Genomic DNA, 57,671 nt, shown 5'->3' on the forward strand with positions numbered 1-57,671 from the left:
GTTGATTTTTGGCACGCTGTTGAGTTCTCAAGGAACGGTCGCTTCCTTTGTACTCACCCTCTCGGGCTTTCCTCCGGGCTTCCCTTCGGTGTTTCAAACTCTATCAGGGTTTTTCCGTCTCCCTGACCACTTCCCTGCAGACATGCAGAAGTGATCCCGAGATAGGATCTGACGAGTTTGAGTGCTGCCGAGCGGAGACGCTTTCGCGTCGCTCCGCCCCAAGCAGGAGTACGACTGTACACGCGGCCTCCGAGCCCGTGCAAATCCACAGGGTTGGTGGTCTAGACCACTTGCTGGTAGGTTCCATACGGAACCGCCGCTTCCTTTGACATACCCTGCTGCTCAGTGTGCCGTCAGGGACAGGCAGTGACGGCCCTACCTGCAGCTCCACTCCTGGGAGGCTTCCCATGACCACCGTGACGTCCCCGCTCGCCGGACGGGCCATCGGACTGGCCGCAGTGCCGGATCCGGTCTTCTCCGGGGCCATGGTCGGCCCGGGTACCGCGATCGACCCCGTGCGTGAGGCCTCCGAGGCGGTGTCGCCCGTGGACGGCGTCATCGTCTCCCTTCACCCGCACGCGTTCGTCGTGGTCGACGAGAGCGGGCACGGGGTGCTCACCCATCTCGGCATCGACACCGTGCAGCTCAACGGCGAGGGCTTCGAGCTGCTCGTCAACAAGGGGGACACCGTGACCCGCGGCCAGGCCATCGTGCGCTGGAACCCCGTGGCCGTCGAGGCCGCCGGCAAGTCCCCGGTATGCCCGATCGTCGCGCTCGAAGCCACCGCGGAGGCCCTCTCCGACCTCTGTGACAGCGGTGACGTGAAGACCGGCGACAGCCTCTTCTTCTGGAACTAGGCGACAGCGTCTTCTTCTGGAACCAAGGGCACTGCCGTCGTAGGACGGCGAACAGGACAACCATCGCGGCGGCGGGACCCGCCGCACTATCGGAGACGGGTGAGATGGAGACAACGCTGCGAGGCGTCGGCGTGAGCCATGGCGTGGCGATCGGCGAGGTTCGGCACATGGGTACGGCGGTGCTGGAGCCGCCGGCCAAGCAGATCCCCACCGAGGACGCCGAGCGTGAGCAGGGGCGCGCCCGCCAGGCCGTGGACGCTGTGGCCGCCGACCTGATGGCGCGCGGCAATCTGGCCGGGGGCGAGGCCCAGGCCGTGCTGGAAGCGCAGGCCATGATGGCCCAGGATCCCGAGCTGATGGCCGACGTGGACCGGCGGATCGCCGTCGGCAGCACCGCCGAGCGCGCCGTGTACGACGCCTTCGCCGCGTACCGGGAGCTGCTCGCCGGTGCCGGGGAGTACCTCGCGGGGCGCGTGGCCGACCTCGATGACGTGCGGAATCGTATTGTCGCCCGGCTGCTGGGCGTTCCGATGCCGGGTGTCCCGGACAGTGACCAGCCCTACGTGCTCGTGGCCCGGGATCTGGCTCCGGCCGACACGGCGCTGCTCGACCCGTCGCTGGTCCTCGGTTTCGTCACCGAGGAGGGTGGTCCGACCAGCCACAGTGCCATCCTGGCGCGGGCGCTCGGTGTGCCGGCCGTCGTGGCGCTGCCGGGCGCCGGTGAGCTGGCCGAGGGCACGCTGATCGCCGTGGACGGCAGCACGGGCGACATCTTCGTGAATCCGAGCGAGGAGAAGAAGGCGCAGCTGGAGGCCGCGGCTGCCCAGCGCAAGGCCGCGCTGGCCGCTGCGACGGGGCCCGGTGTGACGGCGGACGGGCACAAGATGCCGCTGCTGGCCAACGTGGGCGGTCCGGCGGACGTACCGGCGGCGGTCGAGGCGGGTGCCGAGGGCGTCGGGCTGTTCCGGACGGAGTTCCTGTTCCTGGACGACAGCAAGAACGCTCCTTCCGAGGAGAAGCAGGTGGGGGCCTACCGGCAGGTGCTGGAGGCGTTCCCCGAGGGTCGTGTGGTCGTGCGGGTGCTGGACGCCGGCGCGGACAAGCCGCTGGACTTCCTGACACCGGCGGACGAGCCGAACCCTGCTCTGGGGGTGCGCGGGCTGCGGACGCTGCTCGACCACCCGGAGGTGCTGCGCACCCAGCTGACGGCGCTGGCGAAGGCCGCCGAGGGTCTGCCCGTCTACCTCGAGGTGATGGCTCCCATGGTGGCGGACCGCAGGGACGCGAAGGCGTTCGCGGACGCCTGCCGCGAGGCGGGGCTCGAGGCGAAGTTCGGCGCGATGGTCGAGATCCCGTCGGCAGCGCTGCGGGCGCGTTCGATCTTGCAGGAGGTCGAGTTCCTGTCGCTGGGGACCAACGACCTCGCGCAGTACACGTTCGCCGCGGACCGGCAGGTGGGTGCGGTGTCGCGGTTGCAGGACCCGTGGCAGCCCGCGCTGCTCGACCTGGTCGCGCTGTCCGCCGAGGCGGCCAAGGCCGAGGGCAAGAGCTGCGGGGTGTGCGGTGAGGCCGCGTCCGATCCGCTGCTGGCGTGTGTGCTGACCGGTCTGGGTGTCACCTCCCTGTCCATGGGTTCGGCGTCGATTCCGTACGTCCGCGCCACGTTGGCGAAGTACACGCTGGCGCAGTGCGAGCGGGCGGCTGCGGCGGCGCGTGCGGCGGACAGCGCCGAGGAGGCGCGCGGCGCGGCTCAGGCGGTGCTGTCGGGCGAGTAGCCGTACCGGCACCTTCGGTGTGTCGGTTCAGGGGCGTCCCGCCTTTCGGCGGGGCGCCCCTGGTGTGTTTCGGGGCGTGTGGGGGCGTCAGTGTCGGTGGTCCGGTGCCCTCCCCGCCTCCGGGAGGTCGGGCGGCTCGCCGTAGTCGACGCCGGGTTCGGGCGAGATGAGGTCCCCGGATTCGGCGTCGGTGCAGTAGGCGTCGAAGACCTCGGCCGCTGTCAGTGGTTCGAGGGCGCCGCCGCGCAGTCGCCAGCCGTAGACCCGGTCGACCGCGCCGGCGGCGCTGGTGCGCATGACGAGTCCGCCGGGGCTGCGGGTGGCGAGGCCGAGGGCGAGCACGCTGGTGAACTCGAGGGCTTCGGCCTCGTCCAGGCGCGTGGCGCCGTGGGGCTCCTGGTCGCCGTGCAGAACGGAGATGAGGGTGTCCGGTGGTCCGGAGACGGTGCACACGAGGTGCCGGTCGCCGGGTGGTGCGGTGTCGAGGATGCCTGCCAGGAGGCTGGAGGCTCGGGTGAAGGCTGCCTTGCCGATGTCCTCGCCGCAGGTCGGGCAGGGGCCCAGGCGGGTCAGGAGGGTGGTGGCGTACTCCCAGGTGGCCTGGCGCAGGGCTTCGTCGACGAGGGCGGGCAGGAGGGCGGCGAGCGGGCGGCCGTCGTAGGGAATGGTGGGGCCGGTGGCCGCGAGTTCGGCGGTGAACCGGCTCCGGCTGGCCGGGGCTTCCGGGTCGACGCCGGTGTGCGCGCAGTACGCGGCGTAGTCCTCGGGGTCGAACAGGGCGAGTGTGGTGTGGGTGCCCTGTGCGGCGCGGGCCCGGAGAACCGTCTCCAGTTGCTGGAGGTACGTCTCGTGGTCGTCGAAGGTGAAGCTGCGGTAGCGCCGCATGGTGCGGAAGTCGTGGTCGTCGGTGAGCACGCCGATGGTGCCGGCGATTTCGCGGCGCAGGACGCGTCGCATGGTCTGGTGGTCGGTGTGCGCCATGTTTCCCCCAATGCGCAGTCGATCAATTCTCACTCACCGTAACCGGCGCCACTGACAACGGCCGTCCGCAGATGGTCGTGGATCGAGCATGAGTGCTTGTCTGCGCAGGTCAGATCCTTGCGGAGTGACCTGTCGGGGGCGGTCCCGGACGCCGTTGCCGCGCGGCGTGGGCCCGGGACCGTGTGCGGAGGGTGACCTTCCGGTGGTTTCAGGCGCGCTTGCGGGCCAGTTCCTCGTAGAAGCCGAGCAGGGCGAGGTTGTCGATGGAGCCGGGGTTGACCGCGTTCTCCAGGGGCGTGCCCTGCAGGAGCCGTTTGACCGGGACTTCGATGCGCTTGCCGGTGAGGGTGTGCGGGATCCCGGGCACTTCGATGATCTCGTCGGGGACGTGGCGTGGAGAGAGCTGTGCGCGGATGGCCTGCTTCACGCGGTCCAGGAGCTTGTCGTCCAGGACGGCTCCCGGTGCGAGGTGCACGAACAGAGGCATCCAGTAGCCGCCGTCGGGCTGTTCGATGCCGAGGACAAGGGATTCCTTGATCTCGGGCAGGCGCTCCACGACCTCGTAGATGTCGGCCGAGCCCATGCGTACACCCTGCCGGTTGAGGGTGGAGTCGGAGCGGCCGTGGATGATCACGGTCCCGCGTGAGGTGAGGGTGATCCAGTCGCCGTGGCGCCAGACGCCGGGGTAGGTGTCGAAGTAGCTGGCGTGGTAGCGGCTGCCGTCAGGGTCGTTCCAGAAGTGGATCGGCATGGACGGCATGGGGTTGACGACGACCAGTTCGCCGACCTCGTCGATGAGGGGCTTGCCGCTGGGGTCCCAGGACCGCAGGTCGGTGCCGAGGCCGGGTGCCTGGAGTTCGCCGGTGTACACCGGCAGCGTCGGTACGCCGCCGGCGAAGCAGGAGCAGACGTCGGTGCCGCCGCTGACGGAGGCGATCCACAGGTCGTCGCGGACCTCGTCGTGCAGCCAGCGGAAGCCGTCGGGCGGCAGCGGGGAGCCGGTTGTGGCGACGCACTTCACGGCGGTCAGGTCGTATGCGCGGGCGGGGTGGACGCCGGCCTTGCGGCAGGCCATGACGTAGGCGGCCGAGGTGCCGTAGAGGGTGGCTCCGGTGCGCTCGGCGATGCGCCACTGGGCGCCCGTGTCCGGGTAGCCGGGGCTGCCGTCGTAGAGGACGATCGTGGTGCCCGTGAGCAGGCCGGAGACGAGGAAGTTCCACATCATCCAGCCGGTCGAGGTGTACCAGAAGAAGCGGTCCTCGGGCCCGAGGTCGCAGTGCAGGCCGAGCTGCTTGAGGTGTTCGACCAGGATGCCGCCCTGCGACTGGACGATGGCCTTGGGCAGGCCGGTCGTGCCGGAGGAGTACAGGACCCACAGCGGGTGGTCGAAGGGGACCTGTTCGTAGACCGGCTCGGCGTCCCCGGCCGTCAGTGCCGACCATTCCAGGGCGCCTTCGGGGGCCTCGCTGCCCAGCAGCGGGATGTGGACGACGGCGCGCAGGGTGGGCAGCTCGCGGCGCAGCTCGGCGACGGTCTCGCGGCGGTCGTGTTCCTTGCCGCCGTAGCGGTAGCCGTCGACGGTGAACAGGACGACGGGTTCGACCTGCTGGAAGCGGTCGAGGACGCTGCGGGCGCCGAAGTCGGGGGCGCAGGAGGTCCAGACGGCGCCGACGGCGGCCGCGGCGAGGAGGGCGACGACGGCCTGCGGGATGTTGGGGAGGTAGCCGCTGACGCGGTCGCCGGGGCGTACGCCGAGTGCGCGGAGCTCGGCGGCGAGGGAGCCGACCTGGCGGCGCAGCTCGGACCAGGTCACCGGGCGCGGGTCGTGGGACTCGTCCACGTACAGGAGGGCGGGCTGGTCGGCGCGGTCGGTCGCGGCGCGCAGGGCGTGCTCGGCGTAGTTGAGGGTGGCGCCGGGGAACCACTGGGCGCCGGGCATGGCACGGTCGCCGAGCACGCGCGTGCAAGGCGTCGAGAACCGTACGTCGAACCACTCGGTGAGGGCTCTCCAGAAGGTGTCCAGCTGGTCGACGGACCACCGGTGCAGGGCCGGGTAGCCGCCCTCGGCCGGCGCGCCGTGGTGTGCGGCGGCCCACGCCTGGAACTGGGTGATGCGGGCCTGGGCGACCTGTTCGGGATCGGGCTGCCAGAGCGGCTGGGGGTTCGCGGTCGACATGGGAGGCTCCCGGGCTGTGCGCGTCGTGGGCGTCGGTCCGCGCACGGGCTGGGGTGTGCGCGTGACGCGGCTGACAGGGACGATGCCATGTGATCGACTTCCGCACCAGGGTGCGCCCCACACAGTCCACGTCATGAAGATGTGGTCGCGGCACGGATGAACGGCAGTTGAACGACACGCGCGCGTAGGGCGCTCGGTGGCAGGGTGAGCAGCATGGACGGTCGTGACCTGGTGCGTTCGGTGAGTGTGGTCGGTTCGGGAAGGGCGGCTCTGGGGTTGCGTACCGTACGGGCGGCGTGGCGCAGCAGGCGTATCGACGCGGCGGGGTTGCCGCGCCGGGGGCCCGAGCGGGCCCGGGTGCCGGGGCAGGTGCAGGGCGTGGAGCCGGGTCCGGGCGGCGGTCTGATCCGCTTCGACCGCTCCGAGCTGCGCATCGTCGTGGCGGTGAACGGAGCGGTCTTCTGGGGGTGGGACGGGGCGGGTGCGCGGCCGTCGTACGCACTCGCGGGGAGCGGTCCCGAGCCCGATCCGCGGGCGGTGCTGGAGCCGGACAAGGACGGCGGCTGGCGGGTGGTGGCCGAGCGGGTCACGGTCGTCGTGTCGCGGCACGGCGCCGTTGAGGTGCGCACGCCGGGCGGGGTGATGCTTCGGCGGGATCTGCCGCCGCGCTGGTGGGAGCCGGTGGGTGGGGGTGCGCCGCGGTGGATGCAGCGGTCGGAGGTGGCGGCGGACGCACGGTTCTTCGGCCTGGGCGGGCGCGCGTGCGGTCCCCGGCTGCGGGACGGCGGGTACCGGCTGTGGAACACCGACCCCGGCCGTGCGTTCGGGCCTGGTCAGGATCCGCTGTACCTGACGATGCCGGTGCAGCTGGTGGTGGCGGACGCGGGCACGCATCTGGTGTTCCACGACACCACGTGGGACGGCACGGTGGTCCTGCGGGAGGGTGAGGAGGGTGCCGGGTCCGGGCACGACCGGGCGGGGCGCTGTGAGACGCGCATGGACGGCGGTCCGCTGCGCTGCTGGGTGATGGTGGGGACGCCCGCGCGCGTGCTGCACACGTGGGCCTCACTGACCGGGGCGCCGGCGCTGCCACCCGCGTGGGCGCTGGGGCACCATCACGCGCGGTGGGGCTTCGGCAGCGAGCAGGAGGTGCGCCGGATCGTCGCGGGCTACCAGGAGCGCGGCCTGCCGCTGGATGCCGTGCACCTCGACATCGACCACTACGACGACCACCAGGTGTTCACCGTCGGCCAGGAGCGTTTCCCCAAGCTGCCGGTGCTGGCGGAGGAACTGCGCCAGGACGGGATCCGGCTGGTGTCGATCGTCGGTCCGGCGGTGCGGGCGGCACCGGGCAACACGGTGTTCGAGAGCGGTTCGGCCGTGGACGCGTTCGTGCGGGACGCGTGGGGCCGTACGGTGCGGGGTGTCGGGTGGGCCGGGGAGTCGGTCTTCCCGGACTTCACGGACGCGCGCGTGCGCGCGTGGTGGGGCGGGCTCTACGAGGAGCGGCTGGGGCAGGGTTTCGCGGGGTTCTGGCACGACATGAACGAGCCGACGTCGTTCAGCGCCTTCGGTGAGCCGACGCTGCCGCGCTCGGCCCGGCACGCCCTCGAGGGGCGCGGCGGCGACCACCGGGAGGCGCACAACGTGTATGCGCTGTGCATGGCTCAGGCGGCCTGCGAGGGTCTGCGCGAACTGGCGCCCCGGGAGCGGCCCTTCGTGTTCTCCCGCTCGGGCTGGGCCGGGATGCAGCGCTACGGGGGTACCTGGTCGGGCGACGTGGCGACGGGATGGCCGGGGCTGCGGGCGTCGCTGTCGCTGGTGCTGGGGCTCGGCCTGTGCGGGGTGCCGTACTCGGGTCCGGACGTGGGCGGTTTCGACGGCAGTCCGTCACCGGAACTGTATCTGCGGTGGTTGCAGCTGGGCGCCTATCTGCCGCTGTTCCGCACGCACGCGGGTCTGCGAGCGGGGCGCAGGGAGCCCTGGGAGTTCGGTGCCGAGGTGCTGGAGCACGCGCGCGTGGTGCTGCTCGAACGCCGGCGGCTCTTGCCGTACTTCGTGACGCTGTCACATCTGGCCCGGCGGACCGGCGCGCCCTATGTGCGGCCGCTGTGGTGGGGGGCGTCGGAGGACCGGGCCCTGCGCGACTGCGAGGACACGTTCTTGCTGGGCGACAGCCTGCTGGTGGCTCCGGTCCTGGACCCCGGTGCCGGCCGGCGGGCGGTGCAGATGCCGCGGGGCCACTGGTACGACACGGTGACGGAGGAGGTCTACGAGGGGCCGGCGCGGGTTCTCGTCGACGCGCCGCTGTCGCGGATACCGGTGTTCGCGCGCGCGGGAGCGGTGCTGCCCGTGCGGGGCGACGACGGCGGGCTGGAGCTGGAGGTGTGGGCGCCCGCGCGCGGACGGACCGGGGGCGGCCTGGTCGTGCCGGACGCGGGCGACGGGTGGGACGAACCGGAGATCGAACGCTACGTGGCCCGTCGGCAGGGCGGCCGGGTGGTGGTCACCCGGGATCGGGAGGGCGGCGTGACGGAGCCGCCCTACCCGGTGCGTGTGCGGGGGCTCGACTGAGCCGTCCGGCTCACACGTAGCGGCCCTCGAACCATGCCTTGGCGGCCAGCGTGTGCAGCGGGAAGGCGAGTTCCTCGGGCCTGCGCAGCAGGTGCCGGCCCTCCGTCTCGTCCGTGGGACCGGAGGGCGGCAGTCCGTCGGCCGGACGTTCGGGCAGCAGTCCGAACAGCAGCAGGTGCCCGTCGGGTGAGCTCATGGCGTCCACGAGCCGCACGTCGCGGGCGGCTGCGTCGATACCGGTCTCTTCCCTGAGTTCGCGTACGACGGCCTGTTTCCAGTCCTCGCGGTCGTCGATGTAGCCACCGGGCAGGGCCATGCCTCCGCGCGCGGGGGCGATGGTCCGGGTGATGACGACCAGGGCCGTGCCCTTGGTGTCGTACACGGGCTGGAGCGCGACCGCGACGGGCAGCGGGTTGCGGTAGGCGACGGTCCCGCAGGAGGGGCAGGTGCGCGGCCAGCCGGAAATGCCCTCTCCATAGGGCGCTCCGCAGCTCGAACAGTATGAGTTCGGCGTGGAGTTGACAGTTGGGTGCTGAGTTTCGGACACGCGCGGACTGTATCCGATCAGGGGAGGGGCGTGTTCCGGCCGTGACACGCCAGGAACGGGCGAAGGGGGGCCGTGACACGCCAGGAACGGGCGAAAGGGGAAAAGGGAAGGGGTGGCCGGAATCACCCCCGTCGGTCCCGGCCACCCCTCGTGTACCACGACGCCGCCCGGGGCCGTTCGGTTCACAGAATCCGCCTGCCCCTTCACGGTTGCCCGTGGCACACTTCTGACGCATCGTCAGATCACCTTATGGGGAGGGCCCTTGCCGCACACACGCAAGCCCGCGGTCACCGACTGGTTCACCGGTGAGGGTGACGGCTTCCGCCTCCTGGGCACCCGCTGCACGGCCTGTGCCTCGGTCTTCTTCCCGCGCGAGGACGTCCACTGCCGCAACCCGCACTGCGCGGGCGGCTCCCTGGAGGAGGTCCGGCTGTCACAAAGGGGGCGTATATGGTCGTACACCGACAGCCGTTACCGCCCGCCGTCACCCTATGTGAGCGATCCGGAACTTCCGTGGGTGCCGTACACGTTGATCGCGGTGGAGCTGGAGGCCGAACGGATCGTGGTGCTGGGTCAGGCGGCTCCCGGGATCACCGTCGCCGATCTGACGGTGGGCATGGAGGTGGAGGTCGTCCCCGGTGTGCTCCACGAGGACACGGAGACGACCTGGACCATCTGGCACTGGCAGCCGACGGGGGTGGCGGCATGACGGTTGACGTGGCGGTGCTCGGTGCGGGCATGCATCCATGGGGCAAGTGGGGCCGCAGCTTCGTGGAGTACGGGACGGCGGCGGCCCGCGCGGCTCTCGCGGACGCGGGCCTCCAGTGGCGGGACATCGGCTCCGTCGTGGGCGCCGACACGGTGCGCGGCGGATATCCCGGGTACGTCGCGGGAGCGACCTTCGCCAAGGCCCTGGGCTGGCAGGGAGCGAGCGTGACCAGTGTGTACGCGGCGTGCGCGTCGGGGGCCCAGGCCATCTCCGCGGCGCGGGCGCAGATTCTCGCCGGCCTCGCGGACGTCGTCCTGGTGGTGGGCGCGGACGCCGCCCCCAAGGGGTTCTTCCGGCCCGCGGGCGGAGAGCGTCCCGACGATCCGGACCGGCTGCGCTTCCGCCTGCTCGGCGCGACGAATCCGGCGTACTTCGGGCTGTACGCGCGGCGGCGGATGGCGGTGCACGGGGACACACCGGAGGACTTCGCGCTGGTCAAGGTGAAGAACGCGGCCCTCGGGGCGCTTAATCCGCACGCCCGCTACCGCAAACGGGTCACCGCCGAGGAGGTGGCCGCCTCCGCGGTGGTCGCCGACCCCCTGCGGCTGCTGGACATCTGCGCCACCTCCGACGGCGGGGCCGCCCTGGTGCTGTCCAGCCTGGACTTCGCGCACCGGCACGGTGTCGCCCGGCCGGTGCGGATCAGGGCGGTGTCGACGGTGACCCCCCGCTTCCCGAACACGGTGCTGGACCTGCCGGACATCGCCACGGACTGTGCGGCCTCGGTGTCGCCCCCGGCTGAGACCTTCCGGTCGTCCATCGCCCGGGCCGCCTACGAAGAGGCGGGCGTCGGCCCCGGGGACCTGTCCCTGGCCGAGGTGTACGACCTGTCCACGGCACTGGAGTTGCAGTGGTACGAGGACCTCGGACTGTGCGGCGAGGGCGAGGCCGTGAAGCTGCTCCGGGAGGGCGCGACCGCCATGGGCGGCCGGACACCCGTGAACACCAGCGGTGGACTCGCCTCCTTCGGGGAGGCCGTGCCGGCCCAGGCCATCGCCCAGGTCTGCGAGCTGACCTGGCAGCTGAGAGGTGCGGCGGGCGACCGCCAGGTGGCCGGGGCACGGGTGGGCATCACCGCCAACCAGGGGCTGTTCGGGCACGGGTCCTCGGTGGTCGCCGTACGGTGAGCGAAGCCGGACGGGAGCCGTGCGGGGAAGCGGAAGCTGTGCGGGGGAAGCGGAAGCCGTGCAGGGGAAGCGGGAGCCGTGGAGTCGTCCACGCTGTGTGACCACCCCGGAATCCTGCGTGAACGTCTTATGAACTGGGCCTGGGCGTGGACGGGCAGCGCCATCATGCTCCCGTGCACTCCTGGACGGATACTCTCCGCTTCGCCTTCCAGCCGGTGGTCAACCTGAGGACGGGCGCGGTCGCCGCACTGGAGACACTCGCCCGCCCGGAAACCGGCGACGTCCTGGCCGAGGCCCGCCGGGATCCGGAGCTCGACGGCACGCTGACCGTGTTGGCCCTGCGTGCGGCGGCACGCAAGGAGACGCTGCTGCCGCTCCATCTGAACGTGTTCGCGGCCACCCTCGCCGACCTCGGCGGCCTCACACCGCTGCACGACGCCGTCCGCGCGGCCGGGCGCCTGCCCTGGGAGGTGACCCTCGACATCGTCCCGCCCTACACGCACGTGCCGCAGCGGGCCCTGCTGGAGGCGGTGGCCGTGCTGCGCGAGCAGGGCTTCCGGATCAGCGCGGACGGCATCGGGGACGGTGACGTACCGCTCAGGCTGCTCACCGACCTCTCCCCCGACCTGGTCAAGCTCGACGCCTCGCTGCTGGCGCGGCCGGCCGCCGTGCGGGCCATGCGGACGTTGTGCGAGGAACTGGGCGCTCTGGTCGCGGTGGAGGGCGTGGAGACCGAGCTCCAGTGCGCGGCGGCCCTGGCGGCCGGTGCGCAGCTGGCCCAGGGCGAGCTGTTCGCGCCGCCGGCCCGGATTCCCGCGGCGGACGTATACGTTCCGTCCCTCGCTCCCGCTGCCGTGACCGTGTCCCGCTCCGGACCGTCGGTGCGGGAGTTCGTGCGGCCCGCGGCCGTCCTGCCGCTGACCGCTTCCGCCGGGCAGGTGCGGGCCCTGCTGACCGGTTCTCCGGAGGTCTCCGGGGTGTTGCTGGTGGATCCGGCCGGCCGGCCCGTCCGGTCGGTGCACCGTTCGCGCTTCCTGCTGTCGATGTCCGGCCGCTACGGGCACGCCCTGTACGCCGACCGGCCGGCCTTCAAGCTCGGCGACGCGCCCCGCACGGTCGGTGTCGACGCGACGGCCTGGCAGGTGCTGGACGTGGTGGCGGTAGGCGGCCGGGACCGGACCTCCGACGACGTCGCGGTGGTCGACGAACACGGCCGGTGCGTGGGGGTCGTACGGCTGGCCGATCTGGTGCGGGCGCTGGCCGAGAGCCGGGTCGAGGAGGCGGCCGGGCTCAACCCGCTGACCCGGCTGCCCGGTTCCGACGCGATCGTGAGCGAGGTGGACCGACGGATCTCCGACGGGCGGGCGTTCGCGCTCAGCTGGCTGGACATCGACCATTTCAAGCAGATCAACGACGGAGCCGGGTTCGCCGCGGGCGACGAGCTGATCCGCGCCGTGGGCGGCGCGCTCCAGCAGGCGGTCGCGGGGCACGCGCGCGTGGGGCACATCGGCGGGGACGACTTCCTGGTGCTGGCCGACGAGGAGGCGCTCCATCCGCTGGTGGCCGCGGTGCTCGACGCTTCCTGGGCGGCGGGCGGCCGGCCGGTCACGCTGTCTGTGGCGACCGTCGTCTGTGGTCCGGGCAGTGTGAGCGACCATCACCAGGCCGCCGCCCAGCTCGCTCCGCTCAAGAAGGCGGCCAAGGCGCTGAACGGCGCGAGCTGGGTGCTCGGGCGCGCCGGGTTCCCCGGCCACGAGGTCCGGCGCGGCAGCCCGGGACCGGCTCCGGCCGCGGCCCCGGCGGGTTACGCGGCCGCCGAGCCACGGTGGTGAACCACCCGCACGCACAGGCCCGTTGCCGCACACCCGCCCCGCCGAAGCGGCGGGCGGGCCGGGTGTCACCGTCGTCGTCGGCAACCTTGACGCCCCCGGGACGCCGGTGAACACTTCCCGGTGTCAGCCCGCATCGCCGAACGTTCTCGGCGTCACCAGGCACCGCGGCACGGGTCTTTCCTGCTCCATGGCCCTGCTCTCCGAGGCGATCCGGCTGCGACGGCACGCTCGTCACGGACGCCGGGCGGGGCGCGGGGCCCTCCCTGCCTTCGGCTGAAGTCGCCAAGGGAACCCTCCTGCACGACAGGGCCGGGGCCGATCGGCCCCTGACGGCGCCAAGGGAGCCGCCATGAGCAACGCGGACATCTTCGTCGGCGAGGTCATCGGCACCGCGATCCTGATCCTGTTCGGTGCCGGAGTCTGCGCCGCCGTGACCCTCAGATACTCCAAGGCCCGGGCCTCGGGCTGGGTGGTGATCGCCTTCGGTTGGGGCTTCGGTGTGCTCGCGGGCGCGTACACCGCCGCTCCCCTCTCCGGTGGCCACCTCAATCCCGCGGTGACCATCGGCATCGCCGTCGACACCGGCAAGTGGGACAAGGTCTGGGTGTACCTGCTGGGGCAGATGGTCGGCGCCATGGTCGGCGCGGTGCTGGCCTATCTTGTGTACATCGCCCAGTTCCAGGCCAACGTCCGTACGGAAGGCACCACCGAGGGCACCGCCGACGAACCCGTGCCGACCCTCGGTATCTTCTCGACCGTCCCGGAGATCCGGAACCCGGTCGCCAATCTCGTCACGGAGATCATCGCGACCGTCGCCCTCGTCCTGCCGATCCTCGCCTTCGGGCTCACGAAGGGGCTCGGCGAGTCCGGCACCACCGTGCTGATCGTCTCGTTGCTCGTCGTGGGCATCGGCCTCTCCCTCGGCGGCCCCACCGGTTATGCCATCAACCCGGCCCGCGACCTCGGCCCCCGCGTCGTGCACACCCTCCTGCCGATCCCCCACAAGGGCACGTCCGACTGGGGGTACGCCTGGATCCCGGTCGTCGGACCGCTGGTCGGCGGAGCGCTCGCCGGCCTCCTCTACAACGCGGCCTTCTGACCCTCCGGTTTTGCCGACCCGGCTTGCACCGACCCGGCTCCCGATCCCCCGCGGCCTCGCGACCAGCGACCCGACCCAGCGACCCAGGGACAGCCATGACGGACACCGCCGACACCTACGTCGCCGCCATCGACCAGGGCACCACGTCCAGCCGCTGCATCGTCTTCGATCACAGCGGCGCGATCGTCGCCGTCGACCAGCGCGAGCACCGGCAGATCTTTCCCAGGCCCGGCTGGGTGGAGCACGACGCCACCGAGATCTGGTCCAAGGTGCAGGCCGTGGTGGCCGGGGCGCTCGCCCGGGCGGGGCTGCGCGCCGGCCAGCTCAGTGCCCTCGGCATCACCAACCAGCGGGAGACGACGGTCCTGTGGGACCGTGTCACGGGCAAGCCCGTGCACAACGCGATCGTCTGGCAGGACACCCGCACCGCGGCGCTCTGCGAGGAACTGGGCGGCGCGGACGGCCAGGACCGCTTCCGCGAGCGGACCGGCCTGCCCTTGGCCAGCTACTTCTCCGGGCCCAAGGCGGCCTGGCTGCTGGACCATGTCCCCGGTCTGCGACAGCGGGCGGAACGCGGTGAGATCGCGTTCGGCACCATCGACTCCTGGCTGATCTGGAACCTCACGGGCGGCATCGACGGCGGCCGGCACGTCACCGACGTCACGAACGCCGGCCGCACCATGCTGATGAACCTGGACACCCTCCAGTGGGACCCCTCCCTGCTGTCCGCGATGAACGTGCCCGAGGCCGTGCTGCCCGAGATCAGGTCGTCCGCCGAGGTGTACGGCACCGCCGTCGGACAGCTGTCCCAAGTGCCCGTGGCCTCGGCGCTGGGCGACCAGCAGGCCGCCGTGTTCGGGCAGGCGTGTTACGACGTCGGCACCGCCAAGAACACCTACGGCACCGGCAGTTTCCTGCTGCTGAACACCGGTGACCGGCCGGTGCCGTCCAAGAGCGGGCTGCTGACGACGTTGGGCTACAAGATCGGCGGGGAGGCGCCGGTGTACTGCCTGGAGGGTTCCATAGCGATAACGGGCGCGTTGGTCCAATGGTTCCGCGACCAGCTCGGGATCATCCGGAACGCCGACGAGATCGAGACGCTCGCGGCGAGCGTCGACGACAACGGCGGCGCCTACATCGTGCCGGCGTTCTCCGGCCTGTTCGCGCCCTACTGGCGCTCCGACGCGCGCGGCGTCGTCACCGGTCTCACCCGGTACGTCACCAAGGCCCACCTCGCGCGCGCGGTGCTGGAGGCGACGAGTTGGCAGACCCGGGAGGTCGTGGACGCGATGTACCAGGACTCCGGGGTGCGGATCAGCGCGCTGAAGGTCGACGGGGGCATGACCCGGAACAACCTGCTCATGCAGCACCAGGCGGACGTCCTCGGCGTACCGGTGATCCGGCCCCGGGTGTCGGAGACGACCTGCCTGGGTGCCGCCTACGCGGCCGGGCTGGCCACCGGCGTGTGGAGCGACCTGGACGAGCTGAAGTCGCACTGGCAGAAGGACGCGGAGTGGACACCGGCGATGGAGGCGTCGGTCCGCGACCGCGAGTACCGGAACTGGCACAGGGCCGTGGAGAAGAGCTTCGGCTGGCTCGAGCAGGACGGGGCGTAGCGGTACCGCGTCGCCGCACGCGCGCGCGGGCGCTCCGCACAGGACCACGGCCCGTACCCCAGTCGGCGGGGGTACGGGCCGTGCCCGTCGGCCGCGTCGGAGGCGGTCGGCCCCGGCCGGCCGGTCAGCCGATGACGGCCTGGCGGCGGTCGGCCGCGTACTCCATCGCGTGCCGGACGAGCCCGATGAGCACCTCCTTGACCGACTCCCGGTCCCGGGCGTCGCACAGCAGGACGGGCACGTCGTCGTCCAGGTCGAGTGCCTGGCGGACGGACTCGTCGGGGTAGCGGGCGGCCCCCTCGAAGCAGTTGACGCCGACGAGGAACGGTATGGAGCGCCGCTCGAAGTAGTCGATGGCCGCGAAGCAGTCCTCCAGGCGGCGTGTGTCGGCGAGTACGACGGCGCCCAGGGCGCCCTCGGACAGTTCGTCCCACATGAACCAGAACCGTTCCTGCCCGGGCGTGCCGAAGAGGTAGAGCACCAGGTCCTCGCGCAGTGTGATGCGGCCGAAGTCCATGGCCACCGTGGTGGTGTGCTTGCCCTCCACACCGCTGGTGTCGTCGACGGGCCGCCCGGCCTCGGTGAGCAGTTCCTCGGTGCGCAGCGGCCTGATCTCGCTGACCGCGCCGACGAGGGTCGTCTTGCCCACGCCGAAGCCGCCGGCCACCAGGATCTTGAGCGTGACGGGCTCGACCGGAGGCTTGCCGCGCTCAGAACGCCCGAAGATCATTGGTCTCTTCTCCTGCTTGATGGGTGTCGGGCGACGGCCGGCCGTAGCCGCCGCCACCGGGGGTTTCGATGACGAGTACGTCGTCGGGACCGACGTCGGCCGAGCCGCTGCCGCCGAGGTCGGTGACCGTGCCGTCGGCACGCTCCACCCGGTTGGCGCCGAGCGCTCCGGGGGCGCCGCCGGCCATGCCGTACGGCGGCACGTGGCGGTGCTGGGAGAGCGTGGAGACGGTCATCGGTTCGAGGAATCGGATGCGGCGCACGGCGCCGTCGCCGCCGCGCCACCGGCCTGGGCCGCCGCTCCCCCGCCGGACGGCGAACTCCTCCAGCCTGACCGGCAGCCGCCACTCCAGGACCTCCGGGTCGGTGAGCCGGGAGTTGGTCATGTGGGTCTGGACCACATCGGCGCCGGGGAAGCCGTCACCGGCGCCGGATCCGGAGGCGACGGTTTCGTAGTACTGGTGCCGCTCGTTGCCGAAAGTGACGTTGTTCATCGTGCCGGAGCCCTCGGCCTGGACGCCGAGCGCGGCGTAGAGGGCGCCGGTGATGGCCTGCGAGGTCTCGACGTTGCCGGCGACGACGGCGGCGGGCGGTTCGGGAGCGAGCATCGATCCTGGCGGCACGACGATGTCCAGGGGACGCAGGCAGCCGTCGTTGAGCGGGATGTCATCGGCGACCAGTGTGCGGAAGACGTACAGGACGGCCGCGTTGACGACCGCGGAGGGCGCGTTGAAGTTGGTGGCGAGCTGCGCGGAGGTGCCGGTGAAGTCGATGGCCGCCCGGCGTTCGGTGCGGTCGACCCGGATCCTGACCCGGATGACGGCGCCGGAGTCGGTCTCGTAGGCGTACTCGCCGTCGTCCAGGGCGTCGATGACGCGGCGGACGGCTTCCTCGGCGTTGTCCTGGACGTGCCGCATGTATGCCTGGACGACGTCGAGGCCGAACTCCTCGATCATGCGGCGGACCTCGTCGACGCCCTTCTGGTTGGCGGCGGTCTGGGCTCGCAGGTCGGCGAGGTTGGTGTGCGGGTTGCGGGACGGGTACGGCGCCTCGGTGAGCAGCCGGCGGGTCTCCTCCTCGCGGAGGCGGCCGTCGTCGGCGAGGAGCCAGTTGTCGAAGAGGACGCCCTCCTCCTCGATGGTGCGGCTGTGGGCCGGCATGGAGCCGGGGGCGATGCCGCCGATCTCGGCGTGATGCCCGCGTGAGGCGACGTAGAAGAGGATCCGCGGCTCACCCTGCGTGTCGACGGCCCGGTCGGTGTCGAAGACGGGGGTGATCACGGTGACGTCCGGCAGATGGGTGCCGCCGTGATACGGGTCGTTGACGGCGTAGGTGTCGCCCGGCCGCATGGCGGAGCCACGACGGCGGATGACCTCCTTGACGCTGGTGCCCATGGAGCCCAGGTGGACGGGGATGTGGGGGGCGTTGGCCACCAGGTTGCCGTCCGGGTCGAACAGGGCGCAGGAGAAGTCCAGGCGCTCCTTGATGTTGACGGACTGAGCCGTGGACTCCAGCCGTGCGCCCATCTGCTCGGCGATCGACATGAAGAGGTTGTTGAAGACTTCGAGGAGAACCGGATCGGCTTCCGTGTCGAGATCGGAACTCTGCGTGATCGCCGTGCGTTCCATGAGCAGATGCCCGTCATCGGTCGCGGCGGCCCGCCAGCCGTCGTCGACGACGGTCGTTGCCCCGGCCTCGGTGATGATCGCGGGGCCGGTGACGGTCTCGCCGGGAGGAAGGGCCTCCCGGCTGTGGAGGGGTACGTCGCGCCAGACGCCGCCGGTGTGCAGACGGACGGTGCCGGACGCACGGGAACGGCCCTGGTAGGGGGCGAGGGAGCCGAGATCGGGGGGTGCGGTGATGCCGGTGGCTTCGACGGAGAGGGCTTCCACGACGACGGGTCGGTCGAGCGTGAAGGAGTACATGGCGCGATGACGTTCTTCGAAGGCGCGTTGCATGGCGTCGGGCTCGGCCAGTTCGACGGTGAGGGTGGTGTCGGTGCCGTCGTAGCGGAGCTGGGCGCGGCGGATGACCTGGATGCGGTCCTCCTCGACGTCCTCGGCGAGGAGCTCGGCGCGCGCGGCGGCCTCCAGGTCCGCTGCCGTCTCGCGGATGCCGGGCATGGCGGCGGCTTCCAGGGGCGCCTCCACGGAGTGTTCACGCATGGCGGTGGTGTCGGCGAGGCCGATGCCGAGGGCGGACAGCACGCCGGCCATGGGAGGCACGAGGACGGTGCGGATGCCGAGCGAGTCGGCGACCCGGCAGGCGTGCTGGCCGCCCGCCCCGCCGAAGGTGGTCAGGGCGTAGCGGGTGACGTCGTGGCCCTTCTGGACGGAGATCCGCTTGACGGCGTTGGCGATGTTGGCGACGGCGATCCGCAGGTAGCCCTCGGCCACCTGCTCCGGGGTGCGGTCGTCGCCGGTGCGTCGGTGGATCTCGCGCGCGAGTGCGGTGAACCGGTCACGGACCACGGAGGCGTCCATGGGATGGTCGCCGCCGGGTCCGAAGACGGCGGGGAAATGAGTGGGCTGGATGCGGCCGAGCATCACGTTGGCGTCGGTGACGGTGAGCGGACCGCCGGCGCGGTAGCAGGCGGGGCCGGGGACGGCGCCGGCCGAGTCCGGGCCGACCCGGTAGCGGGAGCCGTCGAAGTGCAGGACGGAGCCGCCGCCGGCGGCGACCGTGTGGATGTCCAGCATGGGGGCGCGCAGCCGGACGCCCGCGATCTGTGTGGTGAACACGCGCTCGTACTCGCCGGCGAAGTGCGACACGTCGGTGGAGGTGCCGCCCATGTCGAACCCGATGACGCGGTCGAAGCCGGCGCGTTGCGACATGCGGGCCATGCCGACGATGCCGCCCGCCGGTCCGGAGAGGATGGCGTCCTTGCCGCGGAACTGTCCGGCCTCCGTCAGCCCGCCGTTGGACTGCATGAACATCAGCCGTACGCCCCGCAGCTCCTCGGCGATGTGCCGCACGTAGCGGCGCAGCACGGGCGAGAGGTAGGCGTCGACGACGGCGGTGTCCCCGCGCGGGACGAGCTTCATCAGCGGGCTGACCTCGCTGGACAGCGAGATCTGGGGGAAGCCGACGCGGGCGGCGAGTTCGCCGATGGCGCGTTCGTGGCCGGGGTGGAGGTGGCTGTGCAGGCAGACGACGGCGACCGCGCGGATCCCGTCGTCGTACGCCTCCTGGAGCGGGCCGGCCAGGGCGTCCAGGTCGGGGGCGCGCAGGACGGTGCCGTCGGCTGCGAGGCGTTCGTCCACCTCCACGACCCGTTCGTGGAGGAGTTCGGGCAGCTGGATGTGGCGGGCGAAGATGCGGGGGCGGTTCTGGTAGGCGATGCGCAGGGCGTCCCGGAAGCCGCGGGTGACGACCAGCAGTGTGCGCTCGCCCTTGCGTTCCAGCAGGGCGTTGGTGGCGACCGTGGTACCCATGCGGACGGCCTCGACGGGCTCCTGGGAGTCACCGAGGAGTTCGCGCACTCCGGCCACGGCGGCGTCGGCGTACCGGGCCGGGTTGTCGGACAGCAGCTTGTGCGTGAGCAGCCGGCCGTCCGGGCGACGGGCGACGATGTCGGTGAAGGTGCCGCCCCGGTCGACCCAGAACTGCCAGCCAGTCACGTCACCACCTCGCTTCCGCGCCGGTCACAGCGCCCGGAGGCCGTTGATCACGTCGCGCAGAATACTCTCGTCCGGGAGTTCCGCCGGGGGCACCGGGCGGGTCACGTGAACGAGTTCGGAGTGCACCAGGTCGCCGATGAGGACCCGGACCACACCGATGGGCAGGTCGAGTTCCGCGGCGAGCTCGGCGACGGACTGCGGTTCGTCCCGGCAGAGCCCGACGATGTCCACGTGCTCGGGGGACAGCGTCGGGTCCGCTTCGGGGTCGTCGGCGCCGGGCTCCGTGACCACCACCGCGATCAGATCGAGGCGGTGCTGGGCCTCACTCGTGGTGCGGCCACGTGTCATGGCGTACGGCCGGACGACCGGCCCGGCCTCGTCGTCGAACCAGTGGCTTCTTCCCTGACCGTCTCCGCTCATGTCATCCCACTACCCGCCTGCGGGCAGATCGGTGCGTGGGGCGGCGCCCAGATGCACGCCGACCCGCTTGACCAGGAGCGTCATCTCGTAGGCGACCTGCCCCACGTCGGAGTCGGCGTCCGAGAGGACGGCGAGGCAGCTGCCGTCGCCGGCGGCGGTGACGAAGAGGAAGGCGCCGTCGAGCTCGACGACGGTCTGCCGGACGCTGCCCGCGTCGAAGTGGCGCCCGACGCCCTTGGCGAGGCTGTGGAAGCCGGACGCCACGGCGGCCAGATGCTCGCTGTCCTCCCTGGTCAGGTCTTTGGAGACCCCCGTCGGCAGTCCGTCGCCGGACAGGATGACGGCCTTGCGGATGCTGGCGACCCGGTCGACGAGATCGTCCAGGAGCCAGTTCAGCTCCCCCTGGTTCGTCGGTGTGTGGCCGGTGGCCTTCGGTGCGGTCATCGACCGTCCCCCTCGTTCGTTCCTTGTGCTGTGCCGTCCCGGGCTCCGTCGCCCGCGGCGTTCTCCTCCCGGCCGCGCTGCCAGCCGCGCTGGAGCGAGGCCATTCGGCTGCGTACCTCCTCGGCATCGCGGTCGGCGGGGTCGGTGTCGGGCTCGGCACGCCGTTGGGTGTCCTGCTTGAGCTGGGGAGCCAGGCTGGCCTGGCGTACGCGCCGGGGCAGCGGACCGGTGCCCGGCTCCGGGGCTGTGTCACCGGCGGGTGCGGAGGTTCCGCCGCGGGGCGGTGCCTCCGCCGGCCCGCCGGCGCCGGGCGGCTGGGGCCGGGTGCGCCTGGGCAGCGCAGGGGCCTCGGACATCTCCTGGGCGCTCTGGGCCGGGGTGGCGGCGTGGTCCTCGACGCGGTCGGTGAGTCCGGTGGAGCGCCGGGAGGCCGTTCCACGGCGGCGGGCGGGCAGCGGGGCCAGTCCGCCCGTGTCGGAGCGGTGCGAAGCGGCGGAGGGCGCCCGGTCCGGTTCGCCGCGGCGGGGCCGCTGGTCGGTGACGGGCTTGCCGTGCGAGCTGACCAGCTTGGGCGTCTGCCGTCGCGGCAGCGGCAGGGTTCCGCGGTCGCCGGTCTCCTCGCGCGACGGCGAGTCGGCAGACGGCAGGGCCGTCTGTTCGTCGTCGCCCGGGCGGGGGCGGCGGGGACGGAACAGGCCGCCGCGCTCGCTTTCCTCGTCCTCCAGGGCGCCGGGGAAGCCGCTCAGCGCGTCGAGATCGACGGGCGCCTCCAGTTCCACCGGGCCGTCCAGGAGGGACGTCGGCAGACCGGGCAGTTGCAGCGGTGCCCGGGACCGCCCGGCGGTTCGGCCCGGTGCCTGCTCGGTGCCCGTCTCCGGGCGGTCCCGGTCGAGCCGGAAGCCGATGCCGTTCGTGTCCGGGACGTCGTCGGTGAGCAGCGGGTCGGGGAGGAACACGACGGCGGTGGTGCCGCCGTACGGTGACGGCTGGAGGGAGACCCGGACGTTCTGGCGCTGGGCGAGGCGACTGACCACGAACAGGCCCAGCCGGTCGGTGTCGGAGAGTTCGAACTCGGGAGTCTCGGCGAGGCGGAGGTTGGCGTCCAGGAGTGCCTCGGCCGTCATACCGAGACCCCGGTCGTGGATCTCCAGGGTGAAGCCGTTGGCGACCCGCTCGCCGATGACCTGGACGGCGGTGTGCGGGGGCGAGAAGACCGTGGCGTTCTCCAGGAGTTCGGCCACGAGGTGGGTGACGTCGGCGACGGCGGGCCCGGTGACGGCGACCCGGGGCAGACGCCGGACCTCGATGCGCTCGTAGTCCTCGACCTCGGCGACGGCGGCGCGGACGACGTCCATCAGCTGCACGGGCCGGCGCCACTGCCGGGAGGGCGCGGCGCCGGAGAGGATCACCAGGCCCTCGGCGTGCCGGCGCATACGGGTGGTGAGGTGGTCCAGGCGGAACAGATCGGCGAGTTCGTCGGTGTCCTCGGTCCGGCGCTCCATGCTGTCGAGCAGTGTGAGCTGCTTGTGCAGCAGGACCTGGCTGCGGCGGGCCAGGTTGACGAAGACCTCGGAGACACCGGACCTCAGTTCGGCCTGCTTGACGGCGGCCTCGACGGCCGCGCGCTGCAGGGTGTTGAGGGCCTGTCCGACCTCGCCGATCTCGTTCTTGTCGTACTCCAGGCGCGGCACCTCGGTCTCGACGTCGACCTGCTCGCCCGCGGACAGCCGGCGCATCACGCTGGGCAGCCGGACACCGGACGCCTCGTGGGCCTCCAGGCGGAGCTGGCGCAGGTCGCGGATGAGGGCGCGGCCGACCCGGACGGAGAGGAGGACGGAGACGAGGAGTGCGACCAGTCCGAGAAGGCCCGAGACGGCCGCCTGCATGATGACGCCCATGGCCACGGGGCGCACGCGGTCCTGGAAGCGGTCGCCGGCCTGGTCGTCCAGGGTGCCGAGGTCGTCCAGGACGGTTGCCGCGGCGGAGTCCCAGCTCTTCGCGGTGACACCGCGGGGGATGCCGGTTTCCGTGGCGATGGCGGTCCGTTCGGACACCCGCAGCGGGGCCGTGGCGGCGTTCTTCCAGAAGCGTTCGTAGCGTTCGCGCTCGGCGGCGGGCAGCAGCGGGAGGCTGATGTCGTACAGGAGGGTGCGCTGGGCGGCCAGGTCGGAGATGTCGCGGGTCTCGTCGGGGGTGAGCCGGCCGACGACGAGGGAGGAGCCGAGCAGGGCGTCCTCGCGGGAGAGCAGCTCGCGGGCGCGGGAGATGTTGACCAGCGCGTGGGCCTGCTTGTCGGACTCGACGTCGTCGACGCCGTCGAGGGCTGCGAGCAGCGCGTAGCAGGGGTCCACGAGGCGGTTGTAGAGGTTGAGCGCCTGGGCGCGGGTGAGGGTGCCCTCCTCGACGCTGCGGCGCAGGGAGTCGAGACCGTCGAAGGCGTCCAGGACGGCGGTCAGGTGTTCGCTGTCGTCGGCGTCCATGCCGGCCCGGTGGTCCTTGGCGTTCCTGCGGATCGTGGTGATCGCCCGGTCGGTGGCGGTGCGGGTGCGGTGCAGCGCGGAAAGCGCCTCGGAGGCCCGCGGGTCGGCGAGGTAGACGAGGGTCTGGCGGCGCTCCTGCTGGAGGACGCGAACGGTGTCCTCCGTGCGATAACCGATGTTCTCGACGACATCGGACACGCGGAACAGCTGGGCCACTTCGCGCCCCGTGAGTACCGTGGCGAAGCCCCAGATGGCGGTCAGGGACACCAGCGGCACGAGAAGCAGCGCCACGATCTTCCGGCGGATCGACTTCCCGCGAAAGCGCATGGCCTCCCCCAGCTCGGCCCCCGCCGGCCGGGGGTGCTCATGTCCGTCAACAAACGGCGCGAGCCTACTACCGCCTCACAGATAACTCGAAGACACGTCCGGAGGGTGAACTTCCGCACTGGCGCCGAGACATGGCGAGTTGTCCGGGCATTGGGGGAGATTGCCACCGCGATCCGGGTGTGCGCGGCCGGTCGGTGACGGTCTCATGAAGGGGTGGTTGGCCGGATTTTTTCGCTGCTGGGGAATCTTCGCGCCGTCTCGTTCGTCCTTCTCTAGGGGAATTGGGGGCGGAATGGGCCACAGGAGCCGCATGCGGCGCCCCGGCGGCGTAGAACAGCGCAAGCCGGGCAGCCACTGGGGAGTCGGGGTCTTCGGATGCCGGGGGCGAGCGGTCCGCCGGCGGTGGGGAGTGACACGGTGATGGGCACGGCGGAGCGGCGCGAGGCGCCCGGGGAGAGCGTGGTGAGGCGCTCGCAGGCACGGAAGGCGCCGGATCAGGGCATACCGGAGTCCGAGCGGGCCGGGGAGCCGGCCGGTGAGGAACAGCGGCAGGGCTACCGGCCGTTGTGGGTCGAGGAGCCCGCGCGGCGGCATCCCACACCCGATCCGGTGCGTGCGGCGGTGGTGCGAGCCGTTCTGGTCATCGCGGTGACGCTGATACAGGCGATGGTGGCGTTCCTGTGCACGCTGGCCGGCTCCTGGCTGGCGTTCCCGATGGTGATCAGCAGCGTGGCGAGCACGGTGGTGGCCACCTGGGCCGTGGTCGACGTGTGGGTGACCCGCCAGGTGTGGAGCCAGCGGTACGGCGTGGTCTCCGAGCCGAGCAGCACGGCCCGGGCCCTGCGCCGGGAGCGGCGCGCTCGCCACCGGGAGCGGGCGGCGATGCGGGAGCAGGAGCGGATACGCCGGACCGGCGGTGCCGGACAGCTGTCGCACCCCTGACTCCGCGCAGGGCGCGGCGGGCTCCGCGCGCACTCCGGCCGGCCCGGCGACGGCGACGGCGACGGCGACGGCGAAGATACCGCCCCGTCCGTCACAGCACGGCAGGCTCCGCATTCTGCCGATCCTGCGTCTGCCGATCCTGCGTCTGCCGATCCTGCGTCTGCGGATCATCCGGCACTCGTTCGTCCGGCCGCTGTTCCCGCTGGAGTTCCCGCCGGGCCCGCAGGAAGGCGCGGGGCCGGTCCACCGCGAGCACGGCGACGGTGCGGCCGTCCCGTTCGTACCGGGCGAGGAAGCCGGACTCGCCGGGGAGGCCGTCCTCGGTGATCTCGCCCTCGGTGACGCGGACGGCGTCACCGTCGCGGTGTCGGCCCGCGAACTGGATCCGGGAGTCGTACTGGTCGGACCAGAAGTACGGCAGCGTGCGGGCGGTCACCAGGGTGCGGCCGGCGAGCAGGTTGGTGACGGCGGCGCGGGGCTGCTCGGTGGCGGAGGTCCAGTGCTCGGCCCGGACGCCGCCGACGCGGGCGACGTCGCCGACCGCGACGACCTGGGGGAGGGCGGTGACGCAGCCGTCGTCGCACAGCACACCGTCCTGCACGGCGAGTGTCGAACCCGCCAGCCAGGCGGTGCTGGGGACGGCTCCGATACCGACGATCACGATGTCGGCGGGCAGGGTCCGGCCGTCGGTGAGGTCGACCCCGGTGACGGCGGCGGTGCCCCGGAGCGTGGCCACGCCGGTCCCGGTGACCAGCTCCACGCCACCACGGCGGTGCAGCGCGGCGCACACCGCGGCCATGTCGGTACCGAGTGGTGGCACGAGGGGCAGCGGAGCGGCCTCGACCACCGTGACCGTGTGGCCGAGGTGGACGCAGGAGGAGGCGGTCTCGGCGCCGATGAAGCCGCCGCCGATGACGACGACCCGGAGGGGTCCCCGGGTGAGCTCGGCGCGCAGGGCACGGGCGTCGTCCAGAGTGCGCAAGGTGTGCACGCCGGAAAGACCCTCGCCGGGCAGTCGGCGGGCGGCGGCGCCGGTGGCGATGACGACGCCGTCGGTGGAGACCGTACGGCCGTCGTCGAGGAGGACGGCGCGGCCACGGGGGTCGAGCCCGCGGGCGCGGACACCGAGCAGCCACTCGGCGTCCAGTCCGGCGGTCTCGCCGGCGTCGGTGAGGGCCAGCCGGCTCTCGTCGGCGCGGCCGGTGAGGAAGTCCTTGGAGAGAGGGGGGCGGTCATAGGGCTGGTGGGGTTCCTCACCGACGATCACCAGTCGGCCGTCGAAGCCCTGGGTGCGCAGCTCGCGTGCGGCGTGGAGCCCGGAGAGGGAGGCGCCGACGATGGTCACGGTCCTCATAGGGCACGGCTCCTGACGTCGGGTACGGGGGCGGGACGGTGGGGGCGGGCCGGTGGACGGTGGGGGCGGGCCGGTGGACGGTGGGGGCGGGCCGGTGCCGCACCGGGCGGACGGCTGAGGGCGGCGGGGGCGGGGGGCTTGGCGGTGTTCATGCGGCCGTGCCCTCCTCCGCGCCGAGGTGGACGTGGACGACACCGTCCTCCACGGTGACGCGGTGGGTGCGCACCGGGCGCCGGGCCGGCAGGCAGGTCGGTTCGCCGGTGCGCAGGTCGAAGGAGGCCGCGTGCAGCGGGCATTCGACCAGGCAGCCCTCCAGCCAGCCCTCGGAGAGGGACGCGTCCTGGTGGGTGCAGGTGTCGTCGATGGCGTACAGCTCGCCGTCCTCGGTGCGGAAAACGGCGATCGGCGGTGTGGTCGCGACGCGGACGGACTCGCCCTCGGGGAGGTTTTCGAGGCGGCAGACGGGAATCACGGGCCCCCCTCTCGGTCCGGGACACAGGGTCTGGGACCTTCTCGGTGCAGGCGTCAGGGATGCTGCCGGGAGCCCGGACCCACGTCGGTCCGGCCCGGTGAAGCGGCAAGGGAGTGACGGACCGTCACCGGTCCGGGTGGTCCGGCGCCCTTCCGGGATCCGGACACTTCGGTACCATGATGTTTCGCATGGCGCACGATCTAGCGCTATGCGCAACAGAATCCGGGCGGGACGACCGTCGCGTCAAGGGCTTCCCGCAGATGCGGCCCGAACCGGGCCGACAGGTGGTGAGAGTTGAGCCATGACCCGCACGCAGAAGCAGCCCGACCGCAGCGAGGAGACCACGGGGAACCCAGGGGCACCGGAGAGGCAGAACGGCCGCGGAAGCGCGAGTGCGGTGCAGTCCGTGGACCGCGCCGTGAGCGTGCTGGAGATCCTCGCCCGGCACGGCGAGGCGGGCGTCACCGAGATCGCCGAGGAGCTGGACGTCCACAAGTCCACGGCGTTCCGGCTGCTCGGCGTCCTGGAGAACCGCGGTCTGGTGGCGCAGGCCAAGGACCGCGGCAAGTACTACCTGGGGGCGGGCGTACTGCGTCTGGCGGGGGCGGCGGCCGTGCGTCTCGACATCTCCCAGGAAGGCGTCCCGGTCTGCCGGGAGGTCGCTGACGAGCTGGGCGAGACGGTCAACATCGCCGTGCTCGACGACGATGCGGCGGTCAACATCATGCAGGCCCGCGGCACCGCCTCCGTGACCGCGCAGAACTGGCTGGGCAGGCGGACCCCGCTGCATGCCACCTCCAGCGGCAAGGTGCTCCTCGCGCACATGCCGCCGACTCTGCGCGAGGGCCTGCTGGCGCGGTCGTTGCCGCGGTTCACGGACCGTACGGTCACCGGCGCCGGGATGCTGCGCGCCGAGCTGGAGGCCGTGGTCCAGCAGGGGTACGGCGTCACGATCGAGGAGCTGGAGCTGGGGCTCGCCGCCGTCGCGGCGCCCGTGCGCTCGCACGACGGCAAGGTGATCGCGGCGATCAGCGTCTCGGGGCCGGTGTACCGGCTCAACGCCGACCGGCTGCCGGAGGTGGCCAAGCGGACGGTCGCGGCGGGCGCCGAGCTGTCCCGGCGCATGGGGTACGGCTTCTGACCGAGGACGGCCCGCACAGGCCGGCCCGCACGCCCCTCGACACCTCCCGCGCGTTCGCGGACCCGGCGGTTCACACGGCACGAGGCACGGCGCGGGACCGGGCGTCCCCGGTCCCGCGCCGTCGTGTGTCCGAGAGGTTTCGCCCGGCGGCTTCCCTTTGCCAAGGGTTAACGCGCGCCCCTTGACGGCTCCGTGACGCCGTTCTCAGTATGTTCCCCATCGCGCAACCCATCGTGCAATGCGCAACAGCAGAGGAGCTTGTCGTGCCACACGAGGTCCGTGCCGTAGTCGCTGTGAAGAAGGGCGCACCCGTGGAGGTGCGGACGATCGTCGTCCCCGATCCGGGGCCCGGTGAGGTGCTCGTCGGCGTGCAGGCGTGCGGTGTGTGCCACACGGATCTCCATTACCGGGACGGCGCGATCAGCGACGACTTCCCGTTCCTGCTGGGCCACGAGGCGGCCGGCACGGTCGAGGCGGTCGGCCCCGGCGTCACCGGCCTCGAGCCCGGCGACTACGTCGTACTGGCCTGGCGGGCGCCGTGCGGCAGCTGCCGTTCCTGCCGGCGCGGCCGGCCCTGGTACTGCTTCGACTCCCGCAACGCCGCACAGCCCATGACGCTGACCGACGGCACCCCGCTCACCAACGCCCTCGGCATCGGCGCCTTCGCCGAGAAGACGCTGGTCGCGGCGGGCCAGGCGGTGAAGATCGACCCGGCCGCACGGCCCGAGGCGGCCGGCCTCATCGGCTGCGGAGTGATGGCCGGTTACGGCGCGGCGGTCAACACCGGCAAGGTGGGCCGCGGTGACTCGGTGGCCGTCATCGGCTGCGGAGGTGTCGGCAACGCGGCCATCGCGGGCGCCTGCCTGAACGGCGCCATGAAGGTGATCGCCGTCGACATCGACGACAGGAAGCTGGACCAGGCGGAGAAGTTCGGCGCCACGCACACCGTCAACTCCCGGGGAACCGACCCGGTCGAGGCCGTCCGGGAGCTGACCGGCGGGCACGGCGTGGACATCGCGATCGACGCGGTGGGCCATCCCGAGACGTTTCTTCAGGGCTTCTACATGCGCGACCACGCGGGCCTGCTGGTCCAGGTCGGAGTGCCCGCACCCGAGATGAAGGTCGAACTCCCCCTGATCGACGTCTTCTCGCGCGGCGGCGCCGTCAAGTCCTCCTGGTACGGCGACTGTCTGCCGAGCCGGGACTTCCCGTTCCTGATCGACCAGTACCTCTACGGCCTGCTCGACCTCAACGCGTTCGTCTCCGAGACCGTCGCCCTGGACCAGGTGGAGGAGGCGTTCGGCAAGATGCACCGCGGTGAGGTGCTGCGCTCGGTGGTGGTCCTGTGAGCGTGCGTGGGAGCATCCGCGCCGAACGGGTCGTCACCTCGGGCACCTTCGGCCTGGACGGTCGGTCGTGCGAGGTCGACGACAACGTCTGGGTGGCCGGTGACGACGAGGAGGTGCTGGTGGTCGACGCCGGGCACGACGCCGAGGCGGTCCACCGGGCCACCGCCGGCCCCCGGGTCACCGCCGTCGTCCACACCGGCCACGGTCCGGACACGACGATCGCCGCCGAACGACCGAACATCCCCGCCGCCTGAGCGACTCCCCCGCACCTGCCGTCCCCACCACCACAAGGAGGGGCATGTCCAGCACACCCGAAGACCGTCGTCACCCGCCCGAGGACCGTCCTCACCCGCCCGAAGACCATCTTCACCAGCCCGAAGACCGTCCTCACCCGACCGAGGACCGACTCCGCACCCGAGAAGACCGCCCGCCCGCCCCCGAAGGCCAGGGTCACACCCCCGAAGACCACGGTCACGCCTCCGAAGACCACTCGCCTCCGCCCGCGGACTCACCTCATGGCCCCCGCGTCGTCGTCATCGGCGCCGGAATCGTCGGCTGCTCCCTCGCCGACGAGCTGACCGCCCGCGGCTGGACGGACATCACCGTCCTGGAGCAGGGCCCCCTGCCCGCCCCGGGCGGCTCCACCTCGCACGCACCCGGGCTCGTCTTCCAGACCAGTCCGTCCAAGACCCTCGCGGAGTTCGCCAAGTACACCGTCGAGAAGTTCCGCTCCCTCGAGGTCGACGGCGTCCCCTGCTTCCACCAGGTCGGTGGCCTGGAACTCGCGACCACCCCCGAACGCCTGGCCGATCTGCACCGCAGGGCCGGCTACGCGGCCTCCTGGGGCATCCGCGGCGAGGTCGTGAGTACGGCCCGATGCAAGGAACTGTGGCCGCTGCTGGACGATTCGGTCGTTCTCGGCGGCTTCCACACCCCGGACGACGGCCTCGCCCGGGCCCTCCTCGCGGCCCGCGCCCAGATGGACCGCGCCACCGCGCGTGGCGCCCGCTTCCTGGACCGGCACACGGTCACCGGCATCGAGCAGCAGGACGGGCGGGTCACCGCGGTCGTCACCGACCGGGGAGCCTTCCCGGCCGACCATGTCGTGTCCGCGGCCGGTTTCTGGGGGCCCGTCATCGGCCGCATGGCCGGTCTCGACGTACCGCTGCTGCCCCTCGCCCACCAGTACGCGAAGACGCGGCCACTGTCCGAGCTGAGGGGCGCCACGGCCGAGGCGTCCCGCCCCATCCTCCGCTTCCAGGACAGCGACCTGTACTTCCGCGAGCACACCGACCGCATCGGGATCGGTTCGTACGCGCACCGGCCGATGCCGGTCGACCCGTTCTCGGTCCTGGCCTACGACGAGGCCCGCGCCCGAGGCATGGAGATGCCGTCCTCCCACCCCTTCACGGCCGAGGACTGGGAACCGAGCTGGGAGGACTGCCGCCGCCTGCTGCCCGCCCTGCGCGGGACGGAGATCGAGGCCGGGTTCAACGGGGTCTTCTCCTTCACACCGGACGGTATGCCGCTGCTCGGCGAGGCTCGGCGGCTGCGGGGCTTCTGGCTCGCCGAGGCCGTCTGGGTCACGCATTCGGCCGGGGTGGCCAAGGCGGTGGCCGAGTGGATGGTCGACGGACGGCCGTCCGTCGACGTGCACGAGTGCGACCTCACGCGGTTCGAGGAAGCGCAGCGTTCACCGTCGTACGTCCGTGAACGCGGCTCACAGCAGTTCGCCGAGGTGTACGACGTTCTCCACCCCCTCCAGCCGATGGAGCAGCCACGCCCTGTGCGCGTCAGCCCCTTCCACGCCCGCCAGCAGCAGCTCGGCGCCTTCTTCCTGGAGGGCGGCGGCTGGGAACGCCCGCACTGGTACGAGGCGAACGCCCCGCTCGTGGACACCCTCGGCGACCTGCCCGAGCGTGACGCCTGGTCGGCCCGCTACTGGTCACCCGTGGCCGCCGCGGAGGCGAAGGCCACCCGCGAGAAGGTCGCCCTGTACGACATGACCCCGCTGCGCCGCCTGGAAGTCACCGGCCCGGGCGCCCTCGCCTTCCTCGACCGCATGACCAGCAACAACCTCCGCAAGAAACCCGGCGCGGTCACCTACACCCTGCTCCTGGACGAGACCGGAGGCATCCGTTCCGACCTCACGGTCGCCCGTCTCGCCCCCGACCGGTTCCAGGTCGGCGCCAACTCCCCCGCCGACCTGGACCTGCTCCTCCGCCATGCCCCCGAGGGAGTGCAGATCCGCGACATCACCTCCGGCACCTGCTGCATCGGCGTCTGGGGCCCCCTCGCCCGCGCCCTCGTCCAGCCCCTGACCGGTGACGACTTCTCCCACGAGGGCTTCGGCTACTTCCGGGCCAAGCGGACGTACCTGGGGCACGTGCCGGTGACGGCGATGCGGCTGAGCTACGTCGGCGAGCTGGGCTGGGAGCTGTACACCACCGCCGATCTGGGCCTCAGGCTCTGGGACACGCTGTGGGAGGCCGGGCAGGACCTCGGCGTGGTCGCCGCGGGCCGCTCCGCCTTCAACTCCCTGCGCCTGGAGAAGGGTTACCGGGCCTGGGGCACCGACATGACCGACGAGCACACCCCCTTCGAGGCGGGCCTCGGCTTCGCGGTCCGCATGGACAAGGAGGACTTCGTCGGCAGGACGGCACTCCAGCGGGCCGCGGAGCCCGCCCGCCGGCTCACCCCGCTGCTGCTCGACGATCCCACCGCCGTGGTCCTCGGCAAGGAGCCCGTCTACGCCCCCGTCCTCGGCCCCGCCCGACCGGGAGGCGCTCCCACCGGCGCCCCGGCCGGCTACGTCACCAGCGCGTCGTACAGCTACACGCTGGGCCGTTGCGTCGCCTACGCCTGGCTTCCGGCCGGCCTCGCCACCGGTACCGGCGTGCACATCGAGTACTTCGGCGAGAAGGTTTCGGCCACGGTCGCCGACGAGCCGCTGTTCGACCCCGAGATGGCCCGTATCCGCCGCTAGGAGGCGTCCGTGTCACCGTCTTACGACGTCATCGTCATCGGACTCGGCGGCATGGGCAGCGCCGCCGCCCACCACCTGTCCGCCCGCGGCGCCCGCGTCCTCGGCCTGGAGAAGTTCGGCCCGGTCCACAGCCGCGGCTCCAGTCACGGCGGCTCGCGGATCACCCGGCAGTCGTACTTCGAGGACCCCGCGTACGTGCCGCTGCTGCTGCGCGCCTACGAGCTGTACGAGGACCTGGAGCGGGCCACCGGCCGGGACGTCGCCGTCCTCTGCGGCGGCGTGATGGTCGGCCCGCCGGACTCCCGCACCGTCTCCGGTGCGCTGCGCTCGGCGAGGCGGTGGGACCTGCCCCACGAGATGCTGGACGCCAAGGAGATCCACCGCCGCTTTCCCACACTCGCCCCGAACGACGACGAAGTCGCCCTCTACGAGGCCAAGGCGGGCCTGGTCCGCCCCGAGAACATGGTCGCCGCACATCTGCAGCTGGCCACCCGGCAGGGCGCGGACCTGCACTTCGAGGAGCCGATGGTGCGGTGGGAGCCGTACCGGGACGGGGTGCGTGTGCACACGGCCGAGAACACCTACACCGCCACCCGGCTGGTGGTCTGCCCGGGGGCGTGGGCCCCGCGGCTGCTCACCGGCCTCGGGGTGCCGTTCACCATCGAGCGGCAGGTCATGTACTGGTTCCAGCCGAAGGGCGGCACCGGGCCGTTCCGGCCCGCGAACCATCCGGTCTACATCTGGGAGGACGCGGCCGGCGTCCAGGTCTACGGCTTCCCGGCCATCGACGGCCCCGAGCTGGGCGCGAAGGTCGCCTTCTTCCGGAAGGGGCAGGCGACGACTCCGGAGACCATCGACCGGACGGTGCACGAGGACGAGATCCGGGCCATGGCGGATCACATGTCCCGCTGCGTCCCGGACCTGCCCGGCACCTTCCTCAAGGGCGCCACCTGCATGTACTCCAACACCCCGGACGAGCACTTCGTCATCGCCCGGCACCCCGAGCACCCCGAATCGGTCACCGTGGCCTGCGGTTTCTCCGGGCACGGGTTCAAGTTCGTGCCGGTCGTCGGCGAGATCCTGGCCGACCTGGCCCTGACCGGTTCCACCCCGCATCCGATCGGCCTGTTCGATCCCGCCCGCCTCGCCGCCGCGCCCGCCTGAGGAGCCCGCCCGTGACGACGCCCCCGATCTCCCCGAGCCCGACGCCCGCGAGCCCGCTCCCCCCGAGCCTCATCGCGACGCTCCCGGGCCGCTACTACACCGACCCGGAGGTCTTCCGGCAGGAGCAGGAGAGGCTCTTCGAGTCCCTGTGGTTCTGCACGGTGCGCAGCGCCGACCTGGACCGGCCGGGCGCCTTCCGCACGGTCCAGGTGGGCCGCGAGAACGTCCTCGTCACCCGGACCCGCACCGGCGAGCTGCGCGCCTTCCTCAACGTGTGCCGGCACCGGGGCGCGCGGCTGTGCACCGAGGAGTCCGGCGAGGTGCGGCGCAGCCTGCAGTGCCCGTATCACGCATGGACGTACGACCTTGACGGCAAATTGATCGCGGCGCCCAACTTGATCAAGATGCCCGACGTTGACCGAGTCGCGTACGGGTTGATCAAGGTGGCCCTGCGCGAGTGGCTGGGCTATGCCTGGGTGTGCCTCGCCGACGAACCGCCCTCCTTCGAGGACACGGTGGTGTCCGCGGCCGTGGAACGGCTCGGCGACGCCGCCGCCATCGCGCACTACGGCACCGAGCGGCTGGCCCTCGGCAGGCGCGTCACCTACGACGTGAAGGCCAACTGGAAACTGATCGTCGAGAACTTCATGGAGTGCTACCACTGTGCGACGATCCACCCCGAACTCACCGAGGTGCTACCGGAGTTCGCTGACGGCTACGCGGCCCAGTACTACGTCGGGCACGGCGCGGAGTTCGGCGCGGAGATCAGGGGCTTCACCGTGGACGGCAGCGCGGGCTTCGCCAGGCTCCCCGACGTGACCGCCGACCAGGACCGCCGCTACTACGCGATCACGATCAAGCCGACCGTGTTCGTCAACCTCGTACCCGACCACGTCATCCTGCACCGCATGTTCCCGCTGGCCGAGGACCGCACGGTGGTGGAGTGCGACTGGCTGTACGCGCCGGAGGTGGTGGCCTCGGGCACGGACGTGTCCAAGTCCGTGGAGCTGTTCCACCGCGTCAACGTCCAGGACTTCGAGGCGTGCGAGCGCACCCAGCCGGCGATGTCCTCGCGCGCGTACCGCGGGGGCGGGGTGCTGGTCCCGAACGAGCACCACATCGGCATCTTCCACGCGTGGCTGCTGACCGGACTGGGAGAGGCCCATGCCTGATCTCTTCATCGACGGCACATGGCGGGGCGCCCTCGACGAGCGCACCCGGGAGATCCGCTGTCCGGCCGACGGCTCCCTGGTCGGGGTCGTGGACGAGGCCGGCGGAAAGGACACCGTGGAGGCCGTCGCGGCGGCCCGGCGCGCCTTCGACACCGGGCCCTGGCCGCGCACACCGGCCGCCGAGCGCGGCGACCTGCTCCTGCGGGTCGCCCACCTCCTGGCCCGGGACAAGGACGCCCTGGCCCGAGCCGAGTCCCTGGACACGGGCAAGCGGCTGGTGGAGAGCGCGTACGACATCGACGACGTCGTCAACTGTTTCCGCTACTTCGGGCGGCTGGCCGCGGCCGAGACCGGCCGGGTGATCGACACCGGGCGGACGGACGTCGACAGCCGGGTGGTCCACGAGCCGGTCGGCGTCTGCGCCCTGATCACCCCCTGGAACTACCCGCTGCTGCAGACCGCGTGGAAGGTCGCGCCCGCGCTCGCGGCCGGCAACACCTTTGTGCTCAAGCCCAGCGAGCTGACCCCGCACACCGCGATCCACCTGGTCCGGCTGCTGGCCGAGGCGGGCCTGCCGCCGGGCGTGGCCAATCTCGTGCTGGGCGCCGGTCCGGAGGCGGGCGCCCCGCTCGCCGACCATCCGGGCGTCGACCTGGTCTCCTTCACCGGCGGACTGGGAACCGGCCGCCGGCTGATGGCGGCGGCGGCCGGCACGGTGAAGAGGGTCGCCCTCGAACTCGGCGGGAAGAACCCGAACATCGTCTTCGCGGACGCCGGCTTCGAGGCGGCCGTCGACATGGCGCTGACGGCGGTGTTCCTGCACTCCGGGCAGGTCTGCTCGGCCGGGGCCCGGCTGCTGGTCGAGGACGCGCTGCACGACCGGTTCGTGGACGAGGTCGTACGGCGGGCGCGGCTGATCCGGCCCGGCGGGCCGTTCGACGAGCGGGCGCGGACCGGTCCGCTGATCTCGGCGGCGCACCGGGCCAAGGTCGAGGCGTACGTGGCGCGGGGGCTCGCGGAGGGTGCGGTACTGCGCTGTGGCGGCGCCCGCCCCGCCGGGCCCGGCTACGACGAGGGCTTCTACTATCTGCCGACCGTCCTGGACGAGTGCACGAGCGGCATGTCGGTGGTCCAGGAGGAGTCGTTCGGGCCGGTGCTGACCGTCGAGCGGTTCACCACCGAGGAGGAAGCCGTCCGGCTCGCCGACGACACCGTCTACGGCCTCGCGGGCGCCGTGTGGACCGGCGACGAGGCCCGGGCGGCGCGGGTCGCGGGCCGGCTGCGGCTCGGCACGGTCTGGATCAACGACTACCACCCGTACGTGCCGCAGGCCGAATGGGGTGGTCACAAGCAGTCCGGGTTCGGGCGTGAACTCGGACCGGCGGGGCTCGCCGAGTACCGCGAGACGAAGCACATCTGGCGCAACACCGCGCCGGCACCACAGGGCTGGTTCGACTGACAGCCAGAGGAGTCCGCTCATGACGACCACCGAGCAATCGCCAGGACCACACCACCACGACGACACCGAACTCGCCGAGTTCGGCTACCGTCCCGAACTCAAGCGCACCCTGGGGAACTTCCACACCTTCGCCGCCGGGATCAGCTACATCTCGATCCTCACCGGCACCTTCCAGCTGTTCTACTTCGGCTACGGCAGCGGCGGTCCGGCCTACTGGTGGTCGTGGCCGATGGTGTTCGTCGGCCAGTTCACCGTGGCCCTGTGCTTCGCCGAACTGGCCGCCCGCTATCCGGTGGCCGGCTCGGTCTACAACTGGTCGAAGAAGATCGGCAATCCGCATCTCGGCTGGCTCGCCGGGTGGATGATGCTGATCGCGTCCATCGTGTCCATCTCGGCGGTCGCGCTGGCCTACCAGCTGACGCTGCCGCAGATCTCGTCCGTGTTCCAGTTCGTGGGCGACGGCACGGGCAAGTACGACGTGGCGACCAACGCGGTCGTCCTGGCGACCGTGTTGATCCTCTTCACGACGCTGGTCAACGCGTTCGGCGTCAAGCTGATGGCCACGATCAACACGGCAGGTGTATTCATTGAGTTGATCGCGACCGTTGTATTGATCACCCTGTTCGCCGTCCACATCACCCGTGGTCCTCAAGTCGTCATGCAGACGAACCACACGGGAGCGGGGTACTCAACGGGTTACCTGGGCGCCTTCCTGGTGGCCTCACTGGCCTCCGCGTACGTCATGTACGGCTTCGACACCGCCGCCTCGCTCGGCGAGGAGTCCCTGGACCCGTCCCGGAACGCCCCGCGCGCGATCATCCGGGCGATCGTCGCCTCGTTCGTCCTGGGGGGTCTGGTGCTCCTGCTGGCGCTGATGAGCGTATCCAGCCTCAAGGGGGACAAGCTGTCCACGGACGGCCTGCAGTACGTCGTGCTCGACGTGCTCGGCCCGACGGCCGGGAAGGCGATGCTGTGGTGCGTGCTGATCGCGGTCACCGTCTGCGCGCTGGCCGTGCACACCGCCGCGATCCGGCTGGCGTTCGCGATGGCCCGGGACACCAACCTGCCCGCGTCCTCGCTGATGGCCCGGGTCAGCCCCCGTTTCCAGACCCCGGTCCTGCCGGCCGTGATCATCGGCGTGCTGGCTCTGGCGATCCTCGTGGTCAACATCCGCCAGCCGCAGATCTTCACGGTCGTCACCAGCATCGGCATCGTCATGATCTACCTCGCCTATCTGGGCGTCACCGCGCCGATGCTGGTGGCCAGGCTGCGCGGGAAGTGGCAGCCCGCCGGCGACGGCAGGTTCTCGCTGGGCCGCTGGGGGCTGCCCGTCAACGCCGTCGCGGTGGTGTGGGGCGCGGCCATGACCGTCAACCTCATCTGGCCGCGCGCCTCGGTCTACAACGCGTCCGCGCCGTACCACTGGTACCTGCGCTGGGGCGCGGTCCTCTTCGTCGCGGTCATCGCGGGCGGCGGCTTCGCCTACTACTGGCTCGTCCAGCGGCACCGCACCGGCGTGCTCGCCGAACACCGTCTCGAACCCACGTCCGCCGCCCCGGCCACTTCCGTCGCCGCTCCGACGGCCGAGTGACGTGACCCGATCCCGGCTGACCAGGAGGTCACATGAGCATCGATGAGTTCGACTACGTCGTGGTCGGTGGCGGCACCGCGGGAAACGTCGTGGCCGCCCGGCTCTCCGAGGACCCCTCGGTGACGGTGTGCGTGCTGGAGGCGGGCCCGAGCGACGTCGGCGACGACGACGTCCTCAGGCTGGAGCGCTGGATGGGGCTCCTGGAATCCGGTTACGACTGGGACTACCCGGTCGAACCGCAGGCCGGCGGCAACAGTTTCATGCGGCACGCGCGCGCGAAGGTGCTGGGCGGCTGTTCCTCGCACAACTCCTGTATCGCCTTCTGGGCGCCCGCGGAGGACCTGGACGACTGGGCGGCCACGGGGTGCGCGGGCTGGAGCGCGGCCGACCTGTTCCCGCTCTACCGGCGGCTGGAGAACAACGACGCGCCCGGGGACCACCACGGCCGCACGGGTCCGGTGCGACTGCGCACGCTGAAGGGCGGGGATCCGTGCGGCGCCGCCCTGCTGGAGGCGTGTGCGCAGACCGGCATACCGACGGTCCCGTTCAACACCGGCAGGACGGTGGTGCGCGGGGCGAACTGGTTCCAGATCAACTCCGACGAGAACAACATCCGCCAGTCCTCGTCCGTCGCCTACCTGCACCCGGTACTGGGCAAGCGTCCCAATCTCGACGTCCGGACCGGAGTGCGGGCCAGGAAACTGGTGCTGGAGGGACGGCGGTGCGTCGGCGCCGAGTACCTGGGCCCCGATCTGGTGCACGTCCGCACGGTACGGGCGCGGCGCGAGGTGATCGTCTCGTGCGGCTCGATCGACTCACCGAAGCTGCTCATGCTGTCCGGCATCGGGCCGGCCGGGCATCTGCGCGAGACCGGCATCGAGGTGGTGGCGGACTCCCCCGGCGTCGGCGAGAACCTCCAGGACCACCCGGAGGGAGTGATCATGTGGGAGGCCCGGCAGCCCATGCCCACCACGTCCAGCCAGTGGTGGGAGGCGGGCATCTTCTACGACACCGAGCCCGGCCTTGACCGGCCCGACCTGATGTTCCACTACGGGTCCGTGCCGTTCGACATGAACACCGCGCGCTGGGGCTACCCGACCTCGGAGAACGCCTTCTGCCTCACGCCCAACGTGACGAAGGCGAGGTCGCGCGGCACGGTACGGCTGCGGACGCGGGACTACCGGGACAAACCCAAGGTGGATCCGCGGTACTTCACGCACGAGCACGACGTGCGGGTGATGACGTACGGGCTGAAGCTCGCGCGGAGGATCGCCGCACAGCCCGCGCTGAGCGGCTGGGCGGGCGCCGAGCTGGCACCGGGACCGGACATCAGGACGGACGACGAGCTGCTGGACTACATCCGCAAGACGCACAACACCGTCTACCACCCGTCCTGCACGGTGAAGATGGGCGCCGACGGCGACCCCTCGGCCCCGCTCGACGCGCGACTGCGGGTCAAGGGGGTCGAGGGGCTGCGGGTCGCCGACGGTTCGGTGATGCCGGACCTGATCGCGGTCAATCCGTGCATCACGACGATGATGATCGGCGAGAAGTGCGCGGATCTTCTGAAGGCCGACGCCCACTAGCTCGGCACACAAGGCCGTGCGGCGAATGCGGGCCGGCTGTGGCCGGGCGCGCAGTTCCCCGCACCCCTGACGGGGCGACGCCGCGCGCGCCATCACGGGGCCTCGTCCGCGGCCGGTCACAGACGCCCACCAGCTCGCCGCACAAAGCCGTGCGGCGAGTGCGGGCCGGCTGTGGCCGGGCGCGCAGTTCCCCGCACCCCTGACGGGGCGACGCCGCGCGCGCCTTCACGGGCGTCACCCCATGTGCGCTCATGGGGCGTGGCGATCGCGCTGGTTCTTGTGCTCCTTACGTGGTGCTCGGTGCCGGTTTCTTGAACATCCGGGTCGCCGTGATCTCGCTGCGCACCGTTTCTCCGGCCTGGGGCTGCTGGGGCAGACCGGGCCGGAGGTGCTCCTCCACGCTGATGTACTTCAGCCCCGCCCTGAGGTCGGCGTCGTTGCGCAGCCGGATGACCAGGGGGAACTCGGCCAGCGCGGTGGTGTCGAACAGGCCGGTGGTGTACAGCAGCTGGACGCCCAGCGCGTCGGACACGGCCCGCTGGAGCTCCAGCAGGTACGTGGCGTTGGCGCGGCCGATCGGGTTGTCCAGGAACAGCGTGCCGGCATGCCGGTGCTTGTCCCGCCCCCGGTCGTTCGACCGCAGCGCGGCCATCGTGCAGTACAGGGCGATGGCGGCGGTGAGCAGCTGGCCGCCCGAGAACACGTCGCCCATCTGGCCCACGGGGACGCGTTCGGCGCGCAGTACGGCGTCGGGCTTGAGGATCTCCACGGCCACGCCCTTGGGCTGGAGTGCCGCCGCGACGCCGCGCAGCAGCAGGGACATGCCGTCGCGGCGCAGGTCGGAGTTCTTCCGGACGGCCGCGCGCGTGGCCTCGTCGATGACCTCGCCGAGCCGTTCGGTGAGCGTGGCCTGGTCGGGCTCCTCGAAGCGGATGCGCAGGAACTCCTGCCCGGACCACTCGCCGAGTCCTTCCGGCAGCCGGGAGAGCCGCTGAGCGGACCTCAGGGTCGCCAGGGACGTCTCCACGAGGCCGCGCAGCCGGTCCACGATCGAGTCCCGGTTGCGCTCCAGCTGGGCCAGCTCGTCCGTCAGGACGCGCAGCCGGGGAGCGAACGCGTCCGCCCACTTCTGCGCGTGCTCGGGCAGTGCGGAGGCGGGCAGTTCGCGGATCTGCTGCCGGGCCGGGGTACGGACCTGCTCGTAGCGCGTGGAGTTGGCGTGCCGGACGAGGACGTCGCTCGCCTCGCGCACGGCCGCCTCGGCGGCGGACAGGTCGGCGGCGCAGCCGCGCAGCGAGCGGCGGGCCTCGGCGGCGGAGTGCCGGGCCTCCTCCAGGCTGCCAGGGTACGGCTCTGGCTCCTCCTGCTCCTCCTCGGGGACGTGCTCGCGCAGCAGGTCGCGGAGCATCGCGGCGATCTCGTCGAAGCCGCCGGCCGCGTCCTCGGCGGCGCGGTGGGCGTCCAGCAGCTCCGCGTGCGCCTCCCGGGCCTCCGCGAGTGCCTCGGTGCGGGCGGCGAGTTCGGCCGTGGCGGTGCGCAGCAGCGCCTGGGCGTGCTCGGCGTCGCGCGGCACGAGCTCCGCCGGCAGCTCGGTGTGCGCCTCGCCTTCCCCGGGCGCGTGCCGTTCCGCCTCGCCACGCAGCCGGCCGAGCTGTTCGCTCCCGGTGGACATGCGGGTCTCCAGGAGCTGCACCAGCTCTTCCGCGCGCGCGGCGGCGGCCTGCCGGGAGGGCCCGTCGGAGCCGTCGGGGGACTCCAGCAACTGCTCGGCACGGTTGCGGACCTTGTTGCTGAGCCGGTCCAGTTCGGCGCGGGCGGCGCTCTCGTCGCTCTCCGCGCGGGCCTGCTCGGCGCGCAGGTCGGCGCCGACGCCGACCTTCTCGTACAGCTGGGAGGCGGCCCGGTACGCCTCGCGCAGGGCGGGCAGGGACGCCTTCGAGGCGTCGGGCTCCTCGACGGGTACGTCGTCGGGGGCGCCGGCGATCTCGGACCGCTCGGCGCGCAGGGCGCGCGCGGTGCGGCGGGCGTCGTCGGCGGCCCGCTGGGCGGCACGGCGGTCCTCGTCGGCGGCGCGGGCGCGCTCCAGGCACGACTGGGCGCGGGCCTCGGACTCGGCCGCCTCGTCGGCGAGTTCGCGCAGTTTCACCTGCCAGCCGGCGCGCTCGCGCAGCCGGAAGGCGAGGCCGGCGAGGGCGTCGGCGGCACGCCGGGCCTTCTGCGCGGCTTCCTGGCGCTCGTCGCGGATCTGTGCGGCCTCGGCCGCGGCCTCGTCGGCCTCGGCGCGCACGGTCCGCGCCTCGGCGAGTTCGGCCTCGGTCTCCTCGGCGAACGCGCGGGTCTCCTCCGCGGCGCGGGTCAGCTCGCCGAGGCGCCCGGCGGGGCAGCCGGTGCGCCAGGAGGCGAGTCGCGCCGCCAGTTCGCGGTCCTTGCCGAGGCGGGCGGCGAGGGAACGGATCTCCTCGTCGCGCTCGGTGGCCCGCGCGCGCAGTGCCTGCCGTTCCTCGTCGGCGGCGTGCTCGTCGTGCATGGCCGGGTTCGGCGGCACGAGGAACACGTCGCCCGGGGTGGCGCCCGCGGCGGGGGGCGGGGCGAGCAGCGCGGCGGCGGTGCCGACGGCGACCGCGGAGCGTGGCAGCAGGGCGGCGTCGCCGAGGGCCTCGCGGGCACGGGCGTGCGAGGCCGGGTCGGTGATGATCACGCCGTCGACGAGTTCGGGGCGGGCGGCGAGCACGCGCGCGTGGTCGGCCGGGTCGACGGCCTGGGCGAGGTAGCGCCAGCCGGGCAGTGCCGGGATGCCGTGCTCGCCGAGGAACTCCACGGTGGCCAGGACGTCGGGGCCGGGCGGCAGCAGGCCGCCGTCACCGAGGGCGCCGAGGATCCGGGAGTCGTCGGCGGCGGCCGTCCGCAGGTCGAACAGGTGCCGTTCGGCGGTCGACACGGCGTTGTCGAGGAGTGCGCGCAACTCGTCGGCGAAACGGTCGAGTTCCTCGGGCCCGAGCGCGTCCTCGTCGACGGCACGAGGGGTCCCCGCGGGGGCCGGGGTGCCGTCGTCCGCTCCGGTCCGGGGGCCGGGCACGCGAACCGCGGCGGGTGCGCCCGGCAGACTCAGCAGCTCCGCCAGCCGCTCCTCGGCGGCCAGGGCCTCGGCGAGGCGCCGCTCGGCCTCATGGGACCGCTCGGCGGAGGTGGCCGCGTCGGCCGCGCGGGCCGCCGTCAGCTCCGCGCGGGACTCGGCGGAAGCGGCCTCGCGCGCATGCTCGGCGGCCTTGCGGGCGGCCTCGCGAGCCGCGTCCCAGGCGGCCACCGCGGTCTTCTCGGCGTCGCTGGCGGCGAGCGCGGCCCGCGCCGGGTCGGCGTCCGGGGCGCTGTCGTCGAGCCAGCCCGCGCGGACCGCCTCGGCGGTCTCCTGTTCGACCTCGGCGAGTCGCTGGCGCAGGTGTCCGACCTCGCTGCGGGCCCGCTGCGCCTCGGTGGCGGCGGAGGTGGAGTCCCGGTAGGCGCAGTCGCTGACCTCCTGCAGAGCGGCGGAACGCTCCTCCTCCTCGTTGGCGAGGGTCTCGGCGCTCTCGGCGGCTGCGTGCAGGGCGCGTACGAGGTCCACGGCGGCCTTGGCGCGGGCTGCGAGCGCGGGGGCCGCGTCCCGTTCGGCCTCCTGGATGGCGGCGGACACGCGCGCGACACGGTCGGCGGCGGCGCGGTGGCGCAGCACGACCTCGGCGGCCTGCCAGGCGGCGTGCAGGGTGCGGGCGTCGGCCAGCTCGCGTTTCTGCGCGGCGGCGGACTTCTCGGCGGCGGCGAGCGCCAGCGAGGCGTGCCGGTAGGCGAGTTCGGCGGCGATCAGGGCGCTGCGCTCGCGGGCGCCCTCGGAGTGCGTGACGGCGTACGCGGCGGCCGTGACCCGCTGGGCGAGGTCGGCGGCCCGGACCCGTTCCCGTACGGCCCGCGCGGAGAGCCGCCGGGCCAGCGTACGGGTACGGCGCTCGGCGCCCGCGTGGACGTCACGCGCGCGTGCACGCGTCTCGGCCGCCTCGACGATCCGGCCGAGCAGGTCGACCGAGCCGGCGGTGAAGTCCCGCTCGGCGATCAGCTCGGCGCGCCGGCCCAGCTTGTTGCCGAAGCCGCTGACGAGGTCGGCGAGGCCGTCGGTGTCGCGGGTGTCGGTGACGGCGCGCAGCAGCAGGTCGGTGAAGTCGGAGTCCTTCTTGACCGCGAAGAGACCGGCCGCCTCGCCCTCGTCGGCGTTCATCTCGCGCTGGTAGCGGAAGAGTTCGGGGTCGAGGCCGAGGTCGCCGAGGTGCTCGATCCAGCGGTCGTGGATCTCCTCCCAGTGCACCTCCAGGTGCGGGTATGCCTTGCCGGCCTCCATGAGGGCGTCGCGGAAGCCCTTCATGGTGCGGCGGCGGCCCTGCGCGCCGGACGTGCCCTCGGCGGGCGGCCGTACGGCGGTGGCCTCGGCGACGGGCAGGTTGTCCAGGCTCAGGCCGGGGCCGGGCCGGAAGGAGTACCAGGCCTCGGCGAACTTGCGCGGGTCGTTGGAGACCTGCCGCCCGCGCCACTCGCTGACCTTGCCGACGACCACGCACTCGCCGGTCTGCACGTGCTGCCACTCCAGGGCCACATGGCCGCAGTCGTCGGCGAGCAGGAACTTGCGCAGCACCCCGGAGCTGGCGCCGCCCAGGGTGTTGCGGTGGCCCGGCAGCATCACCGAGAAGATCAGCTTGAGCAGGACGGACTTTCCGCCGCCGTTCTCCAGGAAGAGCACGCCCGCGGGTGCGGGCCGGCGCGGCGGACCGGAGGGTTCCTCCTCGAAGAACTCCGCCTGCGTGGGCGCCGGGTCGGGCACGGGCTCGCCCACACCCCGCAGGTCAAGCACGGTGTCGGCGTAGCGCGCACCGGCGGGACCGATGGAGTAGAGGCGGACCCGGGACAGCTCGTACATGGCGGACTCTCGTAAGTCTGGTGACAGGTGCGGTGGTTCAGGAGTGGAACGGCAGGCCGGCGTCGGCCACCAGGTCCAGGTCGTCGGTGTCCTCGGCGGGCAGCAGGGTGGCGGTGCCGTCGGTGACCGGGACGACTCCCAGCTCCAGCAGTTCGGCCAGGGCGGCGCTGCCGGCCAGGTCGCGGACCTGGAGCTGGTAGCGGGCGGTGGTGCGGTACGTGCCGCCGCTGTCGTCGCCGGTGCGCTGCAGGAAGCCGGAGTCGGTGAGGAAGGCGAGGGCCTTCGCCACGATGCCGGTGGTGGAGGCGGCCGGCCGGCGGGCGTCCTTGGTGGCGCCGGTGGCGCTGCGTCTGGCCCAGATCCGCCAGGCGGCCTCCAGGCCGGGGGCGTCGGTGGCCGGGTCGGTGTTCTCGCCCTGCTCCGCGGCGCGCTCCTCCAGGCGGCGGCATGCCTGCCGGACGAAGGCGTCGACGCCGTTGACGGTGACCCGGCCGATGTAGGCGTCGTCGGCCAGGTCCTCGGGGCGCGGGAACGCCAGCGCGGCGGCGGCGAGATGGGCGAGTCCGTGCAGGAAGCGGTCGCCGGAGTCGGCGGTGGTGCGACGCGCGTAGTCGCCCATGCGGACGGCGAAGACGGAGTCCTCGGCGGCGGTCACGGCCATCCCCGCGCGCGGGGACACCTCCAGCACGATGAGTCCGAGGCCGGCGGCGACGGCGTCCGCGAGCCGGGCGAACGCCGGGTCGTCGCGGTGGCGGCGCAGCAACTCGGTGTACTCCTGGTCGCGCGCGGGCGCCAGCTTGGGCTGGAGCCCGAAGGCGACGAGCCGCGCCGCGTCGGCGGCGTCGGCGGGGGTGACGGCGGTGGACGCCGACGGGGCGGACGGCTCCGCCTCACTCCACTCGACGGGCTCGCTCACGGACACAACTCCTCGGTCTTGACTGCATGGCTGGGGACAGGCGCCCCGAAAGGGGCGCGGGGAACTGCGCGACCGGCCGTTTCGGACCCGTACGCACCCACCGGCGGAACCGTCACGCGGCCTCCGTCCGGTCCGCCGCCATCCCCGCCGCGTCCAGCAGCGCGGTCCCCACGATCAGGTCCGCGCCGCCGAACTCGGGGTCGTCCAGTTCGGTCCCGTCGTCCACGGCGAACAGCAGTTTCTCCTCACCCTGCCGGTAGGCGGTGCCGACGGCGGGGCTGGCCGCGTGGACGGCCAACAGGGCGACCAGATAGGCCAGATCGGGGTCGCCGGTGCGCCGGGCCTCGGCGAGCAGCCCCGACAGTCTCCGCGGCGCGTCCGCGGGGAGGTCGAGCAGCTCGGTCGCGGCGGCCAGCTGTTCCTCGCTGAACCGGCTGTCGTCCGGTGTCGCGATCAGATCGGGCTCGGGCATCTCCGCGCCCAGGTGCTCCCGCTCCACGGGCGGCGTCAGCAGTATGTCCACGAGGTCCGCGACCCGGACGGACACCGGGGTGCGCAGTCCCGTCCCGCGCGCGAAGAACGCGTCCGTGACCCGGATCGCCTGCGCCAGGGGCAGCGGCAGGGTGGGGGCGAGAAGGTGGCCGTAGAGGTCGGTGCCGGACGTCGTGGACGGTGCGGCGAAGGCCTGCCGGTCCTGCTCGGCGCGGAACAGCGGGCCCGCCTCCAGCAGGCGGGCCTGAAGCTGGGTGTGGCGCCGGATGCAGTCCTTGACGATGTCGACGAGCTCGGCGGCGCGGCGCTTGTGCTCGGGGTCCTCGGTCTCGTCGCGGGCCTTGCGGATGTTGGTGAGGATGGCGTTCTCGTGACGGTAGCGCTCGGCCACGTGGTCCAGGGCCTCGGTGATCATGTCGGGGACGGCGTTGAGCCAGTCGACCGCGCGGACGTTGCGCCGGGTGGCGTCCAGGGCCCGGCGGAGCGTCTCGGAGTACTGGACCGTGCGGTAGCGGGCCTGCTCGGCGGCCAGCTGGGCATCGGCGAGCCGGCCGCGGTTGATCAGCACCTCGAGCTTGACCTCGGCGGCGATCTGGGCGCTGGTGACGTCCGTGTCGAGGGCGCCGACCAGGACGTTGACCGCCTCGTCCGTGGTGCGCAGGTAGACCGTGCCGCCGGGGCCGGGGACCTCTTCGACGAGCTTGAAGTCGTAGTCACGGCGGACGTACGTGCCGTCCGGCGCGAAGGTGCCGTAGACGGCGCGGAAGCCGCGGTCGACGCTGCCGACGTTGATCAGGTTCTCCAGGACCCAGCGGGCCACGCGCTCGTGTTCGGCGGCGGCCCGGTGCGGGGCCTGGGCGGCGATGCGCGGGACCAGCCGGGCCACGATCTGCTCGTGGTCGGCGCCCGTGTCGAAGTCCATGTTCAGGGTGACCAGGTCGATGGCGGCCAGCGCCACCTCGGCCATCCCGTACACCGAGTACTCGCCGGCCAGGTTGGCCTTGCGCGCGTCCAGGTCGTGCAGCGGCGCGGTGCAGGCGAGCGCGCGCAGCCGACGCGCCAGCCCCTCGTCGGCGGCCGGACCCGAAGCCGGGCGCGGTCCCGCGCTGAGCTGGGGCGGCACACTGTCCGTCGATGCAGGCGAAGTCACGGTGCACAGATTAGGTCCTCGGTCTGACATCGGCCCAAACGGCGCGGATGGCACCACCGGGGCCGGGCAGCGCGGATCGCCGTCCCCGGTGCGCGCCGATCGCGAATGGTCGCGGCTGGTCGCGGGGCCGGGCAGCGCGGATCGCCGCCCCGGACGCGCGTCGATCACCGTCCCGGGAGCGCGCCGATCGCGGCTGGTCGCGGGGCCGGGTACCGCGGATCGCCCTCCGGGGAGCGCGCCGATCGCGGCTGGTCGCGCGGCGTTCCGCGCCCCCTATGGCGCGCTGTCCTCGCCGACCCGGCGGCGGTAGACCTCGACCACCCGCTCCAGCGAGTCGGCGAAATAGGTCTCCAGCAGCCGCGCCGCGCCGCGCCGGTCGCCGGCCTGCAGTGTGCGCAGGATCTCGCGGTTGCGGACGAGGTACGGCTCGTGCAGCCGGCGCGGGTCGTCCACGACGTGGAAGGCGAGCCGCAGCTCGGCGAAGACGCTGCGCATCAGCTCGTCGGTGCGCTCGCTGCCGGCGAGGGCGACCAGTTCCCGGTGGAAGTGGATGTTGGAGGTGCCCAGCGCTTTCCAGTCACTGTCGACGGCCGCCTGCTCGCCCTCGGCGACCGCCTCGGCCAGCCCCTGGAGCGGGTACGGCGGCTCACCCAGACCACGGACGACGGCACACTCGACGAGGGAGCGCGTGCGGTAGATGTCCTCGACGTCCTCGACGGTGAGGACCCGGACGAACACGCCCCGGTTCAGCTCGTGGATGAGCAGGCGCTCGTGGGTGAGCAGCCGGAACGCCTCCCGCAGGGTGTTGCGGGAGACGCCGAGCGCCCCGCCGATGCTGTCCTCCGACAGCCGGGTGCCGGGCGGGAAGTAGCCCTCGGAGATGCGGCTCCTGAGGATGTCCGAAACCCGCTCAGCGGTGCTGGTACGGCCCAGAAGGGCACGGTCGCCGGCCAGTCCCGTCAGCTGCTCTGCCATGCCCGGAATTCAATCGCAGACACCAGAACGAGACAACGTGGGTATTGAAGGATCGTTGAACGATCCTCTACGGTGCTCCGCACGGCTCACTTCCCCGCACCCTCCGTCCCCTTCTGCGAGGTGCCCATGAGCACGACTCCACCGCCTCGGTCCGCGCCTCCCGCCGGTGTCCGGCCGGCGCGCGGCGAACGCTCCGCCGAGGACGGCGCGTTCGGCTGGCTGCACGCCCTCGGCCCGCGCGGACGGCGGGCGTTCGCCGGAGCTTTCGGCGGATATGCCCTGGATTCCTACGACTACTTCACCCTGCCGCTGAGCATGGTTGCGCTCGCGTCGTACTTCGGTCTCGACAGCGGCCAGACCGGCCTGTTCACCACCGTCACGCTGGTGGTCTCGGCGGTCGGCGGCGCCGTGGCGGGCGTGGTCGCGGACCGCGTCGGCCGGGTCCGGGCCCTGATGATCACGGTGGTCACGTACGCCGTCTTCACCGTCGCCTGCGGCTTCGCGCCCACCTACGAGACCCTTCTGGTCTTCCGCGCCCTCCAGGGCCTCGGCTTCGGCGGCGAGTGGGCGGTCGGCGCGATCCTGGTCGCCGAGTACACGACCGCACGCCACCGGGGCCGTACGCTCGGCGCGGTCCAGAGTTCCTGGGCGGTCGGCTGGGCACTGGCGGCGGTCGTCTACACGCTGGTGTTCTCCTTCGCCGACGACGACCTGGCCTGGCGGGTGATGTTCTGGACCGGCGCGCTGCCGGCGCTGTTCGTGGTGTGGCTGCGCCGGCGGGTGCACGATGCCCCCACGGCGACGGCGGCCCGCGAACAGGACCCGCGGCGCGGCTCGTTCGCGGCGATCTTCCGGCGGGGCCGGGACGGCGACCCGGGCCTGCTGCGCACCACGCTCTTCGCGAGCCTGCTGTCCACGGGTGTGCAGGGCGGTTACTACACGCTGGCGACCTGGGTGCCGACGTACCTGAAGTCCGAGCGCGGCCTGTCGGTCGTCGGCACCGGCGGCTATCTGACCTTCCTGATCTCCGGCGCCTTCCTCGGCTACCTGACCGGCGGCCGGCTGACCGACCGGCTCGGCCGGCGCGGCAACATCTGGCTGTTCGCGCTGCTGTCGGCGCTGTGCATCCTGGCGTACGCGAACATCCCGCACGGCGCCGACACCTTGCTGCTGGTGCTCGGTTTCCCGCTCGGCTTCTGCATGTCGGCCATCTTCAGCGGTTTCGGCTCCTACCTGAGCGAGCTGTACCCGACGGCGGTGCGCGGCACGGGGCAGGGGTTCACGTACAACACGGGCCGCGCGGTGGGCGCGGTGTTCCCGACCGTGGTGGGCTTCCTCGCCGGCAGCTGGGGCGTGGGCGGTGCGCTGGCCTTCGGCGCGCTCGGCTACGGCCTCGCCGCGCTCGCCCTGCTCGGACTGCCCGAGACGCGCGGGAAGGAGCTGGCGTGACCCAGCCGGCGGACCGTCCCGTCACCACGGTCGGCGCCCATGACGCAGGCCGTCCCGCCCGGGACCCGCGCGAGAACCGGAGACACGAGAGCACCATGAGAACCGGAGACACGAGAACGCCATGACCGCGATCGATCTGAACGCCGACCTCGGCGAGGGCTTCGGCCGCTGGCGGCTGACCGAGGACGAACAGCTGCTGTCCGTCGTCACCAGCGCCAACGTGGCCTGCGGCTTCCACGCCGGGGACGCGGCCACCATGCGCCGGGTGTGCCAACTGGCGGCCGAGCGCGGGGTGACGATCGGCGCGCAGGTCTCCTACCGGGACCTGGCCGGGTTCGGGCGGCGCGCGATGGATGTGCCGCCCGTCGAGCTGGCGGCCGAAGTGGCCTACCAGATCGGCGCCTTGGAGGTGTTCGCGCGGGCGGCGGGCGCGCGCGTGGCGTACGTCAAGCCGCACGGCGCGCTCTACAACCGCGTCGTGCACGACGCCGAGCAGGCCCGCGCGGTGATCGAGGGCGTGTGCCTGGCCGATGCCTCGCTGCCGGTGCTCGGTCTGCCCGGTTCGCGGCTGCTGGAGCTGGCCGCGGCGGCGGGGCTGCCGGCCTTCACGGAGGCGTTCGCGGACCGCGCGTACACCGACGAGGGCACACTGGTCCCGCGCGACCGGGAGGGCGCCGTGGTGTCCGATCCGGACGCCGTCGTCGAGCGCTCGGTGAGCCTCGCGCGCTCCGGCACGGTCATCACGCACTCCGGCGCGCGGATCCAGGTGCGCGCCCGGTCGCTGTGCCTGCACGGCGACACCCCCGGCGCGGTGAGCCTGGCCCGGCGGGTGCGCGAGCGGCTGGTGGCGGCCGGCGTGCGCATGGAGGCGTTCGCGTGAGGGCGCTCCCCGTCGGCGACGACGCGCTGCTCGTCGAGGTGTCCTCCGGGGAGGAGGCGCAGGCCCTGCACACCGAACTGTCGCGGCGCCGCGCGGCGGGCGCGCTCACCGTCCGCGAGATCGTCCCGGCGGCCCGTACGGTGCTGCTCGACGGACTGGACGACCCGGCCCGCTGGGCGGCGGAACTGACCACCGTGCGAGTGCCGGAGGCGCCCACGCGCGCGCATGAGCTGATCGAACTGCCCGTGCGCTACGACGGCCCGGACCTCGCGGCGGTCGCCGGGCACTGGGGGGTGACCGAGCGGGAGGCGGTCCGCATCCACGCCGGGGCCGTATTCACGGTGGCCTTCTGCGGTTTCGCCCCCGGCTTCGGCTACCTCACGGGGCTGCCGGACCGCTACGACGTCCCGCGCCGGGCCACCCCGCGCACGGCGGTCCCCGCCGGAGCCGTGGCACTGGCCGGCCCGTACACGGGTGTCTACCCGCGCTCCTCGCCGGGCGGCTGGCAGGTGATCGGCACGACGGACGCGGTCCTGTGGGACCACGCGCGCGTGCCGGCCGCACTGCTGGCGCCGGGGACACACGTGCGGTTCGTACCGGTGGAGGGCCCATGACCGGGTTCCGGACGACCACCTGCACACCCCCGCACCCAGGACCGGCACACGCCACCGTCACTCCCACGCAAGCCCCCGGCCCGCGGACGCCCACGACCCCGACACCGGCGCCCGCACCCGCACCGCCACCCGCACCGGCACCCGCACCGGCCGCCGTACAGGCGGATGCAGCCGAGGAGGGCGCATGACCGATCGCGCGCTCGTCGTCGTGCGTGCCGGGGCGCTGACCACTGTGCAGGACCACGGGCGGCCGGGGTACGCGCATCTCGGCGTGCCCCGTTCCGGGGCCCTCGACCCGTCCGCCGCGGCGCTGGTGAACCGGCTCGTCGGCAATCCGCCGGACGCCGCCGTCCTGGAGACCACCCTCGACGGCTGTGCGCTGCGCCCGCGCTCCACGGTGACCGTCGCGGTCGGCGGCGCGCCCTGCCCGGTGACCGTCGGCGGTCGCCCGGCCGCGTGGGGCGCCCCGGTCGTGGTGCCGGCCGGTGCGCTGCTGGAGGTGGGTACCGCCACGGCCGGCGTACGCGGCTACGTGGCCGTCTCCGGGGGCGTCGCCGCGGAGCCGGTGCTCGGCAGCCGCGCCACCGACCTGCTGTCCGGCCTGGGCCCCGCCCCGCTCGCGGACGGCATGGTGCTGGCGCTGGGCGCCCCGGCAGGCCCTCCCGCGCGCGTGGACGGCACACCGCAGCCGCGTCCGCCCGCCGAGCTCGTGCTCCGGGTGACCCTGGGCCCGCGCGACGACTGGTTCACGGCGCGGGCGGTCCGGGACCTCGCCACGCGCGCGTACCGGGTCTCAGCGGCGAGCAACCGCATCGGGCTGCGCACCGAGGGGGCCGCCCTGGAGCGGGCCCGGTCCGGCGAACTCCCCAGCGAGGGCATGGTCCTCGGTGCGGTCCAGGTACCGCCGGACGGGCGTCCGGTGGTGTTCCTGGCCGACCACCCGACCACCGGTGGCTACCCGGTGATCGCGGTGGTCCGCGCCGCCGACCTGCCGGCCGCCGCGCAGGCGTCGCCCGGCACGCCGGTCCGGTTCGTTCCGGTGCGGCGCCGCTGAGCCCCGGCGGCCTCGGTGGCGGGGCGCTGGGGGCCGGTGGCGGGGCGCTGGGGGCCGGTGGCGGGGCGCTGGGGGCCGGTGGCGGGGCGCTGGGGGCCGGCGGCGGCGTCGATGGCCGTCGGCAGGGCCGCGAGGGCCGCGGAGACCGCCGCCGACGCGCGCAGGTCCAGACGGGCGCTGGTGCCCCGGGCGCGGTGGTGCAGTTCGTCGGCTGCGAGGCGCAGCAGCTGCGGCAACAGGTCGTTGCAGCGCCGCACCAGCCAGCCGGTTCCCGCCGTGGCCAGCCACCACAGGCTCGCCGTGCGGGTCGGCGCGGGGAACTCCGGCTCGTACGAAGGCGGTTGTCCGGTCGCCCGGCCCGCTTCGGCGAGCATGGCGTGGTAGCGGACGGCGAGCAGCCGGTGACCGCGCTCGCCCGGGTGCAGCCGGTCCGCGCTCCACAGGCTGCGGTCGGTGACCCAGACTCCGTCCGCCCCGTGCAGGTGGACGGCACCGTAGCGGTCCGACAGGGCATGCACGACCTCGTTGACGGCCCGCTGCCGGCGGGCCAGCGGTCGCGCCAGGACGTCCGGGAGCCCGAGCATCGCGCCGGGGTCGGGCAGGCAGGCGGTGAGCAAGGTGGCGCCCTGGCGGGCGAAGGCCGCGTACACCTGGTCGAGGTTGGCGGCCACGGCGCGGATGTCGAAGGTGCGGCGCAGGGTGTCGTTGACACCGATGACCACCGACACCAGGTCGGGACGCAGCTCCAGGGCGGCCGGCGTCTGCCGTGCCAGCACGTCCCCGGTCTGTGCCCCGCTGACCGCGAGGTTGGTGAACCGCACGTGCTCGCCGTCCGTGGCGAGGGAGGCCGCCAGCAGCGCGGCCCAGCCCCGCCATCCCGCCCCGAGCGGGTCGCCCACGCCCTCCGTCAGCGAGTCCCCGAGGGCGACGAAACGGACGGGTCTCATGCCGCGGCCCCCGGCAGGGCGGGACGGGAGCCCGTACGGCGCAGGACCTCCGCGTCGTGTGCCGCCAGGAACGCCTCCACGGCCGCTCCCCAGCCGAAGCACTCCGCACGCGCGCGTGCCGCCTCCCGCCGTTCGGGCTCGCCGCGGTCCAGGAGCTGCTCCACGGCGTCCGCGAACGCCCCACCGGTGCCGGCCGCGGTGGTACCGGCGGACCCGATGACCTCGGGCAGCGCGGACGAGGCGCTCGCCACCACGGGCGTGCCGCACGCCATGGCCTCCAGTGCGGCCAGTCCGAAGGTCTCGGCGGGCCCGGGCGCGAGGCACACGTCGGCGGACGCCTGGAGCGCGCCCAGCGCGGCCCGGTCCGAGACGTGCCCCAGGAAGGTCACCGGGAGCCCGCGGTCCCGCGCGCGCTGCTCCAGCCGGTCCCGCAGGGGCCCGTCCCCGGCGACCACGAGCACCGCCCGCCGCCGGCGGCGCAGCAGTGCCTCCAGGGCGTCCAGGGCCGTGCCGGGGCGCTTCTCGACCGACAGCCGGGAGGCCATCACGAGCAGTGCCTCGTCCGCGCGCGCGTAGCGGGCACGCAGCCCGGGATCGTGCAGGGCGGGGTGGCGTTCCATCAGGTCGACGCCCAGCGGGGCGCGTACGACGTTGCGCGCGCCGATGCGCACGAACTCGCGCTCGGCGAACTCGGTGGTGCACACCACCCGTGAGTAGACGTGTGCGGTCCGCGTGTTGAGGGAGTCGGCGGTACGCCGGGCGAGCTGCTCGGGCAGGCCCCAGGTGCGCAGCACGCCGTCGGCGGTCTCGTGGGAGACCATCACGGCGGGTACGCGCGCGCGGCGGGCCCAGCGGCCGGTCCAGCGCAGGGTGGTGCGGTCGGAGACCTCCAGGCGGTCCGGGGCCAGCTCCTCCAGGAGGGCGGCCACCCGCCGCTTGTCGGTGAGGACCCGGTAGCCGCCGGTGCCGGGCAGCAGCGGGCCGGGCAGGGTGATGACGCGGCCCTGCTCGGTGTGGCGGTCGGTGTGCCGTTCGCCGGGGACGATCAGGACCGGGTCGTGGCCCGCGGCCAGGAAGCCCTTGCCGAGTTCGCGCAGGGCGGTGCGCAGGCCGCCGGAGGCGGGCGCGACGAAGTTGGCGAGGCGGACGATGCGCAGGGACCGGCCGGTCATGCCGCCACCGCCGTCTTCCGTGCCGCGAGCACGTCGTCGTAGTGGGTTATCAGCTGGTCTCCGACGGCGGCCCAGGTGCGGCCCTCGACCATGGCGCGGGCGGCGGCGCCGTACGCTGCACGCCGTTCGGGTTCGGCGGCCAGGGCACGGACGGCTTCCTGGACGGCGGCGGCATCACGTGGCGGGACGAGCAGACCGGTGCGGCCGTGGGCGACCAGGTCGAGCGGGCCGCCGGCGGCGGGTGCGACGACCGGCACGCCGCTGGCCATGGCCTCCTGAACCGTCTGGCAGAAGGTCTCGAAGGGGCCGGTGTGCGCGAACACGTCCAGCGAGGCGAAGATCCGGGCCAGCTCGTCGCCGGTACGACGGCCCAGGAAGACGGCGCCGGGCAGGGCCTCGGACAGGTGCGCCTGGCTGGGGCCGTCGCCCACGACCACGACCCGGACGCCGGGCAGCCCGCAGACTCCGGAGAGGAGTTCGACGTGCTTCTCAGGAGCGAGCCGGCCGACGTAGCCGACGATCAGTTCCCCGTTCGGGGCGAGTTCGCGGCGCAGCGCCTCGTCACGGTGCGCCGGCCGGAAACGCGCGGTGTCCACGCCCCGCGGCCACAGTCGTACCCGGGGTACGCCGTGCGTCTCCAGATCGGCCTGGGCGGCGGTGGACGGGGCCAGGGTGCGGTCGGCGGCGACGTGCACGGAGCGGATCCGCCGCCAGGCGGCGGCCTCTCCGGCACCCATGTAGGTGCGGGCGTAACCGGCCAGGTCGGTCTGGTAGACGGCGACGGCGGGGAGGCCGAGCCGGGCGGCGGCGGCCATGCCACGGACGCCGAGGACGAAGGGACTGGCCAGATGGACCACGTCGGGGCGGTGTGCGACAAGGGCCGCGGCGAGGCGTCGGCTGGGCAGGGCGACGCGGACCTGGGGGTAGCCGGGGAGCGGGAGGGAAGGGACCCGGACGACCGGGCACGGGGCGTCCGTGTCCGGGCCGCTGCCGGGTGCGGGGGCGGGGGCGACGACGAGCGGGTGGTGACCGCGATCTACGAGGTGCCGGGCGGTCTGGAGCGCGCAGTGGGCCACGCCGTTCACATCGGGGGGAAAGGATTCGGTCACGATGACGACACGCATACGGGTGTTGTCGCCGCGCAGGACGTGCCCGCGTCAACTTCGATCTGTCCGCGCGGGGAACGTCCCATGAGCGTTGGACTGCGCACCCGAGCAGGTCAGGCTGCCGTCATGGCCGCCTGACCTGCGGGCCATCCGGTGTTCACACGCCGGGCGGTCGTCCGCCCCGGACGACGGCGTGAGCGGGTCCCGGCCGACGTGCGCCCCGGCCGAGCCGGGGTTTCAGCCGACACGGAGTTCAGCCGACGCGGGCCCCATGGGCGCCCCCCGCGCCCCCGCGGCGACTCGGCCGGGTGCGGCTCAGCCGAGTGTCGCGTCGGGTCCGAAGCGGCTGCGTACGGCCGTCTGCACCTCGGCCTCCTCGGCCGGATCCGCGGCCAGGCGGCGCAGGCGCTCCACGACCCGGGTGTCGCCGGTCTCGGCGTGCCGGGCGGCGACCTCACGGGTGGTCTCCTCGCAGTCCCACAGGCACTCGACGGCGAAGCCGGTGGCGAAGGAGGGATCGGTGGCGGCCAGCGCGCGGGCGGCACGGCCGCGGAGCTGGGAGGAGGCCGTCTCGCGGTAGATGTGGCGCAGGACGGGGGCCGCACAGGCGATGCCGAGGCGTCCGGCGCCGTCGACGAGGGTCCACAGGGTGGGTGCGTCCGGCCCCTCACCGCGTACGGCCTCGCGGAGGGCGGCGAGGACCAGGTTGCGGTCCTGGGCACCGCCCCGGCAGGCGAGCATGCGGCCGGCGGCGGCGCCCAGCGCGTCGGGGCGCTGGGCCCAGCCTCGGGCACGGTCGACGGCGGCGACGCTGCGCATCCGTTCGAAGGCGTCGACGGCGGCCTCCACGACGGCCGTCGTTCCGTCGATCGCAGCGGCCTCGATCAGGTCGAGAGCGTCGGGGTCGTTGTTGTCGGCGAGGTAGCGAAGGGCGGTGCAGCGGGCTCCGTCGATGCCTGTCCTGGCGGCCTGGAGGATCTCGGGCCGGTCCTCGGGCCCGGCCACGGCGACCAGGCAGCGGGCGGCGGGCACATGGAGGGCGGCGCCGCGCTCCATGCCCTGCTGGGCCCACTCGAAGACGGCGCGGACGCTCCAGCCGGGGCGCGGGCCGGTGGGGCGCATCTGCCGCTGCCAGCGGTCGAAACAGCCGGTCTCCTGGGCGGCACGCACACGCGTGGCGATCGATTCGCGCGGATCCTCGGCCCACAGCCGCCAGGGCCGTGGCTCGAAGGCGTCGCGTACGGCGGTGGCCAGTTCGGCCTCGCCCTCGGGATCGGTGGTGAAGCGGGCCAGGACGGGCGCGGCGAGGGCGCGCAGGCCCGCGTCGTCGTCCCGCAGGGCCAGCTCGTCCAGCGCCCAGGCCCAGTTGGAGCCGTGGGCGGCGTACCTGCGCAGCAGTACCAGAGCGTCCCGCCTGCCGTAGGAGGCGAGGTGCCCGAGGACGGCCAGCGTCAGGCCGGTGCGGGACTCGTCGGTGTCGAGGACGTCCTCGGGGGCGAAGAGGTGCGCCTCGATGGCGTCCAGCTCGCCGTTCAGGTCGAGGTAGAGCCGGGCGTAGTAGAGGGAGCGGTTCTCCAGCTGCCAGTCGTGGCGGGGGTCGCGCAGCACACAGTGGTTCAGGGCCGCGAGCGCTTCGGCGCGCGGGGCCGTGAGCGCGTGCAGCGTGCCGTCACCACGACCGCGCTGGAGCAGGCCGAGCAGCGTACCGCTGGGCGCTATGACCGGATCGAACATGGGAAACAGCCTCACATCAAGCGTAGACGCAACCGGGAAACACGCACTACCTGGCCGCGTGACACAACGTCGGAGCGCCCGCCGTCTCTTGCTTGCTGTAGACCATTTCTCTCTGCCTCTCGTCGGTGGCCCATGCGGACCGCATCACGGTCCGCGCGGCGCGGCAACACCTGCCCGGCCATCGCGTCCGTGAATCACGTCGTCATGATGACCCGCGCTGTGTGCTGCCGCGACCGTATTTCCGGCGGCCCTTTACCGCCTCCCCCGTTTTCGTTGTCGCAGCTGGTCAGAACACTGGTTCAGTGTGCGCCGAACAGTTCGAGCAGTTCCGTCTTGCCGAACATCCGGGCTGTGTCGACGGCCGACGGCGTGCCCGCGGAGGGGTCGGCGCCGCCCTCCAGGAGAGCCTTGATCACGTCCGTCTCGCCCTTGAAGACGGCACCCGCGAGCGGGGTCTGGCCCCGGTCGTTGATCTGGTCCGCCGCCGCGCCGCGGGCGAGCAGCGCGCGCACCGCGTCGGCATGGCCGTGGTAGGCGGCGAGCATCACGAGGGAGTCGCCGCGGTCGTTGGTGAGGTTGGCCGGCACACCCGCGTCGACATACGCCACGAGCGCCTCGGTCTGCCCCTGCCGGGCCAGATCGAAGATCTTGGTCGCCAGCTCCACGACCTCGGGGTCGGGGGCTTCACTCATCGGCCGGACCGCCTCTCCTTGCGTGTTCGGGGACTGCTGTAGGGACTGAGCGAGCGTACGGCAGCGAGCGGAACGCAGCCGTACGAGTGAATCGCCAGAGTACTGGCTCGCGCGGCACATGACCCGATGTGCCCGAGGTAAAGATCAGCGACAGGCCCTGGTGTCGGCAAAAGACCTGGTCAACCGGCCATTGACCGGCTCCGCCAACTGGGCGAATTAGAGCGATTTTCACCCAGTTGCACCTTTAATCGTATGGATACATCCTGTGATCCTGGAAGAACCCATGGTGACTGTCCCCTCTCGACACCAGGAGACCCGAAATGATCCTCTCCCTGTCCGGCGTCCTGCTGCTCGGCACCGTCGTCTTCCTCTTCTTCCGGAAGGACGGCCTGAAGGGCTCGCACGCGTGCACCTCGGCGCTGTTCGGCTTCTACCTCTCGACCACAGGCATCGCCCCCAGCATCAAGGCCGGCGGGGAGAGCCTGGCGAGTCTCATCGGCGGCATCAAGTTCTGACCCCGCCAGTCCCGCCCGCACGCACCCTCAGGAGACAGCAGTGGCCCGGCGCCCTCTCCCCCGCATTCTGAGCAAGGACAGCGCCCAGATCGCCCGGATGCAGATCGCCCGGAGCAGGGAGCTGGCCCGGACGGCGGCGGACAGCGCCGGCGACGTCCTCCACCCGCTGATCACCGTCACGCGCGGGCTGCGCCTGCTGGCCTCGGCCGGCCGGCGCCGGTGGGCGGACACGCCCAAGGACAAGCGCGGGCCGCTGCTGTTCCTGGTGGCCTCCGTGATCCTGGTCGTGGCCCTGGTGCCGTACGGGCCGCTGCTCGCCGTCATCACCGTGATGGCGGCAGCGGCCTGGCAGGGCCGTGACCGCGCCCCGTCGGCCCCCGAAGGGCCCGACGAGTCCCAGACCGAACGGCTCCAGGCGCTGTACGAGGCCCTGGTTCCGTACTTCTC

Annotated in this window: 42 protein-coding genes and 1 pseudogene (1 of these 43 running past the window's edge); 24 read left to right on the plus strand and 19 right to left on the minus strand. The window is 72.7% G+C overall.

Going from position 1 to position 57,671, the window contains the following annotated elements:
• The first annotated feature begins 407 nt into the window (after positions 1-407).
• The gene (locus tag ACIGYR_RS21110) at positions 408-857 is read left to right on the plus strand and encodes a PTS glucose transporter subunit IIA (protein WP_399600271.1); all 450 of its coding nucleotides are present in this window, start codon (positions 408-410) and stop codon (positions 855-857) included.
• A 104-nt stretch (positions 858-961) separates the two neighbouring features.
• On the plus strand, positions 962-2,632 hold the full coding sequence (ptsP, locus tag ACIGYR_RS21115) for a phosphoenolpyruvate--protein phosphotransferase (protein ID WP_399600273.1): 1,671 nt from the start codon (positions 962-964) through the stop codon (positions 2,630-2,632).
• 87 nt (positions 2,633-2,719) lie between these two features.
• On the opposite strand, the gene ACIGYR_RS21120 is transcribed toward ptsP, so the two are convergent.
• Both ACIGYR_RS21120 and ACIGYR_RS21125 read right to left on the minus strand, forming a co-directional pair.
• On the minus strand, positions 2,720-3,613 hold the full coding sequence (locus ACIGYR_RS21120; RefSeq protein WP_399600276.1) for a hypothetical protein: 894 nt from the start codon (positions 3,611-3,613) through the stop codon (positions 2,720-2,722).
• A gap of 208 nt (positions 3,614-3,821) precedes the next feature.
• Positions 3,822-5,789, minus strand: coding sequence for an acetoacetate--CoA ligase (locus tag ACIGYR_RS21125; protein ID WP_399600279.1), 1,968 nt, complete (start codon positions 5,787-5,789; stop codon positions 3,822-3,824).
• 213 nt (positions 5,790-6,002) lie between these two features.
• Here ACIGYR_RS21125 and ACIGYR_RS21130 point away from each other — a divergent pair, with 213 nt between their 5' ends.
• Positions 6,003-8,363 carry a glycoside hydrolase family 31 protein gene (locus ACIGYR_RS21130; protein WP_399600281.1) on the plus strand — a complete coding sequence of 787 codons (2,361 nt, stop codon included), beginning with the start codon at positions 6,003-6,005 and terminating at the stop codon, positions 8,361-8,363.
• Between the two features lie 10 nt (positions 8,364-8,373).
• Here the strand turns inward: ACIGYR_RS21130 and ACIGYR_RS21135 are convergent, their stop codons facing one another.
• Positions 8,374-8,910, minus strand: coding sequence for an NUDIX domain-containing protein (locus tag ACIGYR_RS21135; protein WP_391844896.1), 537 nt, complete (start codon positions 8,908-8,910; stop codon positions 8,374-8,376).
• 262 nt (positions 8,911-9,172) lie between these two features.
• Between ACIGYR_RS21135 and ACIGYR_RS21140 the strand changes: the two genes are divergently transcribed.
• The 5 genes from ACIGYR_RS21140 to glpK all read left to right on the plus strand — a co-directional run bounded on the left by ACIGYR_RS21140 (position 9,173) and on the right by glpK (position 15,353).
• The gene (locus ACIGYR_RS21140) at positions 9,173-9,619 is read left to right on the plus strand and encodes a Zn-ribbon domain-containing OB-fold protein (protein WP_399600284.1); all 447 of its coding nucleotides are present in this window, start codon (positions 9,173-9,175) and stop codon (positions 9,617-9,619) included.
• Positions 9,616-10,806, plus strand: coding sequence for a lipid-transfer protein (locus ACIGYR_RS21145; protein WP_399600286.1), 1,191 nt, complete (start codon positions 9,616-9,618; stop codon positions 10,804-10,806). Before ACIGYR_RS21140 ends, ACIGYR_RS21145 begins: the two co-directional genes overlap by 4 nt.
• A gap of 173 nt (positions 10,807-10,979) precedes the next feature.
• Complete coding sequence (locus ACIGYR_RS21150) at positions 10,980-12,638, plus strand: EAL domain-containing protein (RefSeq protein WP_399600289.1); 1,659 nt, start codon at positions 10,980-10,982, stop codon at positions 12,636-12,638.
• 349 nt (positions 12,639-12,987) lie between these two features.
• A complete protein-coding gene (locus ACIGYR_RS21155) occupies positions 12,988-13,737 on the plus strand; it encodes an MIP/aquaporin family protein (RefSeq protein ID WP_399600292.1) in 750 nt (249 codons plus the stop codon).
• A gap of 95 nt (positions 13,738-13,832) precedes the next feature.
• Positions 13,833-15,353 (plus strand): glycerol kinase GlpK, encoded by a 1,521-nt coding sequence (gene glpK / locus ACIGYR_RS21160; RefSeq protein WP_399600295.1) that lies wholly within the window; start codon positions 13,833-13,835, stop codon positions 15,351-15,353.
• 124 nt (positions 15,354-15,477) lie between these two features.
• Here the strand turns inward: glpK and ACIGYR_RS21165 are convergent, their stop codons facing one another.
• The 5 genes from ACIGYR_RS21165 to ACIGYR_RS21185 are packed head-to-tail and all read right to left on the minus strand — an operon-like array spanning position 15,478 to position 23,373.
• Positions 15,478-16,083, minus strand: a complete 606-nt coding sequence (locus ACIGYR_RS21165; protein ID WP_399600298.1) for a GTP-binding protein — start codon at positions 16,081-16,083, stop codon at positions 15,478-15,480.
• A complete protein-coding gene (locus ACIGYR_RS21170; RefSeq protein ID WP_399600301.1) occupies positions 16,064-19,702 on the minus strand; it encodes a hydantoinase B/oxoprolinase family protein in 3,639 nt (1,212 codons plus the stop codon). The genes ACIGYR_RS21165 and ACIGYR_RS21170 overlap by 20 nt, the downstream gene beginning before the upstream one ends.
• 24 nt (positions 19,703-19,726) lie before the next feature.
• Positions 19,727-20,122, minus strand: a complete 396-nt coding sequence (locus ACIGYR_RS21175) for a DUF742 domain-containing protein (RefSeq protein ID WP_391844882.1) — start codon at positions 20,120-20,122, stop codon at positions 19,727-19,729.
• A gap of 9 nt (positions 20,123-20,131) precedes the next feature.
• The gene (locus ACIGYR_RS21180; protein WP_399600304.1) at positions 20,132-20,566 is read right to left on the minus strand and encodes a roadblock/LC7 domain-containing protein; all 435 of its coding nucleotides are present in this window, start codon (positions 20,564-20,566) and stop codon (positions 20,132-20,134) included.
• The gene (locus ACIGYR_RS21185; RefSeq protein ID WP_399600306.1) at positions 20,563-23,373 is read right to left on the minus strand and encodes a nitrate- and nitrite sensing domain-containing protein; all 2,811 of its coding nucleotides are present in this window, start codon (positions 23,371-23,373) and stop codon (positions 20,563-20,565) included. Before ACIGYR_RS21185 ends, ACIGYR_RS21180 begins: the two co-directional genes overlap by 4 nt.
• A 420-nt stretch (positions 23,374-23,793) precedes the next feature.
• Here ACIGYR_RS21185 and ACIGYR_RS21190 point away from each other — a divergent pair, with 420 nt between their 5' ends.
• Positions 23,794-24,315, plus strand: a complete 522-nt coding sequence (locus tag ACIGYR_RS21190) for a hypothetical protein (protein ID WP_399600309.1) — start codon at positions 23,794-23,796, stop codon at positions 24,313-24,315.
• Between the two features lie 91 nt (positions 24,316-24,406).
• Here ACIGYR_RS21190 and ACIGYR_RS21195 read toward each other — a convergent pair whose 3' ends face one another.
• Positions 24,407-25,669, minus strand: a complete 1,263-nt coding sequence (locus ACIGYR_RS21195) for an NAD(P)/FAD-dependent oxidoreductase (RefSeq protein ID WP_399600311.1) — start codon at positions 25,667-25,669, stop codon at positions 24,407-24,409.
• 148 nt (positions 25,670-25,817) lie between these two features.
• Positions 25,818-26,141: a bifunctional 3-phenylpropionate/cinnamic acid dioxygenase ferredoxin subunit gene (locus tag ACIGYR_RS21200; protein ID WP_391844872.1), complete on the minus strand. Its 324-nt coding sequence runs from the start codon at positions 26,139-26,141 to the stop codon at positions 25,818-25,820.
• 301 nt (positions 26,142-26,442) lie between these two features.
• Between ACIGYR_RS21200 and ACIGYR_RS21205 the strand changes: the two genes are divergently transcribed.
• From ACIGYR_RS21205 to ACIGYR_RS21245, 9 genes are all read left to right on the plus strand, one after another.
• Positions 26,443-27,282, plus strand: coding sequence for an IclR family transcriptional regulator (locus ACIGYR_RS21205; RefSeq protein WP_399600314.1), 840 nt, complete (start codon positions 26,443-26,445; stop codon positions 27,280-27,282).
• Between the two features lie 263 nt (positions 27,283-27,545).
• Complete coding sequence (locus ACIGYR_RS21210; protein WP_399600316.1) at positions 27,546-28,631, plus strand: S-(hydroxymethyl)mycothiol dehydrogenase; 1,086 nt, start codon at positions 27,546-27,548, stop codon at positions 28,629-28,631.
• Positions 28,628-28,885 (plus strand): hypothetical protein, encoded by a 258-nt coding sequence (locus ACIGYR_RS21215; RefSeq protein WP_399600318.1) that lies wholly within the window; start codon positions 28,628-28,630, stop codon positions 28,883-28,885. The genes ACIGYR_RS21210 and ACIGYR_RS21215 overlap by 4 nt, the downstream gene beginning before the upstream one ends.
• 44 nt (positions 28,886-28,929) lie before the next feature.
• The gene (locus ACIGYR_RS21220) at positions 28,930-31,617 is read left to right on the plus strand and encodes an FAD-dependent oxidoreductase (RefSeq protein WP_399600320.1); all 2,688 of its coding nucleotides are present in this window, start codon (positions 28,930-28,932) and stop codon (positions 31,615-31,617) included.
• Between the two features lie 9 nt (positions 31,618-31,626).
• On the plus strand, positions 31,627-32,781 hold the full coding sequence (gene solA, locus ACIGYR_RS21225) for an N-methyl-L-tryptophan oxidase (protein ID WP_399600322.1): 1,155 nt from the start codon (positions 31,627-31,629) through the stop codon (positions 32,779-32,781).
• Positions 32,782-32,792: 11 nt separating this feature from the next.
• Complete coding sequence (locus tag ACIGYR_RS21230; protein ID WP_399600325.1) at positions 32,793-33,953, plus strand: aromatic ring-hydroxylating dioxygenase subunit alpha; 1,161 nt, start codon at positions 32,793-32,795, stop codon at positions 33,951-33,953.
• Complete coding sequence (locus ACIGYR_RS21235; protein ID WP_399600328.1) at positions 33,946-35,412, plus strand: aldehyde dehydrogenase family protein; 1,467 nt, start codon at positions 33,946-33,948, stop codon at positions 35,410-35,412. The genes ACIGYR_RS21230 and ACIGYR_RS21235 overlap by 8 nt, the downstream gene beginning before the upstream one ends.
• Before the next feature lie 19 nt (positions 35,413-35,431).
• Positions 35,432-37,003, plus strand: coding sequence for an APC family permease (locus tag ACIGYR_RS21240; RefSeq protein WP_399600329.1), 1,572 nt, complete (start codon positions 35,432-35,434; stop codon positions 37,001-37,003).
• 32 nt (positions 37,004-37,035) lie between these two features.
• Positions 37,036-38,589, plus strand: a complete 1,554-nt coding sequence (locus ACIGYR_RS21245; protein ID WP_399600332.1) for a GMC family oxidoreductase — start codon at positions 37,036-37,038, stop codon at positions 38,587-38,589.
• Positions 38,590-38,875: 286 nt separating this feature from the next.
• Here ACIGYR_RS21245 and ACIGYR_RS21250 read toward each other — a convergent pair whose 3' ends face one another.
• The 4 genes from ACIGYR_RS21250 to ACIGYR_RS21265 all read right to left on the minus strand — a co-directional run bounded on the left by ACIGYR_RS21250 (position 38,876) and on the right by ACIGYR_RS21265 (position 47,061).
• Positions 38,876-43,528, minus strand: a complete 4,653-nt coding sequence (locus tag ACIGYR_RS21250) for a hypothetical protein (protein ID WP_399600334.1) — start codon at positions 43,526-43,528, stop codon at positions 38,876-38,878.
• Between the two features lie 37 nt (positions 43,529-43,565).
• On the minus strand, positions 43,566-44,444 hold the full coding sequence (locus tag ACIGYR_RS21255; RefSeq protein WP_399600337.1) for a hypothetical protein: 879 nt from the start codon (positions 44,442-44,444) through the stop codon (positions 43,566-43,568).
• A gap of 112 nt (positions 44,445-44,556) precedes the next feature.
• Complete coding sequence (locus ACIGYR_RS21260; protein WP_399600339.1) at positions 44,557-46,086, minus strand: hypothetical protein; 1,530 nt, start codon at positions 46,084-46,086, stop codon at positions 44,557-44,559.
• 273 nt (positions 46,087-46,359) lie between these two features.
• Positions 46,360-47,061 (minus strand): GntR family transcriptional regulator, encoded by a 702-nt coding sequence (locus ACIGYR_RS21265; protein ID WP_391844850.1) that lies wholly within the window; start codon positions 47,059-47,061, stop codon positions 46,360-46,362.
• A gap of 126 nt (positions 47,062-47,187) precedes the next feature.
• Here ACIGYR_RS21265 and ACIGYR_RS21270 point away from each other — a divergent pair, with 126 nt between their 5' ends.
• The 4 genes from ACIGYR_RS21270 (at position 47,188) to ACIGYR_RS21285 (ending at position 51,058) form a co-directional block, all read left to right on the plus strand.
• Positions 47,188-48,510: an MFS transporter gene (locus ACIGYR_RS21270; protein ID WP_399600342.1), complete on the plus strand. Its 1,323-nt coding sequence runs from the start codon at positions 47,188-47,190 to the stop codon at positions 48,508-48,510.
• 121 nt (positions 48,511-48,631) lie between these two features.
• Positions 48,632-49,390, plus strand: coding sequence for a LamB/YcsF family protein (locus ACIGYR_RS21275; RefSeq protein ID WP_399600344.1), 759 nt, complete (start codon positions 48,632-48,634; stop codon positions 49,388-49,390).
• Positions 49,387-50,004: an allophanate hydrolase subunit 1 gene (locus ACIGYR_RS21280; RefSeq protein WP_399600347.1), complete on the plus strand. Its 618-nt coding sequence runs from the start codon at positions 49,387-49,389 to the stop codon at positions 50,002-50,004. The genes ACIGYR_RS21275 and ACIGYR_RS21280 overlap by 4 nt, the downstream gene beginning before the upstream one ends.
• Before the next feature lie 184 nt (positions 50,005-50,188).
• The gene (locus ACIGYR_RS21285) at positions 50,189-51,058 is read left to right on the plus strand and encodes a biotin-dependent carboxyltransferase family protein (RefSeq protein ID WP_399600350.1); all 870 of its coding nucleotides are present in this window, start codon (positions 50,189-50,191) and stop codon (positions 51,056-51,058) included.
• A 122-nt stretch (positions 51,059-51,180) separates the two neighbouring features.
• Here ACIGYR_RS21285 and ACIGYR_RS21290 read toward each other — a convergent pair.
• The 5 genes and pseudogenes from ACIGYR_RS21290 to ACIGYR_RS21310 form a co-directional block, all read right to left on the minus strand.
• Positions 51,181-52,005 (minus strand): annotated as a pseudogene (locus ACIGYR_RS21290) (SGNH/GDSL hydrolase family protein); the annotation flags it as partial.
• Positions 52,002-53,177 carry a glycosyltransferase gene (locus ACIGYR_RS21295; RefSeq protein WP_399600352.1) on the minus strand — a complete coding sequence of 392 codons (1,176 nt, stop codon included), beginning with the start codon at positions 53,175-53,177 and terminating at the stop codon, positions 52,002-52,004. The gene ACIGYR_RS21295 and the pseudogene ACIGYR_RS21290, both read right to left, overlap by 4 nt.
• Positions 53,174-54,301: a glycosyltransferase family 4 protein gene (locus ACIGYR_RS21300; RefSeq protein WP_399600354.1), complete on the minus strand. Its 1,128-nt coding sequence runs from the start codon at positions 54,299-54,301 to the stop codon at positions 53,174-53,176. Before ACIGYR_RS21300 ends, ACIGYR_RS21295 begins: the two co-directional genes overlap by 4 nt.
• Before the next feature lie 297 nt (positions 54,302-54,598).
• Positions 54,599-56,017, minus strand: coding sequence for a HEAT repeat domain-containing protein (locus tag ACIGYR_RS21305; protein ID WP_391844838.1), 1,419 nt, complete (start codon positions 56,015-56,017; stop codon positions 54,599-54,601).
• A 299-nt stretch (positions 56,018-56,316) separates the two neighbouring features.
• Positions 56,317-56,709, minus strand: coding sequence for an ankyrin repeat domain-containing protein (locus ACIGYR_RS21310; RefSeq protein ID WP_391844836.1), 393 nt, complete (start codon positions 56,707-56,709; stop codon positions 56,317-56,319).
• 320 nt (positions 56,710-57,029) lie between these two features.
• On the opposite strand from ACIGYR_RS21310, the gene ACIGYR_RS21315 reads away from it, so the two are divergent.
• A complete protein-coding gene (locus tag ACIGYR_RS21315) occupies positions 57,030-57,224 on the plus strand; it encodes a hypothetical protein (protein WP_391844834.1) in 195 nt (64 codons plus the stop codon).
• Between the two features lie 40 nt (positions 57,225-57,264).
• A protein-coding gene (locus ACIGYR_RS21320) for a hypothetical protein (protein ID WP_399600357.1) crosses the window boundary here: on the plus strand, positions 57,265-57,671 show its 5' portion. Its footprint extends 1,240 nt past the window's final position; 407 of the gene's 1,647 nt are visible here — the first part of the coding sequence; the start codon lies at positions 57,265-57,267; the stop codon falls past the right edge of the window.

Origin of the sequence: Streptomyces sp. NPDC053076, assembly GCF_044546845.1 — a bacterium.
GTDB lineage: Bacteria > Actinomycetota > Actinomycetes > Streptomycetales > Streptomycetaceae > Streptomyces.

Bases quoted from the DNA above. Each gene is read 5' to 3' on its own strand.
- ptsP (WP_399600273.1), top strand. From the start codon at position 962: ATGGAGACAACGCTGCGAGGCGTCGGCGTGAGCCATGGCGTGGCGATC.
- ACIGYR_RS21185 (WP_399600306.1), bottom strand. From the start codon at position 23,373: ATGCGCTTTCGCGGGAAGTCGATCCGCCGGAAGATCGTGGCGCTGCTT.
- ACIGYR_RS21220 (WP_399600320.1), top strand. From the start codon at position 28,930: ATGTCCAGCACACCCGAAGACCGTCGTCACCCGCCCGAGGACCGTCCT.
- ACIGYR_RS21110 (WP_399600271.1), top strand. From the start codon at position 408: ATGACCACCGTGACGTCCCCGCTCGCCGGACGGGCCATCGGACTGGCC.
- ACIGYR_RS21275 (WP_399600344.1), top strand. From the start codon at position 48,632: ATGACCGCGATCGATCTGAACGCCGACCTCGGCGAGGGCTTCGGCCGC.
- ACIGYR_RS21190 (WP_399600309.1), top strand. From the start codon at position 23,794: ATGGGCACGGCGGAGCGGCGCGAGGCGCCCGGGGAGAGCGTGGTGAGG.
- ACIGYR_RS21310 (WP_391844836.1), bottom strand. From the start codon at position 56,709: ATGAGTGAAGCCCCCGACCCCGAGGTCGTGGAGCTGGCGACCAAGATC.
- glpK (WP_399600295.1), top strand. From the start codon at position 13,833: ATGACGGACACCGCCGACACCTACGTCGCCGCCATCGACCAGGGCACC.
- ACIGYR_RS21265 (WP_391844850.1), bottom strand. From the start codon at position 47,061: ATGGCAGAGCAGCTGACGGGACTGGCCGGCGACCGTGCCCTTCTGGGC.
- ACIGYR_RS21130 (WP_399600281.1), top strand. From the start codon at position 6,003: ATGGACGGTCGTGACCTGGTGCGTTCGGTGAGTGTGGTCGGTTCGGGA.
- ACIGYR_RS21145 (WP_399600286.1), top strand. From the start codon at position 9,616: ATGACGGTTGACGTGGCGGTGCTCGGTGCGGGCATGCATCCATGGGGC.
- ACIGYR_RS21120 (WP_399600276.1), bottom strand. From the start codon at position 3,613: ATGGCGCACACCGACCACCAGACCATGCGACGCGTCCTGCGCCGCGAA.
- ACIGYR_RS21305 (WP_391844838.1), bottom strand. From the start codon at position 56,017: ATGTTCGATCCGGTCATAGCGCCCAGCGGTACGCTGCTCGGCCTGCTC.
- ACIGYR_RS21235 (WP_399600328.1), top strand. From the start codon at position 33,946: ATGCCTGATCTCTTCATCGACGGCACATGGCGGGGCGCCCTCGACGAG.
- ACIGYR_RS21180 (WP_399600304.1), bottom strand. From the start codon at position 20,566: ATGACCGCACCGAAGGCCACCGGCCACACACCGACGAACCAGGGGGAG.
- ACIGYR_RS21195 (WP_399600311.1), bottom strand. From the start codon at position 25,669: ATGAGGACCGTGACCATCGTCGGCGCCTCCCTCTCCGGGCTCCACGCC.
- ACIGYR_RS21300 (WP_399600354.1), bottom strand. From the start codon at position 54,301: ATGCGTGTCGTCATCGTGACCGAATCCTTTCCCCCCGATGTGAACGGC.
- ACIGYR_RS21315 (WP_391844834.1), top strand. From the start codon at position 57,030: ATGATCCTCTCCCTGTCCGGCGTCCTGCTGCTCGGCACCGTCGTCTTC.
- ACIGYR_RS21240 (WP_399600329.1), top strand. From the start codon at position 35,432: ATGACGACCACCGAGCAATCGCCAGGACCACACCACCACGACGACACC.
- ACIGYR_RS21245 (WP_399600332.1), top strand. From the start codon at position 37,036: ATGAGCATCGATGAGTTCGACTACGTCGTGGTCGGTGGCGGCACCGCG.
- ACIGYR_RS21175 (WP_391844882.1), bottom strand. From the start codon at position 20,122: ATGAGCGGAGACGGTCAGGGAAGAAGCCACTGGTTCGACGACGAGGCC.
- ACIGYR_RS21295 (WP_399600352.1), bottom strand. From the start codon at position 53,177: ATGACCGGCCGGTCCCTGCGCATCGTCCGCCTCGCCAACTTCGTCGCG.
- ACIGYR_RS21205 (WP_399600314.1), top strand. From the start codon at position 26,443: ATGACCCGCACGCAGAAGCAGCCCGACCGCAGCGAGGAGACCACGGGG.
- ACIGYR_RS21250 (WP_399600334.1), bottom strand. From the start codon at position 43,528: ATGTACGAGCTGTCCCGGGTCCGCCTCTACTCCATCGGTCCCGCCGGT.
- ACIGYR_RS21285 (WP_399600350.1), top strand. From the start codon at position 50,189: ATGACCGATCGCGCGCTCGTCGTCGTGCGTGCCGGGGCGCTGACCACT.
- ACIGYR_RS21125 (WP_399600279.1), bottom strand. From the start codon at position 5,789: ATGTCGACCGCGAACCCCCAGCCGCTCTGGCAGCCCGATCCCGAACAG.
- ACIGYR_RS21155 (WP_399600292.1), top strand. From the start codon at position 12,988: ATGAGCAACGCGGACATCTTCGTCGGCGAGGTCATCGGCACCGCGATC.
- ACIGYR_RS21270 (WP_399600342.1), top strand. From the start codon at position 47,188: ATGAGCACGACTCCACCGCCTCGGTCCGCGCCTCCCGCCGGTGTCCGG.
- ACIGYR_RS21165 (WP_399600298.1), bottom strand. From the start codon at position 16,083: ATGATCTTCGGGCGTTCTGAGCGCGGCAAGCCTCCGGTCGAGCCCGTC.